Annotated in this window: 49 protein-coding genes (2 of these 49 cut by a window edge); 33 read left to right on the forward strand and 16 right to left on the reverse strand. The window is 63.5% G+C overall.

The genetic code is table 11. From position 1 onward, the window contains the following. From P0D80_RS14930 to P0D80_RS14950, 5 genes are all read left to right on the forward strand, one after another. On the forward strand, positions 1-369 hold the final stretch of the coding sequence (locus tag P0D80_RS14930) for an aldo/keto reductase (RefSeq protein WP_408284852.1). It extends 669 nt beyond the left edge of the window; 369 of the gene's 1,038 nt are visible here — the last part of the coding sequence; its start codon lies off the left edge, out of view; its stop codon occupies positions 367-369. Next, positions 366-1,805: an NAD-dependent succinate-semialdehyde dehydrogenase gene (locus P0D80_RS14935; RefSeq protein WP_408284855.1), complete on the forward strand. Its 1,440-nt coding sequence runs from the start codon at positions 366-368 to the stop codon at positions 1,803-1,805. Before P0D80_RS14930 ends, P0D80_RS14935 begins: the two co-directional genes overlap by 4 nt. Before the next feature lie 121 nt (positions 1,806-1,926). Continuing rightward, positions 1,927-3,309, forward strand: a complete 1,383-nt coding sequence (locus P0D80_RS14940) for an MFS transporter (RefSeq protein ID WP_408284857.1) — start codon at positions 1,927-1,929, stop codon at positions 3,307-3,309. 298 nt (positions 3,310-3,607) lie between these two features. Beyond that, on the forward strand, positions 3,608-4,300 hold the full coding sequence (locus P0D80_RS14945) for a fimbrial protein (protein WP_408284861.1): 693 nt from the start codon (positions 3,608-3,610) through the stop codon (positions 4,298-4,300). A gap of 271 nt (positions 4,301-4,571) precedes the next feature. Then, positions 4,572-6,173, forward strand: coding sequence for a peptide chain release factor 3 (locus P0D80_RS14950; protein WP_408284864.1), 1,602 nt, complete (start codon positions 4,572-4,574; stop codon positions 6,171-6,173). A gap of 113 nt (positions 6,174-6,286) precedes the next feature. On the opposite strand, the gene P0D80_RS14955 is transcribed toward P0D80_RS14950, so the two are convergent. Continuing rightward, positions 6,287-7,156: a LysR family transcriptional regulator gene (locus P0D80_RS14955; RefSeq protein ID WP_408284867.1), complete on the reverse strand. Its 870-nt coding sequence runs from the start codon at positions 7,154-7,156 to the stop codon at positions 6,287-6,289. Positions 7,157-7,525: 369 nt separating this feature from the next. Here P0D80_RS14955 and P0D80_RS14960 point away from each other — a divergent pair, with 369 nt between their 5' ends. After that, entirely contained in the window at positions 7,526-10,183 is a 2,658-nt protein-coding gene (locus tag P0D80_RS14960; RefSeq protein WP_408284870.1) for a GNAT family N-acetyltransferase, read from the forward strand. A 286-nt stretch (positions 10,184-10,469) separates the two neighbouring features. After that, positions 10,470-10,718: a hypothetical protein gene (locus P0D80_RS14965; protein WP_408284873.1), complete on the forward strand. Its 249-nt coding sequence runs from the start codon at positions 10,470-10,472 to the stop codon at positions 10,716-10,718. A 231-nt stretch (positions 10,719-10,949) separates the two neighbouring features. On the opposite strand, the gene P0D80_RS14970 is transcribed toward P0D80_RS14965, so the two are convergent. Both P0D80_RS14970 and P0D80_RS14975 read right to left on the reverse strand, forming a co-directional pair. Continuing rightward, entirely contained in the window at positions 10,950-11,495 is a 546-nt protein-coding gene (locus P0D80_RS14970) for a hypothetical protein (protein ID WP_132383520.1), read from the reverse strand. 131 nt (positions 11,496-11,626) lie between these two features. After that, positions 11,627-12,415: an IclR family transcriptional regulator gene (locus tag P0D80_RS14975; protein ID WP_132383522.1), complete on the reverse strand. Its 789-nt coding sequence runs from the start codon at positions 12,413-12,415 to the stop codon at positions 11,627-11,629. A 320-nt stretch (positions 12,416-12,735) separates the two neighbouring features. Here P0D80_RS14975 and P0D80_RS14980 point away from each other — a divergent pair, with 320 nt between their 5' ends. The 9 genes from P0D80_RS14980 to P0D80_RS15020 all read left to right on the forward strand — a co-directional run bounded on the left by P0D80_RS14980 (position 12,736) and on the right by P0D80_RS15020 (position 21,841). Further along, on the forward strand, positions 12,736-13,785 hold the full coding sequence (locus tag P0D80_RS14980; RefSeq protein WP_132383524.1) for a sugar ABC transporter substrate-binding protein: 1,050 nt from the start codon (positions 12,736-12,738) through the stop codon (positions 13,783-13,785). Further along, complete coding sequence (locus P0D80_RS14985) at positions 13,782-15,302, forward strand: sugar ABC transporter ATP-binding protein (RefSeq protein ID WP_408284877.1); 1,521 nt, start codon at positions 13,782-13,784, stop codon at positions 15,300-15,302. The genes P0D80_RS14980 and P0D80_RS14985 overlap by 4 nt, the downstream gene beginning before the upstream one ends. After that, positions 15,292-16,347 (forward strand): ABC transporter permease, encoded by a 1,056-nt coding sequence (locus tag P0D80_RS14990; protein WP_408284879.1) that lies wholly within the window; start codon positions 15,292-15,294, stop codon positions 16,345-16,347. The genes P0D80_RS14985 and P0D80_RS14990 overlap by 11 nt, the downstream gene beginning before the upstream one ends. A gap of 25 nt (positions 16,348-16,372) precedes the next feature. Beyond that, entirely contained in the window at positions 16,373-16,699 is a 327-nt protein-coding gene (locus P0D80_RS14995) for a UxaA family hydrolase (protein WP_408284882.1), read from the forward strand. Positions 16,700-16,741: 42 nt separating this feature from the next. Further along, complete coding sequence (locus P0D80_RS15000; protein ID WP_132383532.1) at positions 16,742-18,061, forward strand: UxaA family hydrolase; 1,320 nt, start codon at positions 16,742-16,744, stop codon at positions 18,059-18,061. 184 nt (positions 18,062-18,245) lie between these two features. Next, a complete protein-coding gene (locus P0D80_RS15005; RefSeq protein WP_408284885.1) occupies positions 18,246-19,286 on the forward strand; it encodes an aldo/keto reductase in 1,041 nt (346 codons plus the stop codon). Positions 19,287-19,293: 7 nt separating this feature from the next. Then, positions 19,294-20,124, forward strand: coding sequence for an amidohydrolase family protein (locus P0D80_RS15010; RefSeq protein WP_408177657.1), 831 nt, complete (start codon positions 19,294-19,296; stop codon positions 20,122-20,124). A 58-nt stretch (positions 20,125-20,182) separates the two neighbouring features. Next, complete coding sequence (locus P0D80_RS15015; RefSeq protein WP_408284888.1) at positions 20,183-20,926, forward strand: SDR family oxidoreductase; 744 nt, start codon at positions 20,183-20,185, stop codon at positions 20,924-20,926. Between the two features lie 66 nt (positions 20,927-20,992). Next, positions 20,993-21,841, forward strand: coding sequence for an ureidoglycolate lyase (locus tag P0D80_RS15020; RefSeq protein WP_132383540.1), 849 nt, complete (start codon positions 20,993-20,995; stop codon positions 21,839-21,841). Between the two features lie 164 nt (positions 21,842-22,005). Here the strand turns inward: P0D80_RS15020 and P0D80_RS15025 are convergent, their stop codons facing one another. The 3 genes from P0D80_RS15025 to P0D80_RS15035 all read right to left on the reverse strand — a co-directional run bounded on the left by P0D80_RS15025 (position 22,006) and on the right by P0D80_RS15035 (position 24,272). Beyond that, positions 22,006-23,358, reverse strand: coding sequence for a pyridoxal phosphate-dependent decarboxylase family protein (locus P0D80_RS15025; RefSeq protein ID WP_408284891.1), 1,353 nt, complete (start codon positions 23,356-23,358; stop codon positions 22,006-22,008). A gap of 55 nt (positions 23,359-23,413) precedes the next feature. Next, positions 23,414-23,716, reverse strand: a complete 303-nt coding sequence (locus tag P0D80_RS15030; protein ID WP_106281679.1) for an ArsR/SmtB family transcription factor — start codon at positions 23,714-23,716, stop codon at positions 23,414-23,416. Positions 23,717-23,837: 121 nt separating this feature from the next. Beyond that, on the reverse strand, positions 23,838-24,272 hold the full coding sequence (locus tag P0D80_RS15035) for a PaaI family thioesterase (protein WP_012428699.1): 435 nt from the start codon (positions 24,270-24,272) through the stop codon (positions 23,838-23,840). A 269-nt stretch (positions 24,273-24,541) separates the two neighbouring features. On the opposite strand from P0D80_RS15035, the gene P0D80_RS15040 reads away from it, so the two are divergent. After that, positions 24,542-26,164 carry a methyl-accepting chemotaxis protein gene (locus tag P0D80_RS15040; protein ID WP_408284894.1) on the forward strand — a complete coding sequence of 541 codons (1,623 nt, stop codon included), beginning with the start codon at positions 24,542-24,544 and terminating at the stop codon, positions 26,162-26,164. A gap of 112 nt (positions 26,165-26,276) precedes the next feature. On the opposite strand, the gene P0D80_RS15045 is transcribed toward P0D80_RS15040, so the two are convergent. Continuing rightward, entirely contained in the window at positions 26,277-26,480 is a 204-nt protein-coding gene (locus P0D80_RS15045; protein ID WP_007178724.1) for a cold-shock protein, read from the reverse strand. Between the two features lie 218 nt (positions 26,481-26,698). Between P0D80_RS15045 and P0D80_RS15050 the strand changes: the two genes are divergently transcribed. Then, positions 26,699-26,974: a hypothetical protein gene (locus P0D80_RS15050; protein WP_132383548.1), complete on the forward strand. Its 276-nt coding sequence runs from the start codon at positions 26,699-26,701 to the stop codon at positions 26,972-26,974. A 100-nt stretch (positions 26,975-27,074) separates the two neighbouring features. Here the strand turns inward: P0D80_RS15050 and P0D80_RS15055 are convergent, their stop codons facing one another. Both P0D80_RS15055 and P0D80_RS15060 read right to left on the reverse strand, forming a co-directional pair. After that, positions 27,075-27,290 carry a hypothetical protein gene (locus tag P0D80_RS15055; protein ID WP_408284899.1) on the reverse strand — a complete coding sequence of 72 codons (216 nt, stop codon included), beginning with the start codon at positions 27,288-27,290 and terminating at the stop codon, positions 27,075-27,077. Positions 27,291-27,458: 168 nt separating this feature from the next. Next, positions 27,459-28,568, reverse strand: coding sequence for an AGE family epimerase/isomerase (locus P0D80_RS15060; RefSeq protein ID WP_408177692.1), 1,110 nt, complete (start codon positions 28,566-28,568; stop codon positions 27,459-27,461). A gap of 272 nt (positions 28,569-28,840) precedes the next feature. On the opposite strand from P0D80_RS15060, the gene P0D80_RS15065 reads away from it, so the two are divergent. The 5 genes from P0D80_RS15065 to P0D80_RS15085 all read left to right on the forward strand — a co-directional run bounded on the left by P0D80_RS15065 (position 28,841) and on the right by P0D80_RS15085 (position 32,669). Then, positions 28,841-29,527: an MgtC/SapB family protein gene (locus P0D80_RS15065; RefSeq protein ID WP_408284901.1), complete on the forward strand. Its 687-nt coding sequence runs from the start codon at positions 28,841-28,843 to the stop codon at positions 29,525-29,527. 132 nt (positions 29,528-29,659) lie between these two features. Continuing rightward, a complete protein-coding gene (locus P0D80_RS15070; RefSeq protein ID WP_408284904.1) occupies positions 29,660-31,006 on the forward strand; it encodes a hypothetical protein in 1,347 nt (448 codons plus the stop codon). 264 nt (positions 31,007-31,270) lie between these two features. Next, the gene (locus P0D80_RS15075) at positions 31,271-31,579 is read left to right on the forward strand and encodes a hypothetical protein (protein ID WP_408177661.1); all 309 of its coding nucleotides are present in this window, start codon (positions 31,271-31,273) and stop codon (positions 31,577-31,579) included. A 190-nt stretch (positions 31,580-31,769) separates the two neighbouring features. Beyond that, a complete protein-coding gene (locus tag P0D80_RS15080; protein ID WP_408254590.1) occupies positions 31,770-31,928 on the forward strand; it encodes a hypothetical protein in 159 nt (52 codons plus the stop codon). Between the two features lie 447 nt (positions 31,929-32,375). Then, a complete protein-coding gene (locus P0D80_RS15085; RefSeq protein ID WP_408284907.1) occupies positions 32,376-32,669 on the forward strand; it encodes a hypothetical protein in 294 nt (97 codons plus the stop codon). A gap of 238 nt (positions 32,670-32,907) precedes the next feature. On the opposite strand, the gene P0D80_RS15090 is transcribed toward P0D80_RS15085, so the two are convergent. Both P0D80_RS15090 and P0D80_RS15095 read right to left on the reverse strand, forming a co-directional pair. Then, entirely contained in the window at positions 32,908-33,816 is a 909-nt protein-coding gene (locus P0D80_RS15090; RefSeq protein WP_408284910.1) for a dihydrodipicolinate synthase family protein, read from the reverse strand. Positions 33,817-33,841: 25 nt separating this feature from the next. Beyond that, positions 33,842-35,554 carry an IlvD/Edd family dehydratase gene (locus P0D80_RS15095; RefSeq protein ID WP_408284913.1) on the reverse strand — a complete coding sequence of 571 codons (1,713 nt, stop codon included), beginning with the start codon at positions 35,552-35,554 and terminating at the stop codon, positions 33,842-33,844. A 332-nt stretch (positions 35,555-35,886) separates the two neighbouring features. Here P0D80_RS15095 and P0D80_RS15100 point away from each other — a divergent pair, with 332 nt between their 5' ends. From P0D80_RS15100 to P0D80_RS15110, 3 genes are all read left to right on the forward strand, one after another. Then, positions 35,887-36,318 carry a hypothetical protein gene (locus P0D80_RS15100; protein ID WP_408177665.1) on the forward strand — a complete coding sequence of 144 codons (432 nt, stop codon included), beginning with the start codon at positions 35,887-35,889 and terminating at the stop codon, positions 36,316-36,318. A 263-nt stretch (positions 36,319-36,581) separates the two neighbouring features. Then, the gene (locus P0D80_RS15105) at positions 36,582-37,193 is read left to right on the forward strand and encodes a flavin reductase family protein (protein ID WP_408259572.1); all 612 of its coding nucleotides are present in this window, start codon (positions 36,582-36,584) and stop codon (positions 37,191-37,193) included. 176 nt (positions 37,194-37,369) lie between these two features. Further along, positions 37,370-37,804: a cupin domain-containing protein gene (locus P0D80_RS15110; protein ID WP_132383565.1), complete on the forward strand. Its 435-nt coding sequence runs from the start codon at positions 37,370-37,372 to the stop codon at positions 37,802-37,804. Between the two features lie 77 nt (positions 37,805-37,881). On the opposite strand, the gene P0D80_RS15115 is transcribed toward P0D80_RS15110, so the two are convergent. Then, positions 37,882-39,345, reverse strand: coding sequence for a polyhydroxyalkanoate depolymerase (locus P0D80_RS15115; RefSeq protein WP_408284916.1), 1,464 nt, complete (start codon positions 39,343-39,345; stop codon positions 37,882-37,884). A gap of 219 nt (positions 39,346-39,564) precedes the next feature. On the opposite strand from P0D80_RS15115, the gene P0D80_RS15120 reads away from it, so the two are divergent. Next, positions 39,565-40,218 (forward strand): glutathione S-transferase family protein, encoded by a 654-nt coding sequence (locus P0D80_RS15120; RefSeq protein WP_132383569.1) that lies wholly within the window; start codon positions 39,565-39,567, stop codon positions 40,216-40,218. 90 nt (positions 40,219-40,308) lie between these two features. On the opposite strand, the gene P0D80_RS15125 is transcribed toward P0D80_RS15120, so the two are convergent. From P0D80_RS15125 to P0D80_RS15135, 3 genes are all read right to left on the reverse strand, one after another. Next, positions 40,309-42,282: a methyl-accepting chemotaxis protein gene (locus P0D80_RS15125; protein ID WP_408284919.1), complete on the reverse strand. Its 1,974-nt coding sequence runs from the start codon at positions 42,280-42,282 to the stop codon at positions 40,309-40,311. 162 nt (positions 42,283-42,444) lie between these two features. Continuing rightward, positions 42,445-45,003 (reverse strand): heavy metal translocating P-type ATPase, encoded by a 2,559-nt coding sequence (locus P0D80_RS15130; RefSeq protein WP_408284922.1) that lies wholly within the window; start codon positions 45,001-45,003, stop codon positions 42,445-42,447. A gap of 127 nt (positions 45,004-45,130) precedes the next feature. Next, on the reverse strand, positions 45,131-45,781 hold the full coding sequence (locus tag P0D80_RS15135) for an FMN-binding negative transcriptional regulator (protein ID WP_408284925.1): 651 nt from the start codon (positions 45,779-45,781) through the stop codon (positions 45,131-45,133). 296 nt (positions 45,782-46,077) lie between these two features. Here P0D80_RS15135 and P0D80_RS15140 point away from each other — a divergent pair, with 296 nt between their 5' ends. After that, on the forward strand, positions 46,078-47,496 hold the full coding sequence (locus P0D80_RS15140) for a DUF1254 domain-containing protein (RefSeq protein ID WP_408284927.1): 1,419 nt from the start codon (positions 46,078-46,080) through the stop codon (positions 47,494-47,496). Positions 47,497-47,724: 228 nt separating this feature from the next. After that, a complete protein-coding gene (locus P0D80_RS15145; RefSeq protein ID WP_408284929.1) occupies positions 47,725-51,471 on the forward strand; it encodes a DUF748 domain-containing protein in 3,747 nt (1,248 codons plus the stop codon). 130 nt (positions 51,472-51,601) lie between these two features. Here the strand turns inward: P0D80_RS15145 and pdxR are convergent, their stop codons facing one another. Beyond that, complete coding sequence (gene pdxR, locus P0D80_RS15150) at positions 51,602-53,149, reverse strand: MocR-like pyridoxine biosynthesis transcription factor PdxR (RefSeq protein WP_408177673.1); 1,548 nt, start codon at positions 53,147-53,149, stop codon at positions 51,602-51,604. Between the two features lie 129 nt (positions 53,150-53,278). Here pdxR and P0D80_RS15155 point away from each other — a divergent pair, with 129 nt between their 5' ends. From P0D80_RS15155 to P0D80_RS15170, 4 genes are all read left to right on the forward strand, one after another. After that, positions 53,279-54,376, forward strand: a complete 1,098-nt coding sequence (locus P0D80_RS15155) for an ABC transporter ATP-binding protein (RefSeq protein ID WP_408284932.1) — start codon at positions 53,279-53,281, stop codon at positions 54,374-54,376. 107 nt (positions 54,377-54,483) lie between these two features. After that, positions 54,484-55,533 (forward strand): ABC transporter substrate-binding protein, encoded by a 1,050-nt coding sequence (locus P0D80_RS15160; RefSeq protein WP_132383583.1) that lies wholly within the window; start codon positions 54,484-54,486, stop codon positions 55,531-55,533. A 117-nt stretch (positions 55,534-55,650) separates the two neighbouring features. Continuing rightward, complete coding sequence (locus P0D80_RS15165; protein WP_342960207.1) at positions 55,651-56,928, forward strand: ABC transporter permease; 1,278 nt, start codon at positions 55,651-55,653, stop codon at positions 56,926-56,928. 15 nt (positions 56,929-56,943) lie between these two features. After that, positions 56,944-57,671: the 5' portion of an ABC transporter permease gene (locus P0D80_RS15170; RefSeq protein ID WP_132383585.1), read on the forward strand. It continues 112 nt past the right edge of the window; only the first 728 of its 840 coding nucleotides appear in the window; its start codon is at positions 56,944-56,946; its stop codon lies beyond the right edge, outside the window.

Here is a 57,671-nt window from a genome sequence, read left to right on the forward strand (position 1 = left end):
AATTCGACGCGCAATCAGACCGACTTCTTCACCGCGCAAATGTACGGCGATGCGGCTTCGCGCGAGATTGCAGCGTCGGTGGCGCGCGTGGCCTCGCGGCGTGGCGTTTCCGCCGCACAGATCGCGCAGGCGTGGGTGCTGAACCAGGGCGGCGTCGCAAGCATGCTGGTCGGTGCGGATACGCCGGCGCAGTTCGACAGCGCGCTCGCCGCGCTCGGCACGACGCTTTCGGCGGACGAACTGTTCGAGCTTGAACGCAACTACACGCCGTGCGATCTGATCAACGACTACACCGCAGGCAAACGCATTGCGCGCGAAGCGCGCTTTGCACAAGGCGTGTTCGTCGAAACCCTGGAGAAGGCCGCATGAACGAATTTCTTCGCACGGGGCATTACATTGGCGGCGAGTGGTACGAAGGCGCCGACACATATGCCGTGTTGAATCCCGCGACCGGCGAGGTGGTCGCCCAAGTGGCCAAAGGCGGCGCGGCGGAAACCGCGCAGGCCATCGCGGCTGCCGAGCGTGCGTTTCCCGCATGGCGTTCGCTGACTGCAAAGGAACGTAGCGCCCGCGTCAAACGTTGGGGCGAGTTGATGCTCGAGAATCGCGACGCGCTTGCCGAACTGCTGACGCTCGAGCAAGGCAAGCCACTTGCAGAAGCGCGCGGCGAAGTCGGCTATGCGGCCAGTTTCTTCGAATGGTTCGCGGAAGAAGCGAAGCGCGCGTACGGCGACGTGATCCCGAGTCCCAATCCGAATGCGAAGATCATTGTGACGCGCGAACCGGTCGGCGTGGTTGCGGCAATCACGCCGTGGAATTTCCCGCTCGCCATGATCACGCGCAAGGCCGGCCCCGCGCTCGCGGCCGGCTGCACGATGGTGCTCAAGCCATCGGAAGAAACGCCGTTGTCCGCGTTTGCTTTGGCGGTACTGGCCGGCGAGGCAGGCATTCCGCCCGGCGTATTCAACATCGTGTCCGGCGATGCCGTGGCGATCGGCGGCGCGCTCACGGAATCCGACGTGGTGCGCAAGCTGTCGTTCACCGGCTCGACGCGCGTCGGCAAACTGCTGGCAAAGCAGTCGGCGGACACGCTGAAGAAGTTGTCGCTCGAACTCGGCGGCAACGCGCCCTTCATCGTATTCGACGACGCGGATCTCGACGCCGCCGTGCAAGGCGCAATGGCTTCGAAATTCCGCAATACCGGGCAGACGTGTGTGTGCGTCAACCGCTTCTACGTACAGGACGGCATCTACGACGCGTTCACGTCCGCGTTGACGCAAGCGGTGCGCAAGATGCGCGTCGGCAACGCGCTGCAAGGCGAAGTCGAACAAGGTCCGTTGATCAATCAGGCCGCGCTGAGGAAGGTCGAAACGCACGTGGCCGATGCATTGGAGAAGGGCGCGAAGATCTTGACCGGCGGCAAGCCGCACATGCTCGGCGGCACCTTCTACGAGCCGACCGTTCTGGTCGACGCCAACAATTCAATGCTGATCGCCGAGGAAGAAACCTTCGGACCGGTAGCCGCGTGTTTCCGTTTCAAGACCGAAGCGGAAGCCATCGCCGCGGCTAACGACACACCATTCGGCTTGTCCGCATATTTCTACACACGCGACCTGGCTCGCGCATGGCGCGTCGGCGAAGCGCTGGAAAGCGGCATGGTCGGCATCAACGAAGGGATTCTGTCCACCGAAGTCGCGCCGTTCGGCGGCGTCAAGCAATCGGGTCTCGGTCGCGAAGGCTCGAAGTACGGGCTCGATGAATACACCGAACTGAAGTACATGATGATGGGCGGCCTCGGACGCTGATCTTCACACCGCGCGTCCGCCGTACGTCATGCACACGCATGACTCACCGGCGGACGACGCAATCGGGCGCGCGGCGACACGCCGGCCACGCCCGGCGATCCATACTAACGAAGGAGACAGCGTGAGCAATCAGGATATGCAGGCGGCCACTCTCGGCCTCGCCCCCACTTTGCCGGCGGCAGCGGCATCCGCGCACGGCCCCATTCCTCTCGACGACGTTCCGCTGAACGCCTTTCACGTCAAGATCGCCGGGCTGACGTTCGGCGCGCACTTCACTGAAGGTTTCGCGCTCGGCACGATCGGCTATGCGCTCGCGTCGCTGAATCGCCAGATGCCGCTCGACGCGTTCTGGATGGGCATGATCGGCAGTTCCGCGTTGATGGGCATTTTTATCGGTAGTCTGGTGTTCGGCTGGCTGTCGGACCGCATGGGACGCCAGAAGATTTTCTTGCTGAGCTTTCTGATCATCACAGCGGCCGCATTCGCGCAGTTCTATGTGCGCTCGCCGCTCGAACTGTGTTTGCTGCGTGTGTTGATCGGCTTCGGCATGGGAGGCGATTTTGCGGTGGGCCATGCGATTCTCGCGGAATTCTCGCCACGCAAACATCGCGGGACCTTGCTTGGCTCGTTCAGCGTGGTGTGGACGATCGGCTACGTGGTGGCGAATGTGCTCGGCATGCACTACGCCGATGCCTCGCCGGATGCATGGCGCTGGTTGCTGGCATCGGCGGGTGTGCCGGCGTTGATCGTTCTCGTGTTGCGCATGGGCACGCCGGAGTCGCCGCGCTGGCTGCATGGCAAAGGCCGCACGGCGGAAGCGAAGTCGATCGTGCTGAAGCACTTCGGCGCGAACGTCATTCTGGATGGCGGTCACGATGAGCACGCGCAATCGGCGGGCGGTTTCATGCGTCTGTTCAAGGCGGATCTGATCCGCCGCACGATTTTCAATTGTGCTTTCTTCGTGTGTCTCGTCATTCCTTACTTCGCCGTTTATACGTTTTTGCCGACCATTCTGAAGGCGATTCATTTGAACAACGATTCGAGCGCGGATTTTCTGTTGAACGGGTTTCTCGTGCTCGGCGCGTTGATCGGCATCTGGCTGACGATCAAACTTCCGCGGCGCGTGTTCCTGATCGGCTCGTTTGCGGTGACGTGCGTTTCGCTGATCGCGTTGAGTTTGCTGCCGGAGTCGGCGACGCTCGGCATGATCGTCGCGTTTGGGATTTTCACGCTCACCATGTCGGCGTTCTCGAATCTCGTCGGCGTGTTTCCGCCCGAGTGTTTTCCCACCGAGGTGCGCGCGTGCGGCGTCGGGTTGGCGATTGCGTGCAGTCGTCTCGGCTCGGCGATCGGAACGTTTCTGCTGCCGCTCGGCATCGTGCATCTGGGCTTCCATATCACGATGATGGCCCTCGCGGCGGTGCTGTTGATCGGCATGGTGGTGTCGATTGCGTGGGCGCCGGAAACGAAGCATCTGACGTTGAACGAAGCTAGCGGCGCTTAACGCGCGCTAACGCTGTAAAGAACCCGCCGCATCGGCAACGATGCGGCGGGTTCTTTTTGTTTTGGACCGCCTGAAAGTCAAGGCGAGCCAACGGAAAAACCTGCTTTTCATTCAACTCGACGGACTACCCACTGAAATCTGGGATTTTTCTTAATCTATCGTCTCGGATTCAACTGCCGTTGGCGATGCGATTCCCGGTACGGTTCAGAGATTCACCATCATTGGAAAGTGTTCCCTGAGTACGCTTTTCAACAAACCGATAGTTGCTTGCCCAGGGAGCGGGACAGCGGTGTCCGGCATGACGGGTGTTTATCCAACGAACGTCGCGGGGGTTGGCATGAGGATGCGCGATGCTAACGGCAAACCGATGGTCGGAACGGGCGCATGCTCTACCGATTCCCAACTCGGAACTACCGGCAGCGACGGCAGCTTTAATGTTTCAGGAACGTTTGAACTCGTCAAAACGGGTCCTGTCACTGGCGGATCAATTACGGGCGCGAGCTACAACACCGGCGTCCTGAACACCGGGTATACGCTCAACAACGGCGCTGACACTATGACCGTCTCAAACACACCCGTGCGAGGTGTCACCTGCTCGGTGACTGCCGCGAGCGCGAACCAGACAATTCCTCTCGCGACGATCAACCCGGCGATGTTTCCGACTGCCGGCTCAGTCGCCGCAAAGACACCGTTTTCTCTGGGCCTCAACTGCCAGTCCGGCGTGAAGGTCTCGGTGACCTTCAGTTCGACGTCGGGCAATTCTGGCGTCGCCTCAGTCCTGGCGAACGCAGGTTCGGCAACGGGCATCGGTGTTCAATTGCTGGATGCGTCGCAGTCGCCGATTACACTGGATGTGGCACTTCCGCTTACGTCGAGCACGACAGGCAATATGTCGTTTCAGTTTTTCTTGCAGTACTACCGGCTGGGTGTTGCGCCCGTGGTTGCCGGAGCGGCTCGGGCGACAGCTATCTTTACGATGAGTTATCAATAGCCAGGCCGCGCGCCTAAGCCGTTTTCACTGCGGGATTCCATCTGTCCCCGCGCAGACGTGTATCATTCGTCCCGGCGCTGTTCCAACCCGGCATCCCCGCACTATTTACCGCTAACGCGCGGCATCTGCCGCCGCGTGGCCCGGATCCGCCGCGCGAGCCGCGTCTACCCGTCCGTTTCCCCGCCCGGCGTGCTTTGCCAGGTGGAGCGGAAACGCAAACCGCCGCCCGCCGTGGCCGGCAGTGCCCGAACCCTATTTGTCGCCAGACCCGATGTCAGTCTCCGAACTCAAACGCCGCCGCACGTTCGCGGTCATTTCCCACCCGGACGCGGGTAAGACCACGCTCACCGAAAAGCTGCTGCTGTTCTCGGGCGCGATCCAGATCGCCGGCACCGTGAAGGGCCGCAAGAGCAACCGCTACGCGACGTCCGACTGGATGGAGATCGAAAAGCAGCGGGGCATTTCGGTGGCGAGCTCGGTGATGCAGTTCGAGTACGGCGACGCCGTCATCAATCTGCTCGACACGCCGGGCCACGAAGACTTCTCTGAAGACACGTACCGCGTGCTGACCGCGGTCGACGCCGCCGTCATGGTGATCGACGGCGCGAACGGCGTCGAAGCGCAAACGCTCAAGCTGCTCGAAGTCTGCCGCAGCCGCAAGACGCCGATCGTCACCTTCATCAACAAGCTCGACCGCGAAGTGCGCGAGCCGCTCGAACTGCTCGACGAAATCGAACAGCATCTGGGCGTGGCCGCCGTGCCGTTCACGTGGCCGATCGGCATGGGCAAGGAGTTTCAGGGCGTCTACGACATCCAGCGCGACCAGGTGCGCCTGTTCCGCGCCGGGCAGGACAAAGCGGGCGGCGAAGTCGAAACGCTGCAGGCGCTGAGCGACGAGGAAGGCGAACGCCGCTTCGGCCATAGCTGGGTCAAGGCGAAAGAAGAGATCGATCTGATCACCGGCGCGACGCCCGATTTCGATCGTGAGCAGTTCCTGGCCGGCCAGCAGTCGCCGGTGCTGTTCGGCTCGGCGATCAACAACTTCGGCGTGAAGGAAATTCTCGACGCGCTGGTCGATCTGGCGCCGCCGCCGTCCATGCGTATGACGGTGCAGCGTCCGGTTATGCCGGACGAGCCGAAATTCACCGGCGTCGTGTTCAAGGTGCAGGCGAACATGGACCTGGCGCACCGCGACCGCGTGGCGTTCATCCGCGTGTGCTCAGGACGTTTCGAGCGCGGCATGGCCGTCAAGGTGACGCGTTCGAACAAAACCTTCCGCGCTAACAACGTGGTGACGTTCCTGTCGCAGCGTCGTGAGACGGTGAGCGAAGCGTATCCGGGCGACATCATCGGTATTCCGAATCATGGCACGCTGAGTCTCGGCGATACGCTGACCGAAGGCGAGCAGTTGCAATTCGTCGGCCTGCCGTTCTTCGCGCCGGAAATTTTCCAGACCGTGGAAGTGGTCGATCCGATGCGCGCCAAGCAGCTCGGCGAGGCGCTCAAGCAACTCGGCGAAGAAGGCGCGATTCAGGTGTTCCGTCCGGAAGTGGGCGGCCCGATGATTCTCGGCGCGGTCGGCCAACTGCAGTTCGAAGTGGTGTCGCACCGTTTGTCGACGGAATATAAGGTCGACGTCCGCATGGCGCCGGCGCGTTATCGCATGTCGCGCTGGGTAACCTGCGACGATGCAGCCGAGCTGCGTCGCTTCACCGATTCGTACGCGGCACGGATCGCGCTCGACGCGTCCGACGCACCGACGTATCTGGCCTCGCACGTGTCGGAAATCGAAGTCGCGCAGAAGGCGTGGCCGAAGATCGTGTTCAACGAATTGCGCGAGCACTCGGGCGCGCCGTTCAAGAAGGCGATGTAAATCCGCTGCGCTGGTCCCGAGCGCAAAGCAAGGCAACGCAAATCAGAAGGCCTCGTCGAAAACGAGGCCTTTTGTATTGACGCCCGTACGGCTGCCGACAAAATCATCAACGCTCACCCCAGCTTCAACACTTCTTCCCGCATCCACCCCGCCAGAGCCTGCACATGTTCGAGCCCCACATGCCGCTGGGGAATATCGAGCCAGTACCCGAACGGCCCGCTCACTTCGACATCGGAAAACTGCGCGAGACTGCCGTCCGCCAGTTCCTCGACGATCATATTCCGGTCGACGACCGCCAGCCCCGCGCCTTTACTTGCCGCGCGAATCGCCTGCTCCAGCGTCGAGAACTCGATGCCGTTGTCCGCGTAACGCGCGGGCATGCCCGCCTTGGCCAGCCAGTTAGGCCACAATTCCAGCCGGGCGTCGTTGTGCAGCACGTGCAGCGCCGGCATGCGTTGGAGTAGCGCGTCGAGCGGTTGACCGAGCAGGCGGGGCGCGCCCACGAGTACGTGGCGCTCCATCATCAGCAATTCGGAGTGCGCATCCGGCAGCGCCTGGCGGCCGAAGCGAATCTGGCAGTGAAAGTCGCCGTGCGCCTCGGTGCGAACGGATAGTTCGACGTCGGGCAATTCCACCGCGAGCGAACCCAGCCGCGGCGAAAACCATTGCGTGGCGAAAGTGGGCGGCAGAGCGAGCACGAGACGCCGCCGCCCCTTGGCGGCCGTGATTTGGCGATAGCCACGCTCGATCGTGTCGAAGGCTTCGGACAGGCATGGCAGCAATTGCAGGCCCGCCTGCGTCAGACGGATGCCTTTGTGGTCGCGCTCGAACAGTTTCGCGCCGAGCGATTCTTCGAGCAGCTTGATTTGCCGGCTCACCGCGCCTTGGGTCACGCACAGCGCAATGGCCGCGCGATTGAAGCTCATGTGACGAGCAGTTTCTTCGAAGAAGCGCAACGCGATCAGCGATGGCAAGCGCCGCATAAATCACCTTCTGTTACTTTTAATCGTGCGCGATTCGGCCGGAAGATGGTCGGACTGCGGACTCTGGTTGTGGTGCGTCGCCAGCCGCGCGTTTGTCTCCTGCACGCGCGATCCGAACCGCCATCGGCCGGCGATTTTTCAACCGGAAACGGCCATCGTGGCGGCCGGAAGATTGTCGCATTGGCGCCCGTCGTTTTGCTTGATCTCGATAAGAAATATCCGTGGCGGGCCCTGAGCCGTCGACCGCGACCGGGATGCCTGCCCGGCGTTCGAGGAGAAGCGCCGCGCGAGCGCTCAACTTCGCCTATGCTGACGAGACGCGCGCCCGGCCGCCGAGCCGGCTCGCCTTCCCCCGTCTTCGGAGCGCCCGTGACCGTTCGCAATCTCGACGCCTTGTTTCGACCCAAATCCGTCGCCGTGATCGGCGCTTCCGAGCGGCCCGGCAGCACTGGCGCGATGGTGTGGGCGCGCGTGCTGGAAGGGGGCTTCGAAGGCCCGCTGTGGCCGGTCAATCCGAAATACGAAACGCTCGGCGACCATGCCGTGATCGGCGACCCCGGCGACCTGCCGGAAGCGCCCACGGTCGCGCTGATCTGCACGCCGCCGGCGACGTGGCCGGGGATCATCCACAAGCTCGGCGGATTGGGCACGCGCGCGGCGATTATCGTCGGCGAGGTGCGCTGCGATGAAGACCGGCTCGCGCTGCGGCACGCGCTCTCGGCCGCGCGCCCGAATCTGCTGCGGATCGTCGGGCCTGGCAGTCTCGGCGTGGTGTCGCCGGCATTGCGCGCGCATCTGGGCGCGCCGTCGTGCACGGTGAAGGCGGGCGGCGTCGCGTGGGTGTCGCAGTCGAACGCGCTGACCAATGCCGTGCTCGGCTGGGCGCATGCGCGCGGCCTCGGTTTCTCGCACGCCGTGGCGCTCGGCGGCGAAGCGGACGTGGACGCGGGCGACGTGCTCGATTATCTGGCTAGCGACCCCGGCACGCGCGCCATCCTGCTCGAACTGGATACCGTGCGAGCGGCGCGCAAGTTCATGTCGGCGGCCCGCGCGGCGGCGCGCAACAAACCGGTGCTGGCGCTACGCTCCGGCCGCGCCGATCCTGCGGACGGCCTCTATACCGCAGCGTTCCGCCGCGCCGGCATGGTGCGGGTCGATGCGCTCGACGATCTGCTCGACGAGATCGAGACGCTCGGCGTGGGCCGCGTGGCGGCGGGCGCGACGGCCACGCTGATTACGAGCGACAGCGGCTTGGCCACGCTCGCCTGCGACGCCTTTGCCGCGGCCGGCGACACGCTCGCGCCGTGGCCCGATGAAGCATCGGATGCCTTGAAGCAGACTTTGCCGTACGCGGTCGGCGGCAATCCGCTGCAACTTGGCGACGATGCGCGTCCAGAGCATTTCGGCGCGGCGCTCAAACTGCTCGCGGATCATCGCAGCACCGGCACGGCCTTCGTGGTTCACGCGTCGACGCATGGCGCGCCAGTCGGCGAAGTGGCGCAGGCCTTGATCGCGAATCAGCGTTTCGCTTATCGCGGCTTGCTCGCGTGCTTCTTCGGCGGCGTGGATGCCGCCACGCGCGACGCGCTGCACGCACAGGGCATCCCGGTTCATACGACGCCGCAGCGCCTCGCGCGCGCCTTCGCGCGGCTGGTCGATTACCGGATGGGGCGCGAACTGCTGATGCAGACGCCGGAGGGCTTGCCGGCGCAAATTCCCGAATGCATCGACGCGGCGCAAGCTCAGGCGCGCGCGGTGCTCGGCGCAGGTGAGCACCAACTAACCGGCGAGGCGGCGGCGCGGTTTCTGGGGCGTTTCGGGTTGCGGGTGGAAGCGGGAGGCGGAAGTGCGAGCGAGGGCGGGGCGGGGGACGCTGCGCAAGACGTCGCACGGGGATCGGCGCAGGGTGCCGCGACAGATTCCGCGCAAGGACAGCGGCAGGAACCAGCGTTGGGCGCTACGGCTGGTTTCGCGCAAGGACAGGGGCAGGGCCAGGAGGAGGCGCCGAGCGCTACCGCTGGTTCGGCGCAAGGGCGAAGTCAACGGCAAGCGAGCGCGCAGCGCGCGGTGAAAGCCACAACGGCAGCGTCGTCGGCTGCACCGAAGTCGCCGGACTGCCCGGAAGGAAGCGCCGACTCGTCTACCAGGCCCGTCGTCGATATCGCTGTCGAACTCCACGATGACGACAACTTCGGCCCTGTCTTCAGCTTCACGGCGCCATCGGCTGACGGTGTGTCCGAACCGCTGCGCGTCTACGGCCTGCCGCCGCTCAATCCGATGCTCGCGCGCGACATCGTCACGCGTTCGCCGTACGCGCGGTTGGTTGCGCCGGAGCCGGCGCTGGCCGCACTGACGGCGCTCTCGCAAGCCGTATGCGACGTCAAGGAACTCGTCGGTCTTGCGCTGACGCTTAGGGTGTACCGCGATCACGTGATAGTCGTCGATCCCACGCTAACCGTCGCGCCGACGCGCAGCCGCCTTGCGATCGTGCCGTACCCGCGCCGCTTCGAAGAGACGCTGGACTGGCAGGGTGCGCGGGTGACGGTGCGGCCGATCCGTCCGGAAGACGAGGCCGCGCACCATGACTTCGTCGAAGCGATGACCCCGGAAGATTTGCGTCTGCGGTTTTTCGGCGCGGTGGGCAGCTTCGACCACTCGCAGCTCGCGCGCATGACGCAGATCGACTACGACCGCGAAATGGCGCTGATCGCCACCGTGCAAAGCGAAGAAGGCTTCACCCGGACGCTGGGCGTGGTGCGCGCGGTCGCCGATCCCGACAACGAAACCGCTGAGTTCGCGGTGGCGGTGCGCTCGGATCAGAAAGGCCGGCGCCTCGGCCAATTGCTGATGGACCGGATCATCAAATATGCGCGGGTGCGCGGCATCCACTGGCTGGTCGGCGAGGCGCTGCGTGAAAATACCCCGATGATCGGACTCGCCAAAGCCTGCGGTTTCACGATTACGCGGACGGAGGATCCGGGTGTGGTCGGCTTCAGAATGGCGCTCGATGAGCCAGCGGCTAACTGACCGAGCGACGGCGGCGATAAGAACGGTCGCGGAGGAAATTTCGGGAGATCGCGTCAGCGCGTGTCGATGTTGCGGCGGCCTTTTGAGTCGGCCGTAGTGGGTGCCACACGCACTCCGCAAAACGACAAAACTATCCAACCTTCAGACGTTTCTCAAGCCTTGTAAACGGGAGCTTACATAGACTCTTACGGCCGGGTTACTTTCTGGCTCCGAGTATCCGCATAGGTGTATCCAGCGAATTGTTGCTCGGGTGGGATTTTATTTAGCTCTCTTAACAGGTCAACAAATGAATCACAAGAAACGTACCCGCGAGACTCACCAGGGCACGGGGAAACTAGACTACCGGCTGGCGCTCATGCTGGCAATGTTGATGGCGGCGTTGGGTTGCGCGAATACCGCTTGGGCCGTCGACGGCGGTGTCGTGGCGGCGGGCGCCGGCGCCATCAAAACGCAGGGCAACAAGACGACCATTTCGCAGTCCGATACCGGGCGCCTTCGTGCGGTTGCAAGGGTATGGCATCGACGCAAGCTATAGCGGCAAGCGTGTGGCCGCGCAATTGAGTTACGCGATGCGCGCGGGGCATCCCTTGGCGCAAACGGCTCGCCAACAGACGTGGGTTACCGTATCAACGATCTTCTAGCGGGATCGAATCGCGGCGACAACGCCCACCCACCACACCCGCGCTCAAAAGAAAAAGGCGGCACGCAGCCGCCTTTCTTGTCGTACGCGTATGGAGTGCCACCCGCGATAACAGGGTTCTCAGACTTACGCCGCGAGTTTCTCCGCAGCGGCGTCGACCTGATCACGCGTCACCGCCAACTCCTCCAACCACGCATCCCCATAAACCGCCCCCGTCTCACGCTCCAACCGCGCAATCGTCGCCGCGCAACGGCTCGCATCCTTCGGCGTCGCAATAAACGACTTCACCGATTCACCCGCCTTGAAGGCATCGAACAACGGCACGCGAATATCGTCCGGCAGCGCGCGCGTCGTCCACTGATACGGCTTGCCGTTGAACGTGAATTGCGGCGGCAGCACCCGCTCTTTCTTCGCGGCCGGAATCAGGCCGTACGTGCGCGCGGCTTCGCCGATCTGCTCCGGCGAAAACAGCTCGTCCGGGCTGATGTCGAATTGCTGAATGAACGTCTCGATGCTTTGCATCGCCGCCGCGCGGTCGTCGCGGCGCTTTTGCGCATGAGCGACGATGTCGCGCAGTTCGTCGGCTTCTTCAGGCGTGATCGTGAAGCTCGACTGCTTCTGCTGGAGCTCGGAAAAACGCTGGAATTCGGAATCGGTCAGAAGTTTCGCCATTGCTTATCGATGAGCGCGCATGAGCGAACCCATGCGGCGTGATTTTTGAGAGGGTCGCCATTCTAAACCATGTGCGCGAGCCATCGAATTTCGACGAGCCGCCGCGCGGGTTCGCTTGCCTGCATGACGCGCTAGGCGGCGTTCTCGTGAAACATCGACAGCGCCTGGACGGTCTCGCGCAAGAGCGCGGTGGCGGCTTCAAGCGTCGGCGCGACGTATTCGTCGATACGCCGCAAATACGGACACGTGAGGACCGCGATCGCCTGACCGGACGGACCCTGGATCGGAAACGTGACGTCGGTCACGCCGAACGTCTGCTGGCTGTCCTTCTGCGAAAAACCCGCCGTGCGAATCCGCTCGCAGGCCTGCTCGAGCGCGGCGCGATCGATGGTGACCTCGCCCTTCACCTTGGTGTGTTCGGCCAGCATCTGTTCGCGCTGCTCGATGCTTTGAAACGCCAGCATCACGCGGCCCGAACCCGTATCGATCAGGCCGACGCGCGAACCGAGCCGCACCGAGATGCCCCACGTACCGGGACCATCCACCTGCGCGATCACCAGCAGATTGCCGCGGTCGTACACCACGAGGTGACACGACTGTTCGGCAGCGTCGGCGAAGCGCTGCATGAGCGGCAGCGCTTCGGAGATCAGACGGTTCATCGGCGGATGACGGTGGGCGAGCGCGTACAGCTTGAGGCTGAGCGAATACCGGTCGCCCGCCGCCGAGCGCACCACGTACTGACGCGCGACCAGCCGTTCGAGCATGCGATACATCTCGCTCGCATTGCGTCCGAGCAGCTTGGTGATTTCGGCGCGCGTCAGTCCTTCCTTCTGCTCGGCGAGCAGTTCGAGGATGTCGAGGCCTTTGTCGAGCGCCGGGGCGCGGTAGCGGTCGGCGTCGTCTTTGTCGTCTGCGTCCATCGTGAGCGAGGTTCCTTGGGCTGTTCTCATTATGTGGCGCGTGAGTGTAAGTGCGTGACGAATCTCGTAGAGGTGGCGTTCGTCCAGGGAAAACACGGACGGCTAATGCAGTGTACATGCCTTGACTTAAAAAAGTCCGTATATGAATAATACGTTCATTGGTGAATGAGCGCACGCCAATACTCACACGAATCGATTAGAAAGCGCTGGACGAAGTGCCGGGCCCCGCAGCCGGGTTCACGCAGTTCCCACAACAACCATCGTGTATGGGATGGGAGTCAGTGCTAAAGCGCTGAGTCCCATCGACACAGGAGACAACCATGTCGTTCACGAAAGGGCCGCTCACGGCCCGCCGTTTGTTCCGCAGTTCGTTGTCCGCGGTTGCAGCCGCTGCGTGCCTCGCCGGACTCGGTGTGACGGGCGCCGCGCAAGCCGCCGACACCGGCAAGATCGGCCTCGGTCTGCCGCTGCTGACGTCGCCGTTCTGGCAGTCGTACAACAACTATCTGCCCAAATATGCGAAGGAGAGCGGCCTCGATATCCTCGCGCCGGTCAATTCGAATGGCGATCCTGTCCAGCAGATCACGGACATGAACAACCTGCTGAACCTCGGTGCGAAGGGCATCGTGGTCGGCCCGCTGGATTCGGCCGCAATCAGCCGTGCGCTCGACGCCGCCGCGGCGCGGAATGTGCCGGTCGTCGCCGTGGACGTCGCGCCGACGCAAGGCAAGGTCGCGATGGTGGTGCGCGCCGACAATCATGCGTACGGCGAGAAGGCGTGCAAGTACATCGGCGAGCACGTGAAGTCCGGCAAGGTCGTGCAGATCATGGGCGACCTGGCATCGGTCAACGGGCGCGACCGGTCTGAAGCATTCCGCTCTTGCATGAAGGGCTATCCTGGCGTGTCGGTGCTGGAGATTCCCGCAGCCTGGAAAGGCGACGTCGCGGCTACCGCGCTCGACAGCTTGCTGACCGCGAATCCCGACGTGAAGGGCATTTACATGCAGGCAGGCGGCGTCTATCTGTCGCCGACGCTGCAAACCTTGCGGCGCAAGCAGATGCTGTTTCCCGCCGGCGATGCGAAACACGTCGTGATCGTCAGCAACGACGGCATTCCTCAGGAATTCGAGGCGATCCGCCGCGGCGATATCGACGCGACCGTGTCGCAGCCCGCCGACTCGTACGCGAAATACGGCCTGTTCTATATCAAGGCGGCGTTGGCAGGTCAGACCTTCAAGCCGGGCCCGACCGATCACGGCAGCAACATCATCCAGTTGGCGCCCGGCATTCTGGAAGACCAATTGCCCGCACCGCTCGTGACGAAATCGAACGTCGACGACAAAGCCTTGTGGGGTAACACGGTCAAATGAGCGAGCTCACGCCCTCCGTGCCCGTGGTCGAAGCGCTTGAGGTCACCAAACGCTTCGGCTCGACGGCCGCTCTGAACGACGTGAGCATCCGCGTGATGCCCGGCGAGTCGCATGCGCTCGTCGGGCGCAACGGCGCGGGTAAATCGACGCTGGTGTCGATCCTCACCGGCCTGCGCAAGCCCGACACCGGCGAGGTGCGTTTCAGCGGCGCGGCCGCGCCGTCGATCGCGAATCGCGACGCGTGGCGCGAGCGCGTGGCGTGCGTCTATCAGCATTCGACCATCATCCGCGATCTGAGCGTCGCGGAGAATCTGTTCATCAACCGGCAGCCGTTGCGCGGTGGCGTGATCGATTGGCAAGCCATGCGGCGCGACGCGCGCGCGTTGCTCGATCACTGGAAGATCGACGTGCGCGAAGATGCCCGCGCCGGCGATCTGTCAGTGGAAGCGCGGCAACTGGTGGAGATTGCGCGCGCGCTGTCGTACGGCGCGCGCTTCATCATTCTCGACGAACCGACCGCGCAGCTCGACGGCGACGAGATCAAGCGCCTGTTCCGGCGCATCAGCGAGTTGCAGCGCGAGGGCGTGACGTTCCTCTTCATCTCGCATCATCTTCAGGAAGTCTATGAAATCTGCCAGGCCGTGACGGTGCTGCGCGACGCGCGGCATATCGTCAGCGCGCCGGTTTCCGCGTTGCCGCGCGAGCAGTTGATCGAAGCGATGACCGGCGAACGCGGCGGTCTCGCCGTCGCCGATGCGGCGGCGCGCGGCGCGTTGCCCGCAGACACGGCGGTCACGCTGGAAATTAAAGAATTGGCCGGCGCCGATTACGAAGGCGTGTCGTTCACCGTCAAGCGCGGCGAAGTCGTCGGCTTGACCGGCGCGACGAGCAGCGGCCGCACGAGCGTAGCTGAAGCGATTGCGGGTCTGCGTGCCGCCAAGCGCGGCACGATCAGCGTGGACGGCGCAACCTTGCCGCCTGGCGATGTGCCCGCGGCGCTCGCGCACGGCATCGGCTGTGTGCCGAAGGATCGGCATCACGAAGGCTTGGTGCTCACGCAATCGGTTGCGGAAAATGCATCGATGACGATCGCGCGCGTGCTCGGCAAGTTCGGCATCGCGCCGCCCGCGAAGAAGAACGCCTTCGGCCAGAAGATGATCGACGCGCTCGGCATCGTCGCGCAAGGTCCGGAGCATGTCGTGTCGGGTCTGTCCGGCGGCAATCAGCAAAAGGTGGTGATGGCGCGCGCGCTGGCCACCAATCCCAACGTGCTCGTGCTCATCGATCCCACCGCGGGCGTCGACGTGAAATCGAAAGAAGCGTTGCTCTCCGTCGTGGATCGCGTGCGCGAAGAGGGCAAGGCCGTGCTGGTCGTGTCCGGCGAACTCGACGATCTGCGCACCTGTGACCGCGTGCTGGTCATGTTCCGTGGCCGTGTCGCGGCCGAATTTCCCGCGGGTTGGCAGGACCACGACCTGATCGCATCCGTTGAAGGAGTCAGTCTCCATGAAGAATAGTGTGCCCAGTCCTGCATTCGGCACCGCGCAAGCTGCGGCTCAGCCGCCGTTGGCCGCGCAGGCGTCACGCGGCAAACGCGCGCGCTCTGAACTCGCGCGTCTGCGCGAGTTGGCCTTGCTGCCCGCGCTCGCTTTGCTGATCGTGATCGGCGCATTTGTCAGCCCGAGCTTTCTGACCAAGGCCAATCTCATCAGCGTGTTGGGAGCGTCGGCGGCGTTGGCGCTCGTCGTGCTCGCCGAGTCGCTGATCGTGCTGACCGGCAAGTTCGACTTGTCGCTTGAATCGACGGTCGGCATCGCGCCCGCAGTGGGCGCGATGCTGGTGATGCCGGCGGCGTCGGCGGGCTTCGGCATGCAATGGCCGGCGGCGGCCGGCTTGCTCGCCATCGTGGTGGTGGGCGCGGTGATCGGTTTGATCAACGGCTTCCTCGTAGTGCGCTTGCGGCTCAATGCGTTCATCGTCACGCTGGCCATGCTGATCGTGTTGCGCGGCATGCTGGTCGGCGCGACCAAGGGCGGCACGCTGTTCGATATGCCGCCGTCGTTCTTCGCGCTCGCCACCACTATCGTGCTCGGCTTGCCTTTGTCCGTGTGGCTCGCGGCGGTGGCGTTCGCGATTGCGGCCTTCATGCTGCGCTATCACCGGTTGGGGCGCGCGTTGTACGCGATCGGCGGCAACCCGGAAGCGGCGCGCGCGGCGGGGATTCGCGTGGAACGCATCACGTGGGGCGTATTCGTGCTCGGGAGCATACTTGCCTCGGTGGGCGGTCTGATCGTGACCGGCTATGTCGGCGCGATCAACGCAAACCAGGGCAACGGCATGATCTTCACGGTGTTCGCGGCAGCGGTAATCGGCGGCATTTCACTCGACGGCGGCAAGGGCACCATGTTCGGCGCGCTCACCGGCGTGCTGCTGCTCGGCGTCGTGCAGAACCTGCTGACGCTTGCCCAAGTGCCGTCTTTCTGGATTCAGGCGATTTACGGCGCGATCATCCTGGGCTCGCTGATGGTGGCGCGCCTCGCCAGCGGCGAAGGTCAAAACTAATGCGCACGCACCTCGGAGAACTCATTTGACCAGCCGCCCATTGCAAACGGACTCACGCCTGATCCTGCTCAGCCCCGCCGACAACTGCCTGATCGCGGCGGCGCGTCTGGACTGCGGCACGCAAGTCGAGATCGAAGGCGAGCGCGTGACGCTCACCAAGACCATCGAACTCGGCCACAAGGTGGCGCGCCATGAACTTGCGAAAGACGACAAGGTGCTGCGCTACGGCGCAGTGATCGGTCACGTGACAGAAGCCGTGGCGCGCGGTGCGCATCTGCATACGCACAATCTCGAAAGCGATTACCTGCCGACGTACACACACGACGCGGGCCACGAATTCGTCCATCACTGATGTGGGCACAATGACGTGGCCTCGCGCCGCGCTGGAACGATCATGACTGACATTTCCGTAGCATCTCCATCTGCCGAATCGCAGCAGCCCGCGTTGCAAGGCTATCTGCGCCGCGACGGCCGCAAGGGCATCCGCAATGTGGTTGCGGTGGCGTATCTGGTCGAGTGCGCGCATCACGTCGCGCGCGAGATCGTCACGCAGTTTCGCGAACCGCTCGACGCGTTCGACGATCCTTCCGCCGAACGCGAACCGCCCGTGCATCTGATCGGCTTCCCCGGCTGCTATCCGAACGGCTACGCCGAGAAAATGCTCGAGCGGCTCACCACGCATCCCAACGTGGGCGCGGTGCTGTTCGTATCGCTCGGTTGCGAGAGCATGAACAAGCACTATCTGGTGGACGTGGTGCGCGCGAGCGGCCGTCCCGTCGAAGTGCTGACGATTCAGGAAAAGGGCGGCACGCGCAGCACGATTCAATACGGCGTCGACTGGATTCGTGGCGCGCGCGAGCAACTCGCCGCGCAGCAGAAAGTGCCCATGGCGCTGAGCGAACTGGTGATCGGCACGATTTGCGGCGGCTCGGACGGCACCAGCGGCATCACCGCGAACCCGGCGGTGGGCCGCGCGTTCGATCATCTGATCGACGCGGGCGCGACGTGCATCTTCGAAGAAACCGGCGAACTGGTGGGCTGCGAATTCCATATGAAGACGCGCGCGGCGCGCCCGGCGCTCGGCGATGAGATCGTGGCCTGCGTCGCGAAGGCGGCGCGTTATTACTCGATTCTCGGCCACGGCAGTTTTGCGGTCGGCAACGCGGATGGCGGACTCACCACGCAGGAAGAGAAATCGCTGGGCGCGTATGCGAAGAGCGGGGCGTCGCCGATTATCGGCATCATCAAGCCCGGCGACATTCCGCCGACCGGCGGCCTGTATTTGCTCGACGTGGTGCCGGACGGCGAGCCGCGCTTCGGCTTTCCCAACATTAGCGACAACGCGGAGATCGGCGAACTGATCGCCTGCGGCGCGCATGTGATTCTGTTCACGACCGGACGCGGCTCGGTGGTCGGCTCGGCGATCTCCCCGGTGATCAAGGTGTGCGCGAATCCCGCGACGTACCGCAACCTTTCCGGCGACATGGATGTCGATGCAGGCCGCATTCTCGAAGGCCGCGGCACGCTCGACGAGGTGGGCCGCGAAGTGTTCGAGCAAACGGTGGCAGTGTCGCGCGGCGCGGCTTCGAAGTCGGAGACGCTCGGTCATCAGGAGTTCATCCTGACGTACAAGACCTTCGAACCGGTTGGCCCGGCTTGCTTGCCGTCGAGCGCCGCAGCGCAGCATCGGGTCGTTGCGATCGAGCCGCACTGAGCGGCAGGTCCGCGGGCCTGGCAGCAAGCCGTCTGTATACACCGTGGGCAAACCTCGCCCATGCATGGTAAAACACGAATGGGATCGGACTAAGTGCTTTGCATGGGACCAGAGTAGGCGTTGAACCGCCGACTCTGGTCGACAGCGAAAGCGCCAACTCCGATCGACACTGGAGATGCGCTCAATGACCGCAACGATCGGATCGAAGATCGGGCAACGGCGCCGCATCGGCCGCGGGCCTTTGCAGGTGACCGGATTGGGACTCGGAACGGCGCCGCTCGGCGGCCTCTACCGCGATCTGACTGATGAAGAAGCACACGCCACCATTGCCGCCGCGTGGGACGCCGGCGTGCGCTATTTCGACACCGCGCCGCATTACGGCAATACGAAGGCCGAGCATCGTCTGGGCGACGCGCTCCGGCGCTATCCGCGCGGCGACTATCTTCTGTCCACCAAAGTGGGGCGCCGTTTCGTGCCGCGCACCACGCCTTTCGACGACAAGGAAGGCTGGCAAAACCCGCTTCCTTTCGAAGCGATTTACGACTACACGCACGACGGCATTCTGCGTTCATTCGAGGACAGCCAGCAGCGCCTGGGCATCGTCGAAATCGACATTCTGCTGGTGCACGATATTGGCCGTGTCACGCACGGCGACAACCATCCCCATCACTGGCGGCAGCTAACCGAAGGCGGCGGTTTTCGCGCGCTGGACACATTGCGCTCGTCTGGCGCGATCAAGGCAGTCGGACTCGGTGTCAACGAAGGCGCGGTCATACTCGATGCGATGGCCGAGTTCGATATCGATTGCGCGTTGCTCGCGGGCCGTTATACGCTCCTCGAACAGACCACGCTCGACGACCTGTTGCCGGCCTGTGAAAAACGCGGCGTCAGCATCCTGTTAGGCGGCGCGTTCAACTCGGGCATTCTGGCGCGCGGCGTTGAAGGCGATCTGAAATTCAATTACGGCAAAGCGCCGCCCGAAGTGATCGAGCGCGTCGCGCGGCTGGAAGCGGTCTGCCGTACGCACGGCGTGCCGCTCGCGGCCGCCGCCTTGCAGTTTCCGTATGCGCATCCGGCGGTCGCCACCGTGTTGACCGGCGCGCGCAGTGCCGACGAATTACGCGAGAACGCCGCGTCGTTCGAGAAGCCGATCCCCGCGGCCTTGTGGTCCGCGTTGCGCGACGAAGGCTTGCTCGACAGCCGCGCCCCCGCGCCAGAGGATTGAGTTGACGATGCATATCGATGCCCACCAGCACTACTGGGATCCCGCTCGTGGCGATTACGAGTGGCTCACGCCGGAACTGAAAATCCTGTACCGGACGTTCGGCCCGGAGGATCTCAAGCCGTTGCGCGAACGCGCGGGCATCGAACGGACGGTGGTGGTGCAGGCGGCACCGACCATCGACGAAACGCGTTATTTGCTGGACATAGCGCGCCATGAGCCGTCGATTGCGGGCGTGGTCGGCTGGGTGCCGTTGTTGCTGCCCACGGCGCCGGAGGTGATCGAAGCCTTGGCGCATGAGCCGAAGTTCAAGGGCGTGCGGCCGATGCTGCAGGATTTGCCGGACGACACATGGATCGCGAACCCCGATCTCGCGCCGGCGATCGAAGCGCTGATCGCGCACGACCTCGCGTTCGACGCGCTGATTTACGCGCGCCACGTCGAGCCTTTCGAGACCTTCGCGACGCGCTTTCCGGCGCTGCGCATCGTCGTCGATCATGGCGCGAAGCCGCCCATCCGCTATGGACGCGCGGGCTATCCAAGCTGGGCCGATGCGATCACGCGGCTCGCGCAACTGCCGCACGTGCATTGCAAGCTGTCGGGCCTCGTCACCGAGGCATCCCCCGGCTGGAGCGAGGAAACGCTGCACCCGTACGTCGATCATCTGCTGAAGTCATTCGGTCCGGCGCGCTTGATGTGGGGCAGCGACTGGCCGGTGCTCGATCTGAACGGCGACTATCTGCTTTGGCATTCGGTGGCCAACACGTTGCTCACGTCGTTGAGCGAGGGCGAGCGCGAAGCGGTTTTCGGCGGCAATGCCGCCGCGTTTTATCGACTGTGATTTCTGCAAGAGACCTGAAGCAAAAGCAAATGCAAAGCCCATTCAACTGGAGTCGTAGATGACACAAAGACTGTCCGGCAAGACGGCCCTGATCACAGCGGCAGGACAAGGCATCGGACTCGCCACCGCCGAACTCTTCGCACGCGAAGGCGCGCGTGTGATCGCCACGGATATCCGCATTGACGGGCTCGCCGGCAAGCCGGTCGACGCGCGCAAGCTCGACGTGCGCGACGACGCGGCGATCAAGGCGCTGGCCGCCGAACTCGGCGCGATCGACGTGCTGTTCAACTGCGCGGGCTTCGTGCATGCGGGCAATATTCTCGAATGCAGCGAAGAGGATTGGGACTTCGCGTTCGACCTGAACGCGAAGGCGATGTACCGCATGATCCGCGCGTTCCTGCCCGCCATGCTGGAGCACGGCGGCGGCTCGATCATCAATATGTCGTCGGCGGCATCGAGCGTGAAGGGCGTGCCGAACCGCTTCGCGTATAGCGCCTCGAAGGCCGCGGTGATCGGGCTGACCAAGTCCGTTGCTGCGGACTTCATCACGCGTGGTGTACGCTGTAACGCGATCTGCCCGGGCACGGTGGCTTCGCCGTCGCTCGAACAGCGGATCGTCGCGCAGGCTCAGGCGCAAGGCGCGACGCTGGACGCCGTGCAGGCCGCCTTTGTGGCGCGTCAGCCGATGGGCCGCATCGGCAAGCCGGAAGAGATCGCCGCGTTGGCGCTGTATCTCGGGTCCGACGAATCGTCGTTTACCACGGGCCATGCTCATGTGATCGACGGCGGCTGGTCGAACTGACGCACGCCGACCCACGCCGACTCAAGCTGAACCACGAACCGAACACCACTGAAAGGAAGTGCAAGGATGAAACTGCTTCGTTATGGGCCGAAAGGCCAGGAAAAGCCGGGCCTGCTCGACGCGCAAGGCAAGCTTCGTGATCTGTCGAAAGTGGTCGCCGATATCGACGGCGCCGCGCTGACCGACGAAGGTCTCGCCAAACTGCGCGCGCTCGATCCGGCCTCGCTGCCGCTGGTCGAAGGCAATCCGCGCATGGGTCCGTGCGTCGGCAAGATCGGCAAGTTCATCTGCATCGGCTTGAATTACGCGGATCACGCGGCCGAATCGAATCTGCCGGTGCCCTCCGAGCCGGTCATCTTCAACAAGTGGACGAGCGCGATCAGCGGCCCGAACGACGACGTCGAGATTCCGCGCGGCTCGAAGAAAACCGACTGGGAAGTCGAGCTCGGCGTGGTGATCGGCAAGCCCGCGAAATATATCGACGAAGCCAACGCACTCGATTACGTCGCCGGATATTGCGTGATCAACGACGTGTCGGAACGCGAATGGCAGATCGAACGCGGCGGCACCTGGGACAAGGGCAAGGGTTTCGACACGTTCGGCCCGATCGGCCCGTGGATGGTCACGCGCGACGAAGTCGCCGATCCGCAGAACCTGAGCCTGTGGCTCGAAGTGGATGGCCACCGCTATCAGAACGGCAGCACGAAGACGATGGTGTTCGGCGTCGCGAAACTGGTTTCGTACGTGTCGCAGTGCATGAGCCTGCAACCGGGCGACGTGATTTCGACCGGCACGCCGCCGGGCGTCGGCATGGGCGTGAAGCCGAATCCGGTGTTCCTGAAGCCGGGCCAGACAATCCGTCTGGGTATCGAAGGTCTGGGCGAGCAAACGCAGAAGACGTACGCGGCGGAGTAATTCGCGCTCGCAAGCTTGACTGCACGAAGAAAGGCGGTTTCTGCATCGACAGGCAGGAACCGCCTTTTTAGTTGGCGTCGTTACCGCTCAGTTGCGCCGTTCCATGAGCAGTCGCGTGAGCGGCGCCGCTAAACGATCAACTTGCGTGTCTTCGGCGGCGCCGCTCAGGCGCGTTGTTCCGCAAGCAAGCGCGCGAGCAGCGCCACCAACTGATCGACGTGCGTGTCCTCGGTGCGCCATGACGACACGCTGATGCGAAACGCCGGCCGGCCTTGCCAGACAGTCTGGCCGAACCACGTTTCGCCCGACGCCTGCGCCGCTTCGCGAATCGCCACCGTCTGCGCGTCGGTCTTCGCGCGCACCAGCACCTGGTTCAACACGACGCGATTCAGCACCTCGAACCCGGCGGCGCGCAGACCTTCAGCGATTCGCGCAGCCTGCGCGCAATGCCGGTCGACCATCTCCTGCACGCCGCTGCGCCCGAGCGAACGCAACGCCGCCCAGATCGGAATGCCGCGCGCGCGGCGCGAGAACTCGAGATTCACGTTCTTCTGCGCGTCATGCGCGCCTGTCAGATAGACCGCGTCGCTGTTCATCGCCGATGAAAGCGCCTGCGCGTCGCGGCAGATCGCCATGGCGCCGTCGTAGGGCGTGTTGAGCCACTTGTGGCCGTCGGTGGTCCAACTATCGGCGCCGTCGATGCCATCGGTCAGCGCCCGTTTCGACGACGCCCGCGCCCACAGACCGAACGCCCCATCGACGTGAATCCATGCGCCGGCCGCCTTGGCGCGGGGAATCAACTCCGCGAACAGATCGAATTCGCCGGTGTTCACTTCGCCAGCTTGCACGCAGAAGATCGTCATGTCGTCGAGCGGCGGCAACTGGGCGGGGTCGATGCGGCCATGCTCATCCACGGGCGCGCTGATCACGCGCTTCATGCCGAAGCCGAGCACGCGCAACGCCTTCTTCACGGTGATGTGGGCCATCTCGGAGATCACGACGCGCACCGGCGGCGCGCCGTCCAAACCGTCGTTGTCGAAATCCCAACCCTTGCGCGCGAGCAGCGCGCGTCGTGCCGCCGCGACGCAAACGAGCGTGCACGCCGTCGCGCTGGTGCCGAAGCCGATCGCCGCTTCGCGCGGCAGATCGAGCGCGTCGAGCACCCAGCGCGCCGCGATTTTCTCCAGCGTGGCCGCGACCGGCGAGTTGTCGAAGGTCGACGCGCACTGGTCCCACGCGCCCATCAGACGCTCGGCCGCCGCGGCGGCCGGCAACACCGCGCCGATCACAAAGCCGTAATAGCGCGGATCGTTCGACGCTACCGTGCCGGGCGTTCCGCTTTCGTCGAGCAGACGCAGCACGTCGGCGGGCGCGTGGCCATGTTGCGGGAAGGCTTCGTCGAAGGCGGCGAGTTGCGCGAGCGCGGCCGCATCCGGAAACACCTGGCGCTTGCCGATGCCGGCAAGGTAAGCGTGCGCGCGCCGGTCGGCGTCCGCGAGAATTGCGAGTTCGTCCATGTGGCTCCCTTGATGATCGAAAAATTGTTGGCGCGGTCCCTTGAAGACCACGCGCCTAAAGATTGGCGAGGTCGCGGCCGAGCTTCTGCAACTCGGCGTCGATGCGCTTGTAGTACGTGAATTTGCCGATCCGCTGCGCGCGCACGAGTCCCGCATCGGCGAGGATGCGCATGTGACGCGTGGTGGTGGCGGGCGCTATGCCGAGCTTGTCGGTGATGAACGTGCAGCACACGCCGACCGTTTCGATATCCGCATGGTCCTGATACGGGAAATGCCGCGTCGGCTCTTTCAGCCAGCGCATGACGGCGAGCCGGCTGGCGTTGGCGAGCGCGTTGATGCGGGTGAGTTCGTCTGTCATGTAGCGGCGTGCCGAACAGAATCTTGCGTCGATAACGTTTCGTATATTAGCTAAATGACGAAACGTGAACAAGCGCAGTGATGACGGCGCGATGTGCTTCAGCCACGCGGGTGAAGCCGCGTCAGCCCGCGTGTTCGTGCTCGCCGTTCTCGCTGATCCGGTTGACCGTGCCTTGTGCGACGGCAATCAGCTTTTCGCGGTTGCCTTCCATCACATACACGTTGCATTGGCAGGTCGCCTGATGCTGGCCCGCGTAGACGACCTTCGCGCGCGCGATCAGCGTGCCGTTGATGGCCGGCCGCAGGTAGTTGATCTTGTATTCCCCGGTCACGACCTTCGGCCCGAGCAGCAGCGCGCCCGCGAAGGTCAGCGCGTTGTCGGCGAGATAGCTGATGACGCCGCCATGCACGAAGCCGTGCTGCTGCCGCAGTTCGTCGCGGATCGGCAGACTCAGCGTGAGTTCGCTGGTGCTTGTCTGCATCAACTCTGCGCCCAACAGCATGCTGAACGGCTGGGCATGCAGTGCGCCGCGCGCCCGGTCGAGGAGGTCGGTCATTGTGATTCCTTCGGGCGTGGCCCGCGGTGGCAATCTGCACTGGCCTGCGTCGTGCAGTCCCTACCCACTCTAGGAAGCGCGCACGCACCGCGTCAAGGTGAATCGGTAATTTGCGCCGTGCATTGTTGCGCGAATTGATTGCAATAGTGAAGTTGGCCGATGAAAAGGGGGCGTAAGACGATCTTTGATGGAATTGGGCTCAAGCACGGCGCGCTTATGCCGTTAACCCTGACGTAGCTCCCGTCATTCTTTGTCTTCAGGTATTCACGATGTTCAGCAAGATCAAGGTCGCATCCGGCCTGTTGTGTGTTCTGGCCGCGTTCTGCGTTTTCCAGCTTGTCACGGTGGGTTTGGGGTTCTGGTCGCTCACGCGTACTCATGACGACGTGGGCGATCTGTCGAACATCGCCTTGAAGCAGGTGGACGCGGTCAACGAAACGACCCAGCATTTGATGGACGCGCGCATCAACCTCTCGCGCGCCGGGACGCGCATGGTGCGCGGCGGCTCCGAGCCGACCGATATCGTGCAGCACGCCCGCGAACAGTTGACGGCCGCCGACCAGTCATTCGCGGCGTTCATGAGCGCGCCGAAGACCGGCGACGAAAACGGCGCCCGCGCCGCCGCGCTCGCCGAGCGCTATAAGAAGCTGCACGACGCGCTCGCGGAACTGGTGCAGTTTCTCGATTCGAACAACATCCAGGCTTTCCTCGATCAGCCGACGCAGTCGTTCCAGGACGCCTACCTCGGCGAGTCGCATAACTTCGTGCAATTCGGCAACGCCGCGAGCCGTGCGTCGCTCGATTCGATCGATACGCGTATGGCGACTTTCCGCGCCGTCAGCATCGTGATCCTGCTGGTGCTGGTGGCCGGCACGTTCGCCGTGTACGCGGCGCTGCGCCGTGGCGTGGTGGCCCCGCTGGAAGAAGCGGGCCGTCACTTCGACCGTATCGCGCAAGGCCGCCTCGATCAGCCGATCGCCGGGCGCGGCACCAATGAAATCGGCCGCCTGTTCTCGGGTCTCGCGAAAATGCAGGCGAGCGTGGCGCGCACCGTGCAGACCGTGCGCGAATCCGCCGATTCGATCCACTTGGGCGCCGACGAAATCGCGACCGGCAACGCCGATCTGTCGGCGCGCACTGAAAACCAGGCGGCGTCGCTCGAAGAAACCGCGTCGAGCATGGAGGAGCTGACGGCTACCGTCCGTCAGAACGCCGAGCACGCCCGTGAGGCCAATGCGCTCGCCGAGACCGCGCTCGAAGCGACCTCGCGCGGCAGCGAAGTGGTCAACGAAGTGGTCGACAAGATGCGCGGCATTGCGCAGAGCTCGGACAAGATTGCCGAGATCATTTCGGTGATCGACGGCATTGCGTTCCAGACTAACATCCTTGCGCTGAACGCGGCTGTGGAAGCGGCGCGCGCGGGCGAGCAGGGGCGCGGCTTCGCCGTGGTGGCGGGCGAGGTGCGCGGCCTCGCGCAGCGCAGCGCGCAATCGGCGAAGGAAATCAAAACGCTGATCAGCGAATCGGTCGCCGAGATTCAGGGTGGTTCGACGCTGGTCGAGCATGCGGGCGAGGCGATGAGCAACGTGTCCGCCTCGATCTCGCGCGTCACGCAGATGATGGCGGAGATCAGCGCGTCGTCGCTCGAGCAGAGCACGGGCATCGAGCAGGTCAATCAGGCGGTGGTGCAGATGGATGAGATGACGCAGCAGAACGCGGCGCTCGTCGAAGAAGCTGCCGCGGCGGCGGCTTCGCTGCATCAGCAGACGCAGCAATTGAAGCAGGCCGTGTCCGTGTTCGAAATTTCTGAATCTGTGTTGCGCACGCAACAAATCGACGAAGCACGCGGGCCATCGGCCGATTTTTCGTTGTCCGGTATGCGCGCAATTTAAACCGCGCAAGCGCTCAAAAAGAAAACGTCAGACAAAGAAAATGGCCCGCCGAAGCGGGCCATTTTGCATTAGACGCAAGCGCCTAAGGGTGCCTCAACGTACCTGACGGTACTTAGGCCGGCTGGATGTTCGCAGCTTGCTTGCCCTTCGGGCCTTGCTTAACTTCAAACGTCACCTTCTGGTTTTCCTGCAGGGACTTGAAGCCGCTGCCTTGAACTTCCGAAAAGTGCGCGAACAGGTCTTCGCCGCCGTCGTCCGGCGTGATGAAGCCAAAGCCCTTTGCATCGTTAAACCACTTCACAGTACCTGTTGCCATTTTTAATCCAGTAAATGTTGTGTGTTGCATTCGCGACCGCTATTTCTCAACACGAGATCGAGCGCGAAGTAGGAGTTGTATCACGTCTTTATGACGGACGCCAATCAACCAGTATTCGGGTATTCCCCGGCTTCGACCTTTTTGAGGCCTGGCAAGCAATTGGAAGGCTGTTCCCGCGGGTAGGGTAAACTGCTTGTATTACTCTTCCAGGAAAAACATTGACACATTATTTGCAAGAAGAACTTACCTCGTTCTGGAGTCGTTTGACCCCCTATCTGGCGATATTGGAGTCTAAATCACCTCAAGAGGGCGCCCCGGACCCGGTCGGCCGTATCACCGTTGATACCGAAGACCGCCAGGCTTTCGCCCTTCACACAACCGATCAGAAGCCGCACGGCGACACATCGGACACCCCCACCGGCAACAGCGCAACTTATATGCGTTTTAAATCTGCCGACAGCGGCTGGAGCCCTTGGCAGCGCGAAGAGTATTGATCGACCGGGCGGTCGGCTTTTGTGTCTGCGCCCGTTGTGAGATCGCGGCCGGCTTTCAGCCGGCTTTGCGATCGGTCGGGCGCCTGGCCGTTCTTCGGCCTTAGCCTTTACGCCCGCTGCGGCGCGTGCGCTCGTAAAAATCATTCGGCTTGGTGCGGATCCAGCGAACGAAGGTGCGTACCGCCTCGTCGTTGAGCAGCGCCTCGACCGTTGAATAGCGCTGCGCCAGTTCGGTTTCCGAGAACAGCGCGTGGAGCTGGCGGTGGCAAATGCGGTGCAACGCGGCGACTTCCTTGCCGCCTTTCGTTTTCGGCACCCAATGATGCAAGTCGCGTTGGCTCGCCGGGATCGGTCGGCCGCAGAGTGGACACACTTCGTCAGCCGGCGGCGGTCGATACCAAGGTTCGGCGAGTTTCTTGGCCATGGCCAGGATGGCTAGCGAAGTTGAGGCGTTCGCACGTCGCGTGGTTTTTGTCGGCCGCGTTCAGGTCGGCAACGCGTCGTAGGCGGTCGCGAGGTGATAAGGCGTGGTCGACGGCATGTCGGCGCGCGCCACTTCACCCGCTGGCGTCTTGCATTCGAACCAGCCTTGCGGACGCAGAAAGCGCTGCTGGAACAGTTCGATTTGTCTCGACAGCGCGGCGCGCGCCGCTGGTTCCCCGTGGCTCGCCAGCGCGCGCAGATATTCGGTTTGGGCCCAGATCCGCTGGGTCGCGTCCTTGACCCGGCCGGTTTCGTCGAGCGAGGCGTACACGCCGCCGGTTTCCCGGTCCACTCCATGTTGCTGCGCGAAGCTGAACGCACGCGGCATGGCTTCGACGAGACCCGAGCCTTCGAACACCGCGCCCGCCTGCTTGACCAGCCAGAACCATTCGAACTGGTGCCCGGGTTCCAGACGGTTATCGTCCGCGCCGATCGGCAGTTCGGCGATGCAGCCCGTGGGCGCATGCACGAAGCGCCGCGCGAGCGCACCGGCTAGACGTCGCAGCGCGGCGTCGAAAGCGTTGTCGTGCGTGGCTTCGCGAGCGGCCAGCCAGGCTTCGGTGAGGTGCATCAAGGGATTCTGGATCGGCGTGCCCGTCACGCCCGCGAAATCCGAGGTCAGCGCGGCGTTGAACAGATCGTCTTCAGCGGCGAAGTTCGACTGGATCAGCGCCGACGTGCGATGCACGACTTCCAGCGCGTCGCGTTTTCCCGAGCGCCGGGCGTACTCCGCGCACGCAAACACCACGAACGCGTGCGTGTACAGGTCCTTGGTGGTGTCGAGCGGTGCGCCTTGCGCATCCACGCTGTAGAACCATCCACCGTTGCGCGTGTCCTGAAAGGTATGCATCAGCGAATCGAACAGCACCTGCGCATGGGCCGCGTCGCCCGCTTGCGAGAACACGAACAATTGCCGCGCGCAGGCCATGGCCCGGTAGCGCTCGGCAGGCAGCGCCTGATGATCCTCGGCGCTGACCGCTTCGTAGGGCAGCTTCAGTGCAGCGTTGAAACCCGGGCCGCGCCAGATCGGCAGCACCACGCCAGTGAAGTGATCGCGCAGACTGGCAACGAGTGCGACGGTGGAAGCGGCGGGTGGGTTCATGCTCTGCATAGTCAAATGGGTCAAACAGGGTATGTCGAAGCGAAGCGGGCGCGGAGTGGGTCCGTAGCCTGAGTTTCAGAGTGCGGCGCCGTTGCCGGCAAACCTGCCGGTGAGCGTGGATGCTACCTGCTTTGCAAATCGGCAACCGCAAAATCGAGACAGCGATTGAGCGCGCGGTCCGCATGGCGCGTGCGGCTTAGCATAAAGCAAACGGGTCCCACTGGCACTGCGGCGCCGGTGCGGAAAATACTCCAAATTATTTCCGATAAGGAGGAAAAACAATGCTGGGGAATCTCGAACTCATCGCCCGTCTGGTAGTGGCCGCGGCGCTCGGCAGCGTCATCGGTTTCGAGCGGGAGCGGCTTTCGTGGGCCGCGGGCCTACGTACGCACATGCTGGTGTGCGTCGGTTCGGCGCTCATCATGATCGTCTCGGCCTACGGTTTCGCCGAAGTGCTGACCGGCGACCACATCGTGCTCGACCCTTCGCGGATGGCCGCGCAGGTGGTGTCGGGCATCGGCTTCCTCGGCGCGGGCTCGATCCTGCTGCGTGGCGAAATCGTGCGCGGACTGACGACGGCGGCGAGCCTCTGGTCGGTCGCCGCGATCGGTCTTGCGGTCGGCGGCGGGCTGTACACGGCGTCGATCGCGGCGACCATCATCATTCTGATTATTCTCGCGGGCATCAAGCCGCTCGAGCGCCGCTTCATCACGGTCAAGCAACGGCGCCAGCTGACGATGATCGTCGAGCGCGGCACCATGACGTTCCACTCGCTGCACGACGAACTCGGCGCCGCGAGTCCGCGCGTCAAGCAGTTCGTGATGCAGCAAAGCGAGGACGCGCCCGAGTGCGATGAAGTGGTGATCACCTTGCATCGCGTGTCGAATACGGAATATGAGGCGATCTGCGGCCGCTTGCGTCAACTGCACGGCGTCAAGCAGTTCCGGCAGGACGACACGACTTCCTAAAAACGGAAAATCCTCGCCGAATGGCTTCGGTGGGCGCGGGCGGCCATGCGACAATGCGGTCTCGAAAAATTCCAACGGCATTGACGAGCGGTGCTCGGCGCCCGCATTCCGGCGACGACCGCTTTTTTCTCTATGGCAGATTCCGTAGCATCCACGCAGTCCCGGCCTCAGCGCGCCGCTTCGAAGAAGCGGCGCCAGGCCACCGTCTCGACCGAAACTGAAAACAAGCTGGCGCGCGCCGCGCGCTCGGCACAACGCCTCGCGCAACTGAGCGAGGCGTCCCGCGACGACAGCACGCTCGATCTGTTCCCCGACGATCCCACCCGCGCCACGCTGGAAGCGATGAATATCGACATCCGGCAAGGCACGCTGCACGGTTTCGAATTACCCGATGTGGTGTTGGCCGCGGTCGGCGCGATCGATGCCGGCGACAACGCGCCGGTGGACGCGCGGGCTGCGCGCCGCACGCCTCGTGCTGCGAAGTCCGATGATCAGCCGGTGCCGGTCAACGCGCTATTGAGCGGGCTCGAAATCGAGCCGTTGGTGGCGACAGGTTCGGCGGCTGGCGACGTGGGTTTGGGTGACGCGAAAGCGGCGGACTCGGCCACTGTCGCTGAAGAGAAATCGGCGGCACCAGCGCGTGATGCATCGGCGCCGCTGTCGCCCTCGATGGCGGCAGCCACCGTGGCGCGCAGCGTGACCGCGCTGCGTCAGGCGTCCGAGCCGGGGGTAGCAACTGACACCGCGACGGTGCCGGCTTCAGGCGGTGGCAAGGCGCCGCAACGCTTTGCGGCGACTTTTGCCAAGGCGGCTTCGGCTTCGGCTTCGCAAGAACCGGCTGCAGTCGCGGCCGGCGTGGCGGACACAACGACGAGCGAACCCGCGTCCGCACAGTCGGACGCTGCTACTGAAGGTTCGAAGGTTGGCTTGGAGGCGTCGACGAATTCATCGGCGTCCGCACAGGCTAACGCCGCGTTCGCCACGCCGTGGCGCGAAGCCCGCCGCGCCGAGGCGGCTGCGGCGGCGCTGCGGGCCGCGCCGGAACTCGATCGCGCGCGGGCAACCGCCTTCGCCGACACCGTCGACGCGCTCTACGGCGTGATCGCCGATCAACGCCGCGCCGCGACCGATCATTCGCGCCGCATGAAATGGATGCTGTCGATCGTGGTGGGCGCGTTGCTGGTGACGGTCGCGATCGGCATTACGCAAACGTTGCTGCTGATGCGCCTCACGCGCGAGACGACGGCCCAGCAGCATCGCATCGAACAGATGATGCAGAACCAGCAGGCGGCGATGGCGAGTTTGCTCGACACGCACATGGCGATGGCGAACGCAGCCGCCGCCAATGCCGCTTCCGACGCGGCCGCGGCTGCGGCAGCGCCCGCCGCGCCTCAGCAAGCCGCCGCTGCGCCGGCGCATGCGAGGCGCGCCGCGCGAGCGCAGCATGCGCATAAGCCGAAAGCCGTCACCCCGCATTGACAGTCAGTGAGCGCCGTGGCCGGCGATGAGCCGGCCGCGGTGATCCACTCGGCACTCGCCGGTCGCCGCTCCCCGCTCCCCGCTCCCCGCTTACCAACGTTCGCGCGGTACTCGCCGACCGCCAAGCTCGCCATTTCACCGGATAGACGCCGTAAGGCGCCGCGCGTTTCCGCCACGCCGCAACGCAAACCCCACGTTCTACACTTTCAATGCTGTTGCGAAGCCGGACCGGATACGCCAGCGCATCTTCTGACGGGAGCCACCATGCCGACTAGCGAACACAAATATTCCATCGAGGAACTGTTGGGCGCACTTCTGCGCGATCAGGGCATCCACGAGGGCCACTGGGCGCTGAATGTCGAGTTTTCAGCGACGGGCGCCGCCGTCAAGCCGCAGGACAATCCGGCACGGACGCTGCCGGGGCTGATCGTGTCGGTGAATAGCGCGACGCTGATGCGCGCGGACAGCACGGCGGCGGGCGCGGTCGACGCCGCAGTAGTCAACCCGCGCAAGGCCGCGGCGAGCCCGAAGCCAATGCGCAGCAGGAAGCCGGTATCGACCACGTTGCAGTAGACCAGCCCTTTGCCCCTGAATTGAAAAAACAGGGACGTTGTCATGATGCAACGCACCATGTGAAAAATACCCTGCGACAACGCACCACACCGAAAAATTGCTGCATTGCACTAGCTTTTGCCTAGGGAAAACCCTATACTTTTTCTTAAGGGAAAACCCTAGCAAATGCAGTAACTAACCGGGAGTCGCCATGAGCTTCATTTTTGCGTTGTTCCAAAAGGTCAGCGACCTCTTTGCGTCGCCCCATCTGCCGCTGGATACGGACTACTCGTACGAAGCGCGTAGCCGCGAAGCAGAACGCGTTCGCAGAGCACAAGCTACGTTGTTCGGCGTCAAGCTGAGCGACTAAAAGCAAAGTCGTACCGGCCCAAACGCGGAGCAACTGCGTACGGGCGCGCATGTCGGATGCGCATCGCATCACCATTGAAGCCACAGTTCGCGAAACGCGTACCGTGGCTTTTTGTTTTTTTCCGGACGCTTTTCCGCCGCTCAGGGCTTGTCTCCGAATATTTCCGGGCCGAAATGAATGTAACGGAGCCTGAAAGATGGCCGTAGAGCCGGCGTGGCCCAGTCACCGCGCATGGCTTTGTAGACAGGGCGCGACAGGCAAAAAGCGCTTTGGCCATCCGTCCCTTTCTATGAAATGTGCGCTTACAAGTGCTCACGTCTTCATGCGGTTTGCGCCGCTAAAGTTGGTCTCAAGCGTACGGCGTCTGGTTCGAGCCTGAAATTGCAGGTTCAGGTCGATCTCGAGCACGGACGCTGGCTTGATACAAAACTTTGATGGGAGGTCACTATGAAAACCTTGAACAAGACATCGCGTTCGATCATCGCAACCTTGCTGGCTGGCGGCGCGCTGCTCGCAGCTGGCAGCGCATTTGCCCAAGAACGCGTGGTCGTGGAAAACGGACCGGCGGTCTACGGTCAGCCGCACATGATGCCGGTGGGCGTGTCGATCAATATCGGCTGGCACGGTGATCGTTACTATGACGGCCATCGCTATTGGGCTCATGACGACTGGATGCGCCATCATCCGCACGACTACGATCCGCATCACCACGACGACCATCGTCCGCCGCAGCGCTATTAATCCGCGCGTGACGACGCCGCGCGACGCGGCGTCGGCGGGAAGTCCACAAAGCCGGTCCTTCCTTGCGGAAGACCGGCTTTGTCACGTTCGGGCTTGCGAGTCGGCGCTCGACGAATTGATCGACGCCGACTGCATCGACCGCGCAGCCATCATGCTCGCGCCGGGCATTGGCCGTCGAGGATATCGGCCCGCGCCAACCAGCCGCGACAATGTGAATGTCTCGTCCTCTAATCGCGGTTCAGGCGTAGGCCCCCAGTCGCTGTGCAAAGCGCCGCGCGCATTCGAGTCCGAATGCCGTTGGCGCGATGCCGCGATCGTGGTGCACATCAAATCCCATTCTCCACGCCGCGATCCGTTTACCGTAGCAGGTCAATGAGTCTAGCGACTGCATCACAAACACAATGGACGGCAGTACTTCTGCATACAGCGCCTCAGCACGCGCCTCGTCTCCAGCAACAAAAGCTCGCTGAATAGCGACCTGCCTGTCGAAGGTATCCGGTGCAACGATCAGGCCGGCGCAACCTGCGCGCAGATTGTCGATGATCTCCTGACCGCCGCGTCCGTTGAACACGGGCAGAGGAGTTCCGAGCGCGCGTAACTGGTCGATTGTGTGACGGATCACAATCGCGGGTCCTTCGCCTTTGAGCCATCGAAAATTGTCGCGTTGACGCGCGAGTTCAACGATCGACTCTGCGGACAGTCCAACGCCGAGATACTCGGGCGCGTTTTGTATGCCAACCGGAGCATGCACGCGCTCCATCACGTCAGCGAAAAAATCGAAATAGAACGATTCGGGCTGATTACGCGCGGAAGGCGGCTGCAGGATCAGCCATGACGCACCACGCGTCACAGCGTAATCGGCAAGCGCGGTCTGGGCGTCAACGGTGTCGCCCGTGATCGTGACGGCGAGCGGCACGAGCGCATCGATGTCAGTGCTGGCCCAGTCGATTACATGATGCTTCTCGTCGAGCGACATGCGATGTACTTCGGTCGCGAGCCCGAGGATCACAATGCCCGGCGCGCCTGCGCGAATCGTGGCATCGACCTGCGCGCGCATAGCGTTTCGATCGAGCAGATTGTGCGGGTCGAAATACGCGTACAGAACGGGCCAGATTCCGCCGGGAGGAAGTGCATCGTTCGCCGTCATTGGACTGTTCCCTTGTCAATGGGCATTAGTGTGAGTCGCGCGGCACAGGCGCGCCGCTCGATCCGACGAGGAAGTCGAGATCCGCGCCCTGATCCGCTTGCAGCACATGGTCGACATAGAGCTTGTAGTAGCCGCGTTTGGGCGCCTCGGGCGCCTGCCATGCGGCGCGCCGGCGCGCGAGTTCCTCGTCGGTGACGTCGAGATGCAGGCGGCGCGCTTCGACATCGAGTTCGATCATGTCGCCGGTCTGCACGAACGCGAGCGGCCCGCCCGCAGCCGCTTCCGGTGACACGTGCAACACGACCGCGCCGTACGCCGTCCCGCTCATGCGGCCGTCCGAGATGCGGACCATGTCGGTGATGCCTTTTTCAAGCACCTTCTTTGGCAGCGGCATATTGCCGACTTCCGCAAAACCGGGATAACCCTTCGGCCCCGCGCCTTTGAGCACCATGATGCAGTGCTCGTCGATATCGAGCGAATCGTCATCGACTTTGGCGTGTAGTTCTTCGACGTTCTCGAACACTACCGCTCGACCGCGATGCTTGAGCAACGCCGCGGTGGCCGCCGACGGCTTGATCACTGCGCCATTCGGCGCCAGGTTGCCCTTGAGCACCGCGATGCCGGCCTTCGGCTTGAACGGCTCGGCGAACGTCGTGATGACTTTCTCATCGTGATTCGGTGCGTTGCGCACGTTGTCCCAGATCGTCTTGCCGTTCACGGTCAGCGCTTCTTTATGCAAGAGCCCTTGTTCGCCAAGTTGCTTCAACACGGCCGGCAAACCACCCGCGTAGTAAAAGTCCTCCATCAGATATTCGCCCGACGGTTGCAGGTTCACGAGACACGGCACGTTCGAACCCAGTTCCCAATCTTCAAGCGATAACTCCACGCCAATGCGCTTGGCCAGCGCGATCAGATGAACGACCGCATTGGTCGACCCGCCGATCGCCGCATTCGTGCGGATCGCGTTTTCAAAGGCCTGCCGCGTCAGGATCTTGTCCATCGTCAGATCCTCGCGAACCATGTCGACGATGCGCCGGCCCGCGAGATGCGCGAGCACCTGACGGCGCGCATCGACCGCGGGAATCGCCGCGTTATGCGGCAAGCCCATGCCGAGCGATTCGACCATCGAGGCCATCGTCGACGCCGTGCCCATCGTCATGCAGTGACCGCGCGAGCGGTTCATGCACGACTCGGCTTCGGTGAATTCTTCCTGCGTCATCGTGCCGGCGCGCACTTCCTCGGACATCTGCCAGACACCCGTGCCGGAGCCGATGTTCTTGCCGCGAAACCGGCCATTGAGCATCGGTCCGCCGGACACGGCCAGCGCCGGCAGATTGCACGACGCCGCGCCCATCAGCAGCGCGGGCGTGGTCTTGTCGCAACCCACAAGCAGAATCACGCCGTCCATCGGATTGCCGCGAATCGACTCTTCGACATCCATCGAGGCCAGATTGCGAAACAGCATCGCGGTAGGCCGCAGATTGGATTCGCCAAGTGACATCACCGGAAACTCGAGCGGCAAGCCTCCCGCTTCATGCACGCCTTTCTTCACGTACTCCGCCAACTCGCGAAAATGCGCGTTACATGGCGTGAGTTCCGACCACGTATTGCAGATGCCGATCACCGGACGTCCGTCGAACTCATCGTGCGGAATACCCTGGTTTTTCATCCACGAGCGGTGGATAAATCCATCCTTGTCGTTCCTGCCGAACCAGCTTTGTGAACGAAGCTTGCGCATGTCCTGTCTCCCGGAAACCTTCGTGATGAGGTGATGCCGTATCTATTAGAATCGTCCTGGCGCGAGTTGTGCTCGTATTCTGAGCTTAATTGGCCGTGGCTTAATGGTAATCAATGAAAGGGCATTGCGCCTATAAGCATGCAGGTGCCTTCAAGATTCGCAACTTAGAGTCTCATCTCACGGATCGTCGAAATGCCGTCATACGTGATAGCAAAAGGCACGGTAGACACCGCACCTTTCGACGCGTCGGCCAAAAATTGACGATAATGTTCCCAAGGAACGATTAGAGGTCGTGCTCCGTCGTCGGAGACGCCGCCGAATCTAAAAAAAACATGAGACGACTGCTCCTCGCTGCGTTGGCAGCCACTTCTTTCGTGACCTGCGTTCATGCGCAAAGCAACGCGTCCGGCCCGCTCGTCACGCCCTCGGGCAACCTGCAATTCGTGCGTGTCGACCACGATTTCGTCGGGATGCTCGACAAGGAAGTTTTCGATCGCTTCGGCGCAAACACGCTCAGTCATTTCGATGACGTCGGCAGCGCAGATGACACCGTCACGCGCATGCTCGTGCAAACTGAGTCCGGCCCAGTGCTGTACGACTTCCGCCACCATCCGCCGCTTGTGCAACGCTCGGGTAAGCGCATGACGGTCAAGCGCGTGTTCTGGCAAGGCGATGAAGTCGTGATGCAAAGCTCGCAAGGCTGGTTCCGATTCCAACGCGGCGTGCTGACGAAGCTGCAGTCGTCTACGACGACGTATCATTGAATCCGCGCTCGTCGGTGATGACATACATCGCTTCACGATGTCAGGCACGTCTCGATCTCGACACGGCGGAGTCTGGAAAAGCTCATGTCATTACTCCGTCGTTGCAGGTTTTTCCACACTGCATCGACATAGGAAATGCACGGCAAACATCAAAATCACGCACACCTGGCGTTTCGGATGCCGCTGTCGATGCACGCCAGCGGCCCGCGCCACTCTGCGGTATAAATGCCGTCTCGCCCCATTCGCAAAGCCCCTAAACCTCCATGCCCCACTACTTCTACGACCCCGCCACCGGTCATGGCCTCCCGCACGATCCGTTCAAAGCCATCGTCGCCCCGCGTCTGATCGGCTGGATTTCCTCGCGCGACGCCGAAGGCACATTGAACCTCGCGCCCTATAGTTTCTTCGGCGCATTCGCGACCTTTCCGGCGATCATCGGCTTCTCCAGCGAAGGCCGCAAAGACAGCGTCGCCAACATCGAAGCCACCGGCGAATTCGTCTGGAATCTCGCCACCAAGCCACTCGCTGAGCAGATGAACCGCTCATCGGCGCCAGTCGCGCCGCACGTCGACGAATTTGAACTCGCGGGCCTCACGCCCGCGCCGGGCCGCAACGTGGCCGTGCCGCACGTCGCCGAATCGCCGGCGGCGCTCGAATGCAAGCTGCTGCAAGTGGTGCGTCTGCATACGCTCGACGGCAAGCCGATGGACAACTACCTGTCGCTCGGGCAGGTGGTCGGCGTGCATATCAACGAGGCGTATCTGAAAGACGGCCTGTTCGACACCCACGCAGCGCAGCCGATCATGCGCGCCGGCTACCGCGCCGACTACGCGGAAATCGGCGACATGTTCCAGATGTTCCGCCCGACCGCATAACGTCACCGCGCTTGAGAACACGTCGCGCCGCGTAAGGCGGCGCGACGTCCACGGCATTGCCTCGGAAGCGCGCAAAAGCAAAAAAAGCAGAGTCCGCGCACTGGCCCGCTTGATGCTTGCAACCGACGCTCCACTGCGTCGTTTTCAATGCCGGCTCACTCGCGAGGAGCGCGATCATGTCCACCGAATTCGCCACGCAATTCAGTCATGTCCGTCCGCAAGACACGTCCTATGAGGATCAGGGCTTGCGCGACTTTTTTCTCTACCGCGATTTAGGCATCGCGCAGGCGACCGGCGGCAAGGTGCTCGCGCAACTCGTCAAGGCGAATCACGCACCAGAGCAAGGCACCGGCTGGCACCGTCATGAGGCCGATTTCCACATTGTGATCATGTTGAAGGGCTGGGCGCGCTTCATGTACGGCGACAAGGAGACGCTCGTTGCCGCCGGCGATTGCGTGCATCAGGCGCCGGGCATCGTCCACTATCTGTTCGACTACTCGGAGGATATGGAGTACATCGAAATCGTCTCGCCGGCCGATTTCAAATCGATCGAAGTCGAAGGGCCGTGCGAGGTGCCCGCAGTGACGCCTTGGAAGAGCGTCGCGGCGTAGCGAAGCCAACAGCGGCCGCCTGTTTGCTTGTGTCGCGTGAGGACTACGCAATCAAGCAAGCCGCCGCCAACAACAACTCATTGCGTCGCTGGCGGCCGCCTGCGCGGAGCACGCGGCGCCTGCGGCTTGATGGCAGCCGTTGAACCCGCGCTCGACGTGGCGCTCGATCCATTCGACCCGACCGACGTCGCCGCATCCCCATCCACATCGACCACCGCCGTCGCCGCCGGCGCCGCCGGAGTGACTTCTGCAGCCGCCGCAGCAGGCACCGGCTGGATCGTGCGCGCGCGCGAACTCACCAGCACCGCACGCGGTTCGTTGTCGTAGATCACGGCGCGCACGCGCGGATAAATGTGCCGCTCCCAGCGGTGTCCATTGAACACGCCGTAATGTCCCACGCCGGTCTGCACGTGATGGGTTTTCAAATAGGGCCGCAACTTGTCGCACATGTCCTGCGCGGCGAGTGTCTGCCCGACGGCGCAGATATCGTCCTTCTCGCCTTCCACGGTGAGCAACGCCGTGCGGCGAATCTTCGACGGTTCGACGAGACGCCCTCGCACTTCGAGCGCATGCAACGGCAGTGCATGCCGCTGAAACACCGTATCGACGGTTTCCAGATAGAAATCGGCCGTCAGGTCCATCGTCGCGAAGTATTCTTCATAGAAGGTGTGAATCGTGTCGGCCTTCGCCGGATCGCCTTTGGCGCGCTCGTAATGCATCGTCTCGAACGAGTCGAGATGCCGGTTGAGATTCATCGCCATGAACGCGGTCAATTGCACGAAACCTGGATACACGCGCCGATGCGCGCCCGCAAAACCGAACGGCACCGCGCTGATCAGATTCTGTTCGAACCACTCGATCGGTTTGCTTTTGGCGAGTTCGTTGACGCGAGTCGGGTTGATGCGGGTATCGAGCGGACCGGCCATCAGCGTCATGCTGGCTGGTTGCGCGGGATGATCGTCGGCGGCCATGAGCGCGACCGCGGCCAGCGCGGCGACGGTCGGCTGACACACGGCAAGCAGATGCGCGCCGGGTCCGATCGTTTCGGTGAAGTCGATCACATGCTGCACGAATTCGTCGAAGCCGAAGCGGCCCTGGCTCAACGGCACGTCGCGCGGGTTGTGCCAGTCGGTGATGTAGACGTCGTGTTCGGCCAGCATGGTGCGCACGGTGCCGCGCAGCAGGGTGGCGAAGTGGCCGGACATCGGCGCGATCACCAGCACACGGGGCTGCGGCGCCGACGGCTGGGTCTCCTTACGGAAATGCAACAGCGAACAGAACGGCGTGTGCGCGGCGACTTCCTCGACGACCGGCACGGATTTGCCTTCGCATATCACGCTGTCGATCTCGAACGGCGGCCGCACGGGCGTGAGTCCGGCCAGCGTCAACAGCTCGCAGGCCGCGCGGATCGAGCGTCCGTGCGACGTCTCGCCGAACGCAGGCCACGCGTCGAGAGAATGATTCACCAGCGAAGCGCCGTGCCGCATCGGCAGCATGATGTCGGCGAAAGCCTGGTATGTAGGATATGCGAACAGGTTCATAACCTTCGCACGAATGCTGAAAAGGAAGGAACCCAAATAAAGGCAAGTCATGTGCCATGCATGCACACGCACGGGTGCAGCCGTGCCCCCACGTTGGCATAGCATTTGCGCGAGTCGGGGCAACGGGCCGAATTTGCCGCGCTTTGGTGCGCGCGCGCACGGCAACGTGCACGCATGGCGTCAGGCGTCGACCGAACGCCTCATCTGGAGGAGAATCGTATGGCGAATACCACGCTCACCATCAGCAGCAAGAATTATTCGTCATGGTCGTTGCGCGGCTGGCTGCTGGCCAAGTTCAGCGGCTTGCCTTTCGAAGAGATCGTGATGCCGATCGACGACCCCGCGGCACGCGCTGAACTCCTGCTGCTGTCGCCGTCCATCCTGGTGCCGTGCCTCGTTCATGACGGCATCAAGGTCTGGGACACGCTGGCGATTGCGGAATATCTGAACGAACTGAAGCCGGACGCGAAGCTGTTGCCCGACGATATTCGCGCCCGCGCGCATTGCCGCTCGATCTGCGGCGAGATGCACTCGGGTTTCGGTTCGCTGCGCTCGGCTCTGCCGATGAACCTCAAAGCGCACTTTCCGGGCTTCAAGGTGTGGGCGCGGGCGCAGTCGGATATCGACCGCATCGTGACGATCTGGAGCGAATGTCTGAAGCAGTACGGCGGGCCGTTTCTGTTCGGCGAGCGCACCGCGGCGGACGCGATGTACGCGCCTGTGGTGACGCGTTTCGTGACCTACGACGTCAAACTCGATCCGGAGATCGTCGAGTACGGACAGCGGATCATGGCGCTGCCCGAGATGCAGGAGTGGATCGCCGACGCGCAACAGGAAGTGGAAGAGATCGACGAGCTGGACGTCGAGTTCTGAAGAAGCCGGGCGGCGCCGCTGTCGCAACAGTGGGCGGCGTTCGGCGCGATAAGCAACACTGCAGCGCGCCGCGCCGGCTCCGACTGCGCCTCAATCGCGTCCGCTTTCCAGTTTGAACACGCTGACCACTTGTGCGAGACGCGCGGCCTGATCGCGCAACTCGGCCGCCGCGAGTTCGGCCTCGCCGACAATGGTCGCGTTCTGCTGTGTGGCTTCGCCGATCTGCGTGACGGCGAGATTCACCTGCTCGATGCCGCCCGATTGCTCGCGCGACGCGACGCTGATCTCGCCCATGATCGCGCGCACCTGGCCGACCTGTTGAACGATGCCCTGCATCGTCGAGCTGGCTTCTTCGGCGATCTGGAAACCGCTTTGCACGGTCGCCGTGGACGTCGCGATCAGACTCTCGATCTCCTTCACCGAAGCCGCGCTGCGCTGCGCCAGCGCGCGCACTTCCGAAGCCACGACCGCGAAGCCCTTGCCGTGCTCGCCGGCGCGTGCCGCTTCCACCGCTGCGTTCAGCGCGAGGATATTGGTCTGGAATGCGATGCCTTCGATCACGCTCGTGATCTCGGCGATCTTCTGCGACGAGCGGCTGATCTCGCCCATCGTCGACACCACGCGTTCGACGGCGCGACCGCCTTCGAGCGCGGCGTCGGCGGCGCGCGTGACGAGCGTGTTGGCTTGCGCGGCGTGGTCGGCGTTCTGCTGCACGGTCGAGGTGATCTCTTCCATGCTGGCCGCCGTTTCCTCGAGGCTGCTCGCCTGCGTGGCGATCCGCGCGGCGATATTGCCGCTGCCGGTGGCGATCTTTTCGGTGCCGTGCGACATATCCGTCGATGCATTGCGCACTTGCGAAACGATGCGCGCGAGACCTTCGCCGATGCCGTCGATCGACTGCATCAGGCGGCCGATTTCATCGGCGCGCGCGTTCGCGCCCTTCGCCACGCGCACGCTCAGATCGCCCGAGGCGAAACGTTCGGATGCCTTGGCCGCTTCGTCGAGCGGGCGGCTTACGAGGCGTCGCACCGCAAAGAGAAACACGGCTGCGAACACGCCGACGAGCACCAGGCCGAGCAGCAGGAATTCATTGCGCGTGGTGATGACGTCGGCCATCACTTCGTCGCGCGGCGCGACGCCGCCCACTAGCCACTGCCATTCCGGCACGGTAACGAACGACACGATCTTGTCGCGCGAGCCGCGTTCGCCGAGCGTTGCATCGGCCGAGCTGTATTCGAGCCGGCCTTCCTTCATGTCGAGCATCTGCTGATACGGCGCGTTCGCGTTGTCGGCATTCTGGCCGGCGGCGGCCGGATGCACGATCAGCTTGCCGCGATCCGCGCCGCTCGACGCGTTGACGACGAAGTAATAACCGCTGTCGCCGATCTTCAGGCTGCGAATGCCGTCCTGGACCGACTGAATTTCCTTGTCCACGTTCACGCCGACGAACAGCGCGCCGATCACGCGGCCGCTTGCGTCCGTGATCGGCCGGTATTGCGTGATCAAACGTTTGCCGAAGAGCGCGGCGAGTCCCGTGTAAGGCTTGTTCGCGAGCAGCAGCGCGTAGGCCGGCGCCTTGCGGTCGAGCAGCGTGCCGATGGCGCGCGAGCCGTCCTGTTTCTTAAGCGATGTCGTGACGCGCACGAAATCATCGCCGCTGCGCGCGAAGATGGTGGCCACCGCGCCGCTGCGTTCGAGAAACAGATCGGGGATGGAAAAGTCCATGTTCAGGACTTTGTCGCCCGCCTTGATGGTCGGCGTGGCGACGCCGCCGATGTCGACCTTCTGGGTCTCGTCGAGCGTGTAGCCGGTGGGCAGGAAGCTCGCGAACAGCGACATCGAGCGATCGACCTCGTTCGACAAGGCTTTGTCGAACAGCTTGATCATCGCGGCGATCGATCGGTCTTTATCGGCGATGCGTTCGAGCACCTGATCGCTGATCTGCTTGCCGGCGGTGCGGGTGAGCGCCCACGTGAACGCGGCGAAAATCAACGCCACCAGCACGCACGAAAGTACGGCGAGCCGCGCGCCGACGCTGGCGCGGCGCAAAGAGAGAAATTCCATGGACGTTTGCAGAGTAGAGGAGGACAGGCGAGGCGCGAGCCATGCGTAGGCATGCCCGGCATCGATGCCTTGTTTACGGCTGCGGTGTCCGCTTTCTTTAGAATTTTGAAAGCGCTTCGTAATTGGTCGTGCCGCCAGCGGCGCTTAGGTCCCATACCGCGCTCAGTCCGCCGAACTGCGCTGCGCGCCACGCCAAGTGCGCAGCAGCAGCGCGTTGGTCACGACGCTCACGCTCGAAAACGCCATCGCCGCACCGGCGAGCATCGGGTTCAGCAAGCCGAAGGCGGCCAGCGGAATCCCGATCAGGTTGTAGACGAACGCCCAGAACAGGTTCTGCTGGATCTTGCGCCACGTCTTGCGCGAGATGTCGATGGCGTCGGCCACGAGCGCCGGATCGCCGCGCATCAGCGTGATGCCGGCCGCATGCATGGCCACATCGGTGCCGGTCGCCATCGCGATGCCGATGTCGGCGGCGGCGAGTGCGGGCGCGTCGTTGATGCCGTCGCCTGCCATCGCCACGATGCCAGCGCTGCGGATCTTCAGGTCGCGAATCACGCGGGCCTTGTCGTCGGGCAGAACTTCCGCGTGGAATTCGTCGATGCCGAGCGCCTTGGCCACGCTCGCCGCGCTGCCGCGGTTGTCGCCGGTGACGAGCACGCTCTTGATGCCCATTTGCGCCAGCCGCTCGACGGCGGCACGTGCCGTCGGTTTGACGGTGTCGCCGAAAGCGATCAAGGCGAGTGCCGCGGGCGCTTGCGGATTGCGCTGCATGAGCCACGAAACGGTGTTGCCCGCGGCTTCGAGTTCGTGAGCGCGTGCAGTGAGCACTGCCGGCAAGTCGATGCCGAGTTCGTTGAGCCAGCGTGTGCTGCCCAGCGCGAGGGTGCGTCCGTCGACTTCCGCTTCGACGCCGCGGCCTGCGACCGCGCGCGCGGCGCTCGCCTGGCGGGCGAGAGTCTGAACGGATGCGTCCGCGTCGCTACCATTCGTCTGCGCCGCTTCATACGCCTTGACCACCGCGCGCGCCAGCGGGTGATCGCTATGGCGCTGCACCGCCGCGGCCAGCGCCAGCGCCTCGTCGCGGCCGATGCCGCCGATCGGCTCGAACGCCGTCACCGAAGGCTGGCCGAGCGTCAGCGTGCCGGTCTTGTCGAACGCGACGATCGTCACGCGATGCGCGGTTTCCAGTGCTTCGGCGTCTTTGATCAGCACGCCGTGCCGCGCCGCGACGCCGGTGCCGGCCATGATGGCTGCCGGCGTGGCGAGGCCAAGCGCGCACGGGCACGCGATCACCAGCACGGCGACCGCGTTCAGAATCGCGGCTTCGCCGCCAGCGCCGGCGATCAACCAGCCCACTAGCGTGAGCGCGGCAATCGCCAGAATCGCCGGCACGAAGATTTCGCTGACTCGGTCGACGAGGCGCTGGATTGGCGCCTTCTCGGCCTGCGCGCTTTCCACGAGCCGGATGATTCGCGCGAGCGTCGTTTCCGCGCCGATCGCGGTCGTCGTCACGGCAATCGCGCCTTCGCCGTTGATCGAGCCGGCCGTGACCGCGTCGGCCACCTGCTTCGGCACCGGCAGGCTTTCGCCGGTGATCAGCGATTCGTCGATATGCGTACGGCCTTCGAGCACCGCGCCATCGACCGGGACGCGTTCGCCGGGACGCACGATCACCACCGTGCCGACGCGCACTTGCGCGAGCGGCACGTCGCGCTCGTCGCCGCCGACGCGAATGCGCGCCCGGTCGGGACGCAGCGCATTGAGGGCGCGGATGGCGTCCGTGGTCTGGCGCTTGGCGCGCGCTTCGAGCCACTTGCCGAAGCGCACCAGCGTGATCACGACCGCCGACGCCTCGAAATACAGATGCATCATGTCGCCCGGATGGGTCGCCAGTTCGTAGACGCTGATGCCATACGCCGCCGACGTGCCGAGCGCCACCAGCAAGTCCATGTTGCCCGCGCCGGCCCGCACGGCACGATAGGCCGCGCGATAGAAGCGCGCGCCGAACACGAACTGCACGATCGAGGCGAGCGCGAGTTGCAGCCATGGCGAGAGCATCGCGTGCAGGCCGAACCATTCGCCGACCATCGGCGCGACAAGCGGCAGCGTCAGCACGGCGGAGGCGAGCACGGCTGCCAGTTCGCGGCGGGTCTGGTCGCGCTTGCGGTCGGCGGGTAAGGCGTGGTCGGCTTGATCGGCCGCTGCCGTTTCTTCCGGCGGCACGATCAACGTCGCTTCGTAGCCCGCTTTCTTGACGGCGGCGATCAGCGCGTCCGGCGCGGCAGTCATGCCGTCCAGATTGACGGTTGCGGTTTCGGTCGCCAGATTCACCGACGCGCCGACCACGCCCGGCACTTTCGCCAACGCCTTTTCGACGCGCATCGCGCACGAGGCGCAAGTCATCCCGCCGATCGCCAGTTCCGTCGGCTGCTGCGCAACGAGTGGCGCGGTCTCCGTGGCGGCGAACAGCGTGGCGTCGTAGCCCGCCTTGCGCACGGCGTTGGCGAGCGTGTCGGGATCGACAGTGGCGTCGCTTTCGATGCGCGCTCGCTCCGTGGCGAGATTCACCGACGCACGCGTGACGCCCGGCACTTTGGCGAGCGCTTTCTCGACGCGCAGCGCGCACGAGGCGCAAGTCATTCCGCCGATGTCGAGTTCGGCGGTCCGGGCGGAAGGGGCGGCAGCGTCCGCGGGGCGCTGCGGGTTGGCAAGTTCTGTCATGGTAGGCAAGGCTCGTGGCGGCATCGGGCCGCATCATGAACCCAGTATTGACCTTCCCATGATGGGAAGGTCAAGGGCGAATTGCAGGGCGCGCTTCAGGACGCCGATACTTCGCCGAAACGCCCGCTCAGAAGGCCGGCGGCGCGTCCAGCATGGCCTGGCCGACGGCCTGCTGTTCGTCGCTCGAGCGTGTCAGCAGGGTTTCGGCCGCGCCGCGCCGGTCCTCCGCCGCCTTGTTCTGGCCGAGTTTCCACTTGCCGACCAGCCGCGTCACCTCGATCTCGATGCCGACGATCGCGCCGAGCATCTGGGAGATGAAGTCGGCGGGCGCGTCGCCCATCTTCCACGGCACCGGTTCGCCGGCTTCCATCTTGCGCGTCAGACGCGCGACCAGGCCGCGCACGAACGACTCCTCGTCGCGCACGACGATCCGGCCATGAGCGTGCACCACCATATAGTTGTAAGTCGGCACCTGCCGATGCGCCTCGTGCTTGCTCGGATACCAGTTCGGCGAGATGTAGGCGGCCGGACCCTGGAAGATCACGAGCGCATCCGGGTTCGCGGCCGCTTCCTGCCACACCGGGTTCGCGCGGGCGACGTGAGCGCGCAGGATGCCGTGCGTTTCACTGGCCGCGGACGGGGCTTCGAACTCGAACGGCACATGGTTCGCGTCGAGCCCGTTCGGTCCGTTGGTGATCAGCGCGCCGAAAGGCTGCTCGGCGATCAGGCGATGGAGAACCTCTGGGCGATTCTCTTCGAAATGGGCGGGCATATACATAAAGCGCTCCGGATACGAGGGGCGAAAGAGCAGCGATGAAAGGTCGCCCAAGGCGTGGGGCGCCGGGGCGGATGTAACAAAAAACGTCAACCGTACCGCAAAAGGACGGCGTGCGCGCGCGAACCCGCGCTATTCCTGCCTTTGCGCTTGCCTGGTAATCAAGGATACGATACAACCCGATGTTGTCGGCATCGCGAACCGCGGACTGGCTGCGTTGGGCTTTGGGAGGCCGCGCAAACAGGGTTCGCCGCACGCCGGCGTCTCCCTTAGGACCACCCGTTCCGCCACCTGAACGAATGATAAAAAATCGCCGAGATTTGTTTTCGATTCACTGGACCTGCGCATCGTTCGCAGGCCTCGCATTTCTGGCCGGTTGCGCGTCGACCCCCACTGCGACACAAAAATCCACCGGCTGGATCAAGGACGAAGTCGCCGACTCGTACGTATTCGGCTACCCGCTGGTGCTGATGGGCGTCGCGCGCGACGCGGCGGTCGGTACCGATCCGGGCCAGGCGCCGCTCAATACGCTGCGCCACGCGCAGGCATTACCGCCGATCGGCGCGTCCAATCCGATGCAGCCGAGTCTCGATACATTCGATTCGACCGGCTGGCTGGACGTCGGCAGCGAACCGGTGATCGTTTCGCTGCCAGACTCGCACGGCCGCTATGTCGACGCCCGCGTGCTCGACATGTGGACCAATGTGGTGTGGTCCACCAGTTCGCAGTTCGCCACGCGTGCGGCGGGCATCAAGGCGCAGGTGATCGCCTTTGTCGGTCCGGGCTGGCAAGGGGACTTGCCCAAAGGTGTGACGCGCGTCGACGTGCCGACCCGCAATGCATGGGTGAGCGTGCGTATCCAGTCGAACGGCACACGCGATCTGACGGCGGTTCGTAAGCTGCAGCGCGCGATTCGCGTCGCTCCGCTGAGCATCTACGCGGGCGACGGCCGCTCCGCCTCGATCACACCGCCGCGCAGCAATGCCGCCGACGCCGCAGCGGCCGCGTCCGGCACGCCGGCCGCGCAAGTCGCCGCGCTCGACGCGAACGGCTTCTTCACGCGACTCGCGCAGGCTTTGCCTGACAATCCGCCGACGCCGGCCGATCCGCACGCGCTCAAATTTCTCTCGGACCTCGGTGTGACGCCCGGCGAGCCGGTCAAGCTGCCGAACGCGCCGGAGGCCATCGCGGCCGGTCTCGCCGACGGTCATGAACGCGTCGTCACGCCGCCGTCCAACCTGCTGAGCGGCAACGGCTGGAGCTGGTTCGGCGACGGCGTGGGCAACTACGGTCCCGACTACGCGATGCGCGCCTATGCCGCTTACGCGCAACCCGGCATCGGCACGAAAGACGACGAAGTTCGTGCGGTCGCCACCCAGGACAGCGACGGTCATGTGCTCAACGGCGCAAACCGTTACGTGATCCACTTCGCGCCGAATCAGTTGCCGCCGGTGCGCGGCTTCTGGTCGATCACCGCCTACACGAAGGATGGTGCGCTCGGCGAAAGCGCGCCGGCGCGTCTGGCGGTCGGCGACCGCAACGGCGCGCGCCGCAATCACGACGGCTCGCTCGACGTGACGGTGTCGTCCGCTCGCGGCAAGAGCGGCAACTGGCTGCCGGCGCCGCGTGCCGATCTGCAACTCGTGTTGCGTCTGTATGCGCCCAAGCCGCAAGCCACCGACGGCAGTTGGCAACCGCCGGCCGTCGTGCGTCAGTGATACCTGCGTGTCCATGACGTGACAGCCGCGCATCAGTGACGAGCGGTTAGCGCATCGCGAAACGCATGTCCGCCGCATCGACTCGGCGGACATGCGACGCTATCGCGCGGAGGAATGTGTAAGCCACGCCTTACATTTATATCCGACGAAAGATTCACGACTTATACTGCCGCTTGCGGGATTTTCGTTTTCGCGGCGGGCTTGCCGCCGCACTACCCAAGACCGAGCATGGCAAGCCTCAATAAAGCATCACTAGCCTCGTCCATGCAGACCGTGCGCGATGTCGCGCAGTCACGCCGCACCCGGCGTGTCATTACCGGTCTGCTGATCTTCGTTGTACTGTTTGGTCTGCTGGGCTTCTTCGCGGCGCCGCCGCTGATTCGCCACATTGCCGAACAACAGCTCAGCAAACAACTCGACCGCCCTGCCACCATCGGCCGCATTGCGCTCAATCCGTACACGCTCAAGCTCGAAGCCGATCGTGTGCATATCGGCGAGCGCGGCGGCGCGGGCGACTTCGTGGATATCTCGCGGCTCATCGTGCAGCCGTCGTGGAGTTCGCTGTTTCGCGCGGCGCCGATCATCGACGAAGTGCAGCTCGATTCGCCGCGCTTTCACATTGTTCGCTACGATGCGCAGCGCTTCAATTTCACCGACCTGATCGAGAAATTCGCGAAGCAGCCGGCCAAGCCCGATAGCAAACCCACGTTGTTCTCCGTGTCGAACATCAGGCTCGAAAACGGCCAGATCACGTTCGACGACAAACTCCTCGGCGCGACGCATGTGATCGATCAATGGAAGCTCGGCGTTCCGTTCATCGCCACGCTGCCGTCGAAAACCGATATCTTCGTCGAGCCTTTGCTGCGTGCTAGGATCGACGGCAGTCCGCTTGCCATCGACGGCAAGACCAAGCCGTTTGCCGCGTCGCGCGAGTCGGAAGTGTCGTTGCGCTTCGACGGGCTCGATGTGCCGCGCCTCATGTCGTACGTGCCGACCAAACTGCCGGTGATCGTGCAGTCCGGCAAACTGTCCACCGATCTCAAGCTCAACTTCGTGGTCTCCAACGACGCGCCTTCGTTGCGCGTGGCGGGCACCGTCGATATGAACGACGTGGACGTGCAGGATCAGAGCAAGGCGCCGTTCTTCGCGGCGCGCGCGGTGCATGTGGCCGCCACCACGCTCGAGCCGTTGAAGAGCCTCTATCACTTCGACGAGATCCGCATCGAGGCGCCCACCGCCAATCTTGCGCGTGACAAAGACGGCGTGGTGAGCGTCGAGAAGATGTTCGCGCCCGCGCCCGCATCTGAAGCGGCTGCGGCGCAACCGGCCGCGAGCGCGCCGCTTGCGGCGTCCGGTTCGAAGGCCACCGAAAAGACGGCGCCGCCGCTGGATCTGTCGATCAAACGCTTCTTGCTCAATGACGGCACCGTGAATGTTCACGACGCCGCCGCCTCACGCCCCATGGACGTCGGCCTGCAAAAACTGGCCGTGACGCTGACCGATTTCTCGACGCTCGCCACCGCGCCCGCGCACTACACGCTGAACACCGATTTCAAGAATGCCGGCGGCTCGCTCGGCGTGGCCGGCGCGTTCGGCCTCGTCGCGAAAACGGCCAGTGCGAAGCTCGATCTGAAGTCGTTGAAGCTGCCGCTGCTGCAACCGTATATCGACACCGCGACTGTTGCGCAGATCACGGACGGCGCGCTTTCGGCCAGCGCCAATGTCGGCGCGAACTGGTCGAAGTCGCCGGTTGCGGTGATGGTCACCGATTCGCAACTGGACCTGCAATCGCTGAAAGTCGGGACGCGCGAGAGCAAGGATCCGCTGATCTCGCTTGCGCAAGGCAGCGTGAAGCTCAAGCAGGTGGATCTGGCGGCGCGCACCGCCGAGATCGCCAGCGTCGATACGACCGGCCTTGCGGTCGACGCGCAGCGTCTGAAAGACGGCAGCATCAACCTCGCCGCGCTTGCCGGCCAGCACGAAGCGGCGCAGCGGCGCACCGCGATTCACGCGGTCAAGAAGGCGCAGGCGGAAGGGCCCGCATGGCACTACAAGATCGGCGAGCTGACCGTGAAAGACGCCACCGCCAATTTCATCGACAACACCACGCCGCAGCCGGTGAAGCTGAACATCACGCCGCTGCAGCTAAAGGTGCAGAACATCAGCGACGACCTGAGCCGTCCGCTGCCGGTCGATCTGCAGGCGACGCTGAACAAGAAGGGCACACTCGGCGTCAAGGGCGACGTCACGGCGACGCCGCTCAAGGTGGCCGTCAAGGTGAACGCCAACCGGCTCGACGCGGCGGCCTTCGAGCCGTACTTCGGCAGCAAGCTGAATGCGGTGATCGCGAGCGCGCTGCTCAATGCGAACGGCGACCTCGCGTTGAATCAGGCGAAGTCGCTGAAAGCGACCTATCACGGCGACGTGGCGCTCGTCGAAGTCCGTATGCTCGACAAGGCGACCTCCGATCCGTTCGCGGGATGGGGCTCGCTTGCGTTGTCCAACCTTAAGGCGGACTACGACGAGCACGGCACGGTGGTCGACGCGGGCCGCGTCACGTTCACCAAGTTCTATGGACGCGTGCTGCTCGACGCGCAGGGCAAGCTTAATCTCAAGGACGTCGTCGCGCATGAAAGCGGCGCAGCGCAATCGCTGACGCGCGACAAGAGCGGCGCCGAGCCCGTGCCGTTGACACCGCAAGCGGCATCGACAGTCGCGGCTGCGCCTGCGCCGGCCTCGTCGACCGCGCCCGCCACGGTGACGGCGGCTACGCCGCCGCAAAGCCCGGTCAAGCTCCACTTCGGTCAACTGGTGCTGCAACAGGGCCGCGTGACGTACACCGACAACTTCATCAAACCGAATTTCACGGCGAATCTGGTCGGCATTCAGGGCACGGTCGGCGCGTTCGGCACGCAATCGACCACGGCTGCGCCAGTCGACATCGCCGCGAAACTGGCGGCCAATGGTCCGTTGTCGATTCGCGGCACGGTCAATCCGCTGATTGCGAAGCCGGCGCTCGATCTGACAGCGGTCGCGCACGATATCGAACTGACCAATCTCACGCCGTATTCGTCGAAATATGCCGGGTATCCGATCACCAAGGGCAAGCTGAACGTCGATCTGCACTACAAGCTGGCGAACGATCAACTGGACGCGAATAATCATATTTTCATCGACCAGCTCACGTTCGGTGATCACATCGACAACGATACGGCGACCAAGCTGCCCGTGCGTCTCGCGATCTCGCTGCTGAAGAATTCGCGCGGCGAGATCGACGTGAACCTGCCGGTGTCGGGCTCGCTTGCGAATCCTGAGTTCAGTATTGGCGGCCTGATCTGGCATGCCGTGCTCAATCTGCTCCAGAAGGCGGTGACCGCGCCGTTCTCGCTGATCGCCAACGCATTCGGCGGCAGTGGCGAGGAGTTGGGCTATGTCGAGTTCGAACCCGGCTCGGCGAAACTGACCGACGCCGACACCCAGAAACTCGACACGATCGTGAAGGCGCTGTCCGATAAACCGTCGATCCGCATGGACCTGATCGGCCGCGTCGATCCGGCCGTCGACGAACCCGCGTTGCGCACCGGCTATGTGGACCGCCTCGTCAAGCAGCAGAAGATCAAGGACGTGGTGGGCAACGGCGAGAGCGTCGACTTGTCGACCGTCACCGTCGACCCGAAGGACTACGACAAGTATCTGAGCAAGGCCTACAAGTCGGCGGACTTCAAGAAGCCGCGCAATTTTGTCGGCTTGACCAAGAGCTTGCCGGACGACGACATGAAGAGCGCGCTCGCCGCCAACGCCCCGATCGATGAGGCCAGCCTGCGCCAGCTCGCACAACAGCGCGCGCAGAGCGTGCAGCAGTATCTGGACGGCAAGATCGACAGCAGCCGCGTGTTTATCGTCGCGCCTAAGCTGAATGCCGACGGCATCAAGGATAAGGGCGCGACGACGCGGGTCGACTTCGGCTTGAAGTGAACGTGGTGAGGCCTGGCGCTTCGTGCGTCAGGCAGAATCCGGTGTTTTTCTTGAGCGCGCTGTGTTGAACATAGAACGTTGAACGTTGAGCGCACCGTCGCCGGCCGCGCATGCTCGCGGCGGCGTGTGCTCAAGCGGCGCGCGTCGGCGCCTTCAACGCGGTTTGCTCGATCACGCGCGCGAGCGTGTCGAACGCGGGGCCGATCTTGTCGTTCGGCACGCACGCATATCCGAGCAGCAGTCCACGCCGCGCGGGCGTATCGCTGCTGTAATAGCTTGCGAGCGGGCGCACGATTACGCCGGCGTCGTAAGCGGCGGCCGTCACCGCGCGATCGTTCGCGTGATCCGGCAGGCCGAGCACCAGATGCAGACCGGCCTCGTCGCCCATCACCGGCAGTTCGTTGCCGAAACGCGCGGTGATGGCGTCGATCAGGATCTGCCGGCGTTCGCCGTACAGCGCGCGCATGCGCCGAACGTGCGAGGTGAGATGGCCGTCCATGATGAAGTCGGTCATCACCGCCTGCTGCATCAACTGACCTTCGCGATACAACTCCGCCACGCCTGTGCGGAACGTATCCACCAGATGCTCCGGCGCGATCATATAGCCGATCCGCAGGCCCGGAAACAGCATTTTCCCCAGGCTGCCGACATAGATCACCTGGCCGGCGTCGTCGAGTCCTTGCAGCGACGCGAGCGGACGGCTGCCGTAGCGGAACTCGCTGTCGTAGTCGTCCTCGATGATCCACACGTTGTGCTGGCGCGCGTATTCGAGCAGTGTGCGACGGCGCGCGAGGCTCATCACCATGCCGAGCGGATACTGATGCGACGGCGTGACGAGCGCGAGCCGCGGCGGCTGTTGCAGATCCTGTTCGCGCGGATTCAGGCCTTCGTCATCCACCGGCACCGGCACGAGGGTAATCCCCGATGACTGCAGCACGCTGCGTGCGCCCCAATAGCACGGTTCTTCCACCCACGCGCGGTCGCCGACATCGGTCAACAGACGCACCGCCAGATCGATCGACTGATGAATGCCCGTGGTGATGATGATCTGGTCCGGCGTGCAGTTCACCGAGCGCGCCACACGCAGGTAGTCCGACAACGCCCGCCGCAATGGCCGGTAGCCGCCGCCGGGCGCGTAGGTGAGCAGATCGGGATTGGCTTCCTTCCACAAACGCGCCTGCAGACGGCTCCACGTGCGCGCCGGAAATTCCGCGACGTCGGGCACGCCCGGCATGAACGCGCCCCACTGTTTCGCGGAAACGCCGGCTTTGTCGATCAGACGGCGTCCGCGGGTCGACAGATCGCTGAGGTCGCGCTTTGGCGGCTTGGGGCTTTCCCTGGCTGTACTGCCTTCTTTGTCGACGCTCGCCACGGCCGGCTTCCTGCGCATATTCACCGCGGCCGTGTCCGGCCGCGTGTCGGCGACGTAGGTGCCGCTGCCGGTGGTCGAGATCACATAGCCTTCGGCGGTCAACTGGTCGTAGACGTGCAGCACCGTGTTGCGCGCAATGCCGAGGTCTTCGGCGAGCGTGCGCGAGCTGGGCAGCTTGGTGCCCGGCGGCAGCTGGCCGGTCAGGATAGCCTGCTGCATGAGCCGCAACGTCTGCCGGTAGACCGGTTCGGCGGCCGCGCGGTCGAGCCGCGCGGCAAGCCAATCCGACAAAATCACGGTGTCCAAGTGGTTCTATCCGGAATAATGAAATGGTTCCATATTGTAGAACCGTAACGGTCTATAGTGAGCCACGCAATTGCTGCAATCCCGCTGCTTTGCACGGGAGCCAGCCGGACCGCAGAGGAGACTTGGACGATGAAAACCGAAGACGTGATCGTCAGCTTTCGAGGTGTGCGAAAGACCTACGACGGCGAGACGCTGGTCGTCAAACAGCTCGACCTGGATATCTATCAGGGCGAGTTTCTGACGCTGCTCGGGCCGTCCGGTTCGGGCAAGACCACCTGTCTGATGATGCTGGCGGGTTTCGAATTTCCCACCGGCGGCGAAATCTGGCTGGATGGCACGCTGCTCAATACCGTGCCGCCGCATAAGCGCAACATCGGCATGGTGTTTCAGAACTACGCGCTGTTTCCGCATCTGACGGTCGAGCAGAACGTCGCGTATCCGCTTACCGTGCGCAAGATTTCGGCGGAAGAGCGCGCGCATCGCACGAATAACGCGCTCAAGATGGTGCGCATGGAGAGCTTCGCAAAGCGCTATCCGGCGCAGCTTTCCGGTGGCCAGCAGCAGCGTATCGCGCTCGCCCGCGCGCTGGTGTTTGAGCCGAAGCTCGTGCTGATGGACGAGCCGCTCGGCGCGCTGGACAAACAGTTGCGCGAACACATGCAGTACGAACTTAAATCATTGCACGAGAAACTCGGCGTCACGTTCGTGTACGTCACGCACGATCAGGGCGAGGCGCTGACCATGTCCGATCGCGTCGCCGTGTTCGATAAAGGCATCGTGCAGCAGCTCGATACCGTGGACCGGCTGTACGAATCGCCGTGCAATGAGTTCGTGGCGAACTTCATCGGCGACAGCAACAAGCTGCGCGGCACGATCGCGAATGTCGACGGCGAGTATTGCGAATTTCACCTGATTGACGGCACGCGCCTCACCGGCCGCAATATCGGCGGCGCGCAAGCGGGTACGCCGGCGGTCGCGTGCATCCGGCCCGAGCGCATGAAGCTCGCCAACGGCTTGTCGCGGCCGGGCGCCAATGCGCTCACCGGTGAAGCGCGCGGGCTGATCTATTTCGGCGACCACGTGCGCATGCGTTGTGGTCTGCCGCAACAGGACGAGTGCTTCGTGAAGGTGCCGCTCGGCACCGGCGTGCTCGACACCTTCGCGCCCGGCGCACCGGTCGCACTCGAATTCGCACCCGAGCATCTGCGGGTTTTCGCAGGGGCGTGAACGCGTCGAACGCGCAAGATGTTCGACGCAGGCAGGGCAAGTCAAGCAGCACATAACAAAGTCGCACTGAACGTATGAAGCACACCACCAAAGGAGAGCAACACACCATGAGCAAGATCGGGAAATCGCGCTGCGCCATCGCTGTCGGTGCTGTGGCGCTCGCGCTGGGCGCCGCGCAAGTCAATGCGGCCGAATTGACGGTCGTCAATTTCGGCGGCGCGAATGGCGACGCGCAAAAGGTTGCATTCAACCAGCCGTTCGAAAAGGAGACCAGCAACAAAGTCACCGCCGTCGAATACAACGGCGAGCAGGCCAAAGTGAAGGCGATGGTCGAAGCCAAGCATGTGAACTGGGACGTGGTGGAAGTCGAATCGGGCGATATCGGCCGTGGCTGTGATGAAGGGCTGTACGAGAAACTCGACTGGTCGAAGATCGGCAAGAAGGCGGATCTGATTCCCGAAGCACCGCAAACCTGCGGTGTGGGCTTCTTCGTGTGGTCGACGGCGCTCGCGTACAACGCTGACAAGCTGAAAACGGCGCCGGCCGGCTGGGCCGATTTCTGGGACGTGAAGAAATTCCCGGGTAAGCGCGCAATGCGCAAAGGCGCACGCTACAACCTCGAATTCGCGCTGATGGCCGACGGCGTGCCGCCGAAGGACGTCTACAAGGTGCTCGCCACCAAGGAAGGCCAGGACCGCGCGTTCAAGAAGCTCGACGAACTGAAGCCGAACATCCAGTGGTGGGAAGCGGGCGCGCAGCCGCCGCAATTCCTCGTCGCGGGCGACGTGGTGATGTCCACTGCGTATAACGGCCGGATCGACGCCGCGCAGAAGGAAGGCAAGAACCTGAAGGTGGTGTGGAACGGCAGCATCTACGACCTCGACTACTGGGCGATTCCGAAGGGCACGCCGAACAAGGCGCTGGCCGAGAAGTACATCGCCTATTCGATTTCGTCGAAGCCGCAACAGGACTATGCGCACAACATCGCGTACGGTCCGGTGAATGTGGCGGCTATCAAGGCGCTCGATCCGAAGACGCTTGCGAATCTGCCGAACTCGCCGGCTAATGGGAAGAATGCGGTGCTGCAAAACCTGGCGTTCTGGACCGATCATGGCGATGAGTTGGAGCAGCGGTTTTCGTCGTGGGCTTCGAAGTAGTTAGTGTTGTGTGAGGGCGTGGTGGGTTCGATGCCGCCGCGCCTTCGAGTTGTGAAATGACGCGCGCGCATGCAGTACCCAAGTGCGCGCGCTTCCAAGGTAAAGCAGGAGACAGGTGTGACTACGATGACGATCGCTGCCGATTCGACGCCTGAATCAAGTGGCCGACTCAAGCGCGAGCTGAAGGCCGCGGAAGCCAGGAAGCGGGCCATGGCCCTGCTGCTGATCGCGCCGCTCGCGATTTTTCTGCTGCTGATTTTTGTCGTGCCGATCGGCGCGCTGCTCACGCGCGCCGCGCAAAATCCCGAAGTCGTCAACGCGCTGCCGCATACGCTGGCGTCGTTGAGCGCGTGGGATCGCAAGACACCGCCGCCGGATACCGCGTATGCCGCGCTGGCTGTCGACCTCGCCGCGATCGCCGACAGCGACGGCATGGGCGCACTCGCACGACGCCTGAACGTGGAGATTCCGGGCTACCGTTCGCTGGTCGCCAAATCCGCGCGCGCCATGCCGTTTGTCGACGACAACAGCAAGCCCTTGCAACTGACGCCCGCCCAGATGCACGCGAAATTCGCCGAGCTTGACGAACGCTGGAACGACGTCGCGTACTGGCAAGCCATCGCGAAAAATTCCGGCGCGTATTCGCCGTTTTATCTGCTGGCTTCGCTGGACCACAAACAGGACGCGTTCGGCCACATCATTCCGACCGACCCTGATCAACAGATTTATCTCGCCGTGTTCAGCCGTACCTTTGTGATCGGCGCGGCAGTGACGTTCTTCGCGCTGCTACTCGGCTATCCGCTCGCCTACTGGATTTCGACGCTGTCCGAACGTCGCGCGAATCTGGTGATGATTCTCGTGCTGATTCCGTTCTGGACCTCGATCCTCGTGCGCGTTGCGGCATGGATCGTGATTCTGCAAAGCGAAGGGCTGGTGAACAAGGCGCTGGTCGGCAGCGGGCTGTTGCACGATCCGCTGGCGCTGCTGTTCAACCGGACCGGCGTCTATATTTCGATGACGCACATTCTGCTGCCGTTCATGATCCTGCCGCTCTATAGCGTGATGAAGTCGATCCCGCCGACCTATCAGCGCGCCGCGATTTCTCTCGGTAGCCATCCGTTCGCCGCGTTCTGGCGTGTGTATGTACCGCAGACCTATCCGGGCATCGGCGCAGGCGCGTTGCTGGTGTTCATTCTGGCAATCGGCTACTACATCACGCCGGCCTTGCTCGGCGGACCGAACGATCAGATGGTCAGCTACTACGTCGCGTACTTCACCAACGTGACCATCAACTGGGGCATGGCGTGCGCGCTCGGCGGCTTGCTGCTCGCCGCGACGCTGGTGCTGTACGTCATTTACGGGCGCTTCACGCGTTCGTCACTGAGCCTCGGCTGAACGGAGTCTATTGCGATGAAACTTGCCAAGCCTTTGTTCGCGCCGCATACGTCTTTCGTCGAACGCGTGTGGTATTTCGCGTTGCGTGCGCTGGCGGTGCTCACGCTCCTGTATCTCATCTTGCCGGTGCTGGCGATCGTGCCGCTGTCGTTTTCGTCGAGCACATTTCTGGTGTATCCGATTCCGGGCTGGTCGTTGCGCTGGTATCAGAATCTGATCGCGTCCGATGAATGGCGCATGGCGGCCAAGAACAGCTTTATCGTCGCGCCCTCGGCGACGGTGGTTGCGACCGTGCTTGGGACGTTGGCGGCAATCGGACTGACCAAGGCGAACTTCCGCGGCAAAGGGCTGCTCATGGCGATCCTGATCTCGCCGATGATCGTGCCGGTGGTGGTGGTCGGCGTCGGCATGTACCTGTTCTTTGCACCGCTTGGGTTGGCCAATACCTACATCGGTCTGATTCTCGCGCATGCGTCGCTCGGCGTTCCCTTTGTCGTGACGACGGTGGCGGCGACCTTGCAGGGCTTCAACTACAACCTGGTGCGGGCGAGTTTGTCGCTGGGCGCAAATCCGGTGAAGACGTTTTTCCGTATCACGTTGCCGGTAATCGCACCGGGCGTGATTTCGGGCGCGCTGTTCGCATTTGCGACTTCATTCGATGAGGTCGTCGTGACGCTGTTCCTGGCGGGCGCGGATCAGACTACGTTGCCCCGACAGATGTTCACCGGTATCCGCGAAAATAT

Origin of the sequence: Paraburkholderia sp. RL17-373-BIF-A (genome assembly GCF_046030175.1) — a bacterium.
In the GTDB taxonomy this organism is placed as follows: domain Bacteria; phylum Pseudomonadota; class Gammaproteobacteria; order Burkholderiales; family Burkholderiaceae; genus Paraburkholderia.

Coding starts and splice junctions, on each gene's coding strand:
- P0D80_RS14950 (WP_408284864.1), top strand. CDS start 4,572: ATGTCAGTCTCCGAACTCAAACGCCGCCGCACGTTCGCGGTCATTTCC.
- P0D80_RS15130 (WP_408284922.1), bottom strand. CDS start 45,003: ATGACAGAACTTGCCAACCCGCAGCGCCCCGCGGACGCTGCCGCCCCT.
- P0D80_RS15140 (WP_408284927.1), top strand. CDS start 46,078: ATGATAAAAAATCGCCGAGATTTGTTTTCGATTCACTGGACCTGCGCA.
- P0D80_RS14975 (WP_132383522.1), bottom strand. CDS start 12,415: ATGGACGCAGACGACAAAGACGACGCCGACCGCTACCGCGCCCCGGCG.
- P0D80_RS15125 (WP_408284919.1), bottom strand. CDS start 42,282: ATGGAATTTCTCTCTTTGCGCCGCGCCAGCGTCGGCGCGCGGCTCGCC.
- P0D80_RS15120 (WP_132383569.1), top strand. CDS start 39,565: ATGGCGAATACCACGCTCACCATCAGCAGCAAGAATTATTCGTCATGG.
- P0D80_RS15020 (WP_132383540.1), top strand. CDS start 20,993: ATGAAACTGCTTCGTTATGGGCCGAAAGGCCAGGAAAAGCCGGGCCTG.
- P0D80_RS15095 (WP_408284913.1), bottom strand. CDS start 35,554: ATGCGCAAGCTTCGTTCACAAAGCTGGTTCGGCAGGAACGACAAGGAT.
- P0D80_RS14990 (WP_408284879.1), top strand. CDS start 15,292: ATGAAGAATAGTGTGCCCAGTCCTGCATTCGGCACCGCGCAAGCTGCG.
- P0D80_RS15015 (WP_408284888.1), top strand. CDS start 20,183: ATGACACAAAGACTGTCCGGCAAGACGGCCCTGATCACAGCGGCAGGA.
- P0D80_RS15035 (WP_012428699.1), bottom strand. CDS start 24,272: ATGACCGACCTCCTCGACCGGGCGCGCGGCGCACTGCATGCCCAGCCG.
- P0D80_RS15085 (WP_408284907.1), top strand. CDS start 32,376: ATGAAAACCTTGAACAAGACATCGCGTTCGATCATCGCAACCTTGCTG.
- P0D80_RS15090 (WP_408284910.1), bottom strand. CDS start 33,816: ATGACGGCGAACGATGCACTTCCTCCCGGCGGAATCTGGCCCGTTCTG.
- P0D80_RS14965 (WP_408284873.1), top strand. CDS start 10,470: ATGAATCACAAGAAACGTACCCGCGAGACTCACCAGGGCACGGGGAAA.
- P0D80_RS15040 (WP_408284894.1), top strand. CDS start 24,542: ATGTTCAGCAAGATCAAGGTCGCATCCGGCCTGTTGTGTGTTCTGGCC.
- P0D80_RS15145 (WP_408284929.1), top strand. CDS start 47,725: ATGGCAAGCCTCAATAAAGCATCACTAGCCTCGTCCATGCAGACCGTG.
- P0D80_RS14985 (WP_408284877.1), top strand. CDS start 13,782: ATGAGCGAGCTCACGCCCTCCGTGCCCGTGGTCGAAGCGCTTGAGGTC.
- P0D80_RS15155 (WP_408284932.1), top strand. CDS start 53,279: ATGAAAACCGAAGACGTGATCGTCAGCTTTCGAGGTGTGCGAAAGACC.
- P0D80_RS15105 (WP_408259572.1), top strand. CDS start 36,582: ATGCCCCACTACTTCTACGACCCCGCCACCGGTCATGGCCTCCCGCAC.
- P0D80_RS15060 (WP_408177692.1), bottom strand. CDS start 28,568: ATGCAGAGCATGAACCCACCCGCCGCTTCCACCGTCGCACTCGTTGCC.
- P0D80_RS15115 (WP_408284916.1), bottom strand. CDS start 39,345: ATGAACCTGTTCGCATATCCTACATACCAGGCTTTCGCCGACATCATG.
- P0D80_RS15025 (WP_408284891.1), bottom strand. CDS start 23,358: ATGGACGAACTCGCAATTCTCGCGGACGCCGACCGGCGCGCGCACGCT.
- P0D80_RS14980 (WP_132383524.1), top strand. CDS start 12,736: ATGTCGTTCACGAAAGGGCCGCTCACGGCCCGCCGTTTGTTCCGCAGT.
- P0D80_RS15080 (WP_408254590.1), top strand. CDS start 31,770: ATGAGCTTCATTTTTGCGTTGTTCCAAAAGGTCAGCGACCTCTTTGCG.
- P0D80_RS15110 (WP_132383565.1), top strand. CDS start 37,370: ATGTCCACCGAATTCGCCACGCAATTCAGTCATGTCCGTCCGCAAGAC.
- P0D80_RS15030 (WP_106281679.1), bottom strand. CDS start 23,716: ATGACAGACGAACTCACCCGCATCAACGCGCTCGCCAACGCCAGCCGG.
- P0D80_RS15065 (WP_408284901.1), top strand. CDS start 28,841: ATGCTGGGGAATCTCGAACTCATCGCCCGTCTGGTAGTGGCCGCGGCG.
- P0D80_RS15000 (WP_132383532.1), top strand. CDS start 16,742: ATGACTGACATTTCCGTAGCATCTCCATCTGCCGAATCGCAGCAGCCC.
- P0D80_RS15070 (WP_408284904.1), top strand. CDS start 29,660: ATGGCAGATTCCGTAGCATCCACGCAGTCCCGGCCTCAGCGCGCCGCT.
- P0D80_RS15100 (WP_408177665.1), top strand. CDS start 35,887: ATGAGACGACTGCTCCTCGCTGCGTTGGCAGCCACTTCTTTCGTGACC.
- P0D80_RS14955 (WP_408284867.1), bottom strand. CDS start 7,156: ATGCGGCGCTTGCCATCGCTGATCGCGTTGCGCTTCTTCGAAGAAACT.
- P0D80_RS14945 (WP_408284861.1), top strand. CDS start 3,608: ATGACGGGTGTTTATCCAACGAACGTCGCGGGGGTTGGCATGAGGATG.
- P0D80_RS15010 (WP_408177657.1), top strand. CDS start 19,294: ATGCATATCGATGCCCACCAGCACTACTGGGATCCCGCTCGTGGCGAT.
- P0D80_RS14970 (WP_132383520.1), bottom strand. CDS start 11,495: ATGGCGAAACTTCTGACCGATTCCGAATTCCAGCGTTTTTCCGAGCTC.
- P0D80_RS15135 (WP_408284925.1), bottom strand. CDS start 45,781: ATGTATATGCCCGCCCATTTCGAAGAGAATCGCCCAGAGGTTCTCCAT.
- P0D80_RS14935 (WP_408284855.1), top strand. CDS start 366: ATGAACGAATTTCTTCGCACGGGGCATTACATTGGCGGCGAGTGGTAC.
- P0D80_RS15075 (WP_408177661.1), top strand. CDS start 31,271: ATGCCGACTAGCGAACACAAATATTCCATCGAGGAACTGTTGGGCGCA.
- P0D80_RS15045 (WP_007178724.1), bottom strand. CDS start 26,480: ATGGCAACAGGTACTGTGAAGTGGTTTAACGATGCAAAGGGCTTTGGC.
- P0D80_RS15005 (WP_408284885.1), top strand. CDS start 18,246: ATGACCGCAACGATCGGATCGAAGATCGGGCAACGGCGCCGCATCGGC.
- P0D80_RS15160 (WP_132383583.1), top strand. CDS start 54,484: ATGAGCAAGATCGGGAAATCGCGCTGCGCCATCGCTGTCGGTGCTGTG.